Consider the following 51,138-nt stretch of genomic DNA (forward strand, 5'->3'; position numbering starts at 1 on the left):
CCAGCCAGGGAAAGCCGGTCGCGGCCCGCGAAACGTCGTCGTGGAACCAGAAGTAGCCGCCGAACAGCTCGTCCGCGGATTCCCCGGACAACGCAACGGTCGCGCGCCGGCGGATCGCACTGAAGAGCTGGTACAGCGACGCATCGAGCTCGCCGAGACCCGGCTTGTCGCGCGCAGCGACCACAGCCTGGCGGAGTTCCGGATCTTCCATCCGCGCGGGATCCAGCGTGACCAGCTCATGCTCCGAACGGACGAGCGCGGCAACATCAGCGGCGTACGGCGTATCGAGTCCGCGCACCATCTCGTCGGGCGTGAAGTTCTCGACCAGGTCGGAGAAGTCGACCGAGAACGTCCGCACCTGCTCGCCGCGCGCGGCCAGATGCGACGCCGCGAGTGCGGTGATCGCGCTCGAATCCAGCCCGCCGGAGAGCAGCACACCGAGCGGGACGTCGGCCACCAGTTGATGGCGCACCGTGTCGGTCAGCAACGCCCGTACGGTCTCGACCGTGGTGTCCCGGTCGTCGGTGTGGGGCCGGGTCGGGAGCCGCCAGTAGGTTCGCGACGTCAGCCCCGACGACCGGATCGTCAGCACGGTGCCGGGCTCGACCTCGGTGATGTTCTTCCACGGCGAGCCGCCGGTCACGCCCAGCGGCGCGAGCATCCACCGGAGGCCAACGGCGTCAACGACAGGCTGAGCGAGCCGGTTGGCCAGGATCGCTTTCGGCTCGGAGCCGAACAGGACGCCGTCGCTCGTCGGGTGGTAGTAGAGCGGCTTGATGCCCATCCGGTCGCGGATCAGGACCAGCTTGTCGTCGCGCTCGTCCCAGATGGCCAGGGCGTACATGCCGTTGAGACGCTCCGCGATCCCGTCGCCCCACTCCACGTACCCGCGCAGCACGACCTCGGTGTCGCTGTCGGTCCGGAACCGGTGTCCGCGCGCCTCCAACTGCCTCCGCAACTCGGAGAAGTTGTAGGCCTCACCGCTGTACACCATCGCGACCGCACCGTTCGGCTGCTCGATCACCATCGGCTGCGCGCCACCGACCAGGTCGATGACGGAGAGCCGGCGGTGGCCGAGTGCCACCTGCCGCCGTACCCAGGTGCCGGCTGCGTCCGGCCCGCGGTAGGCCATCGTGGCTGTCATCCTGTCGATGGTTTCCGTCTCCCGCGTCAGGTCGCGGTCGTAAGAAACCCACCCTGCGATGCCACACATCGTTCCAGCCTTTCGTCGACGTCCTCCCGGCCAATGATGTTCAAGCCGGCGCCGTCGAGACAGACGGCTCGTTCAGCCGAGCGCGCGGGCGCATGCTAAATTGAAATCGACGTTTCAGTTTGCTTTCGGCAACGAGCGGGAGGCCGGATGATGATCGAGAACGATGCGCCGTCGCCGCAGCAGTTGGCTCGCTACCAGGCCCGCCGTGGATTCCCGGCCCGACCCACGCGTGACACCGAGGGACTGCGCGCCGACCTCTCGGAGTTCCTCGGCGTCTTCGACCGGCTCGACAAGATCGCCGAGCCGATGGTCGAGCTGCGCTACCCAGAACGCGATCGCGGCCGGCCACCGACCGCCGCGGAGGATCCGTACCATGCGATCATCCGCTGGTGCGAGGTGCCGGGCGCCGCGACGGGACCGCTGTCCGGGCTGCGGATCGGGGTCAAGGACAACATCGCCGTTGCCGGAGTGCCGATGACCGAGGGCGTACGACGCTCTCCGCAGCGCGTCCCCACCGAGGACGCGGTCGTGGTCGAGCGACTGCTGGACGCCGGCGCACGGATCACCGCCAAGACCACCATGACCACGGCCGATCCCACGTTCGGCGTACCGCGCAATCCGCACGATCCGCGCTTCACCGCAGGCGCATCGTCCTCCGGCTCGGCCATCGCGGTGGCGACCGGACTTGTCGACGCGGCGATTGGTTCTGACCAAGGTGGCAGCGTCCGCAATCCTGCGGCGTACTGCGGCATTGTGGGGATGAAGCCGACGCACGGCCTCGTCCCGTCGTACGGACTGGCGTATTGGGACCACACGCTCGATCACCTCGGTCCGATGACCGGCGCTGTCGCCACGAACGCGGCGTTGCTCGAGGTGATGGCCGGCGACGACTGGCGTGATCCGCACAGTGGGTGGCCGCGGCCGGTCTCCGGGGACTATGCCGGCGCGGCCGCCGAAGGCATTGCGGGGCTCCGCATCGGCGTGATCGAGGAATCTCTGGAGCCGGCCGGCTGCACCGCCGGCACCCTGATGGCCTTCGAGCGAGCCTGCGAGCGGCTGCGCGACCTCGGTGCCACGGTTGAGCCCGTCTCGATTCCCTTGTGGACGGACGGCGCCGTCATCTGGCTCGCGGTCCTGACCTTCGGTCTGGTCGCGATGGCCGACTCGAACGGGCAAGGGTACGGCCACAGCGGACGGATCGATGTGGACCGGCTCAGCACGGTCGCCGCGGAGTACCGCCTCGGGCAGCGCGAACTGCCATGGCTGGCCTCAACCCTCCCGCTCGCCTACGAGTACCTTCAGGAGACGCAGTCCGGAGTGCCCTTCGGGAAAGCGGCGAACCTCAGACTCGAGCTGCGCCGCCAGATCGACCATTGCCTGGACAATGTCGACCTTCTGATCACACCAACCTCGACAGCCGGCCCGGAACGCCTTGATGAGCTGGGATCCCAGGAGTTCAGCCTGTCCCCGCTCACGAAGGCGATGGCCAACACCACACCCGCGAACCTGACGGGTCACCCCGCACTGTCCGTTCCCTCCGGGCCGGGCGACAACGGCCTGCCGACCGGCCTGCAGATCATGGGACGGAAGTTCGGTGAGTACGGCGTGTATCGGGCTGGGTTCGCGTTCGAGGGAAGCGGCGGCTGACCACTTCTTCGATGATCTCCACGGCTTGAGCGGTCGCGTCCTCGGCGCGGACCTGGGCCGCGAGCTCCTGGGCGGCCTTCGCCATCGCGGGCTCGGTGATCGCGTTCTCGATCGCCCGGGCAAGCGTGAAGGGATTCAGGTCACGCTGTGGGAGCGGAGGCGGTGCGGCACCGAGTTCGTGAATCCTGCGGGCGAAGAACGGCTGATCCAGCACGAACGGACACACCACCTGCGGTTTCCCGGCCGCGAGCGCCGCGCCGGACGTCCCGCTGCCGCCGTGATGCACCACAGCGTCGACCCGATCGAACAGCCACCCGTGTGGCACCTCCTTCACGAACTGGACATCCTCGTTGTCCTGACTCGTCCCGATGCCACCCCAACCGGTCGCCACGACCGCCCGTACGCCGGCCAGCCGCACAGCATCTCTGATCACGCGACCCGTCCGCTCGGGATCAAGGCCGGCCATACTGCCGAAGCCGACGTACACGACTGGCCTGTCGCTCTCGAGGAAGCTGACGAGATCGTCCGGCGGACTCCAGCCAGGCGGAGCCGGAAGCAGCCAGGAGCCGGTCGTGTGGATCCACGGCGGATAGTCGTCCGGCTGCGGGTCCAGCAGGTGTTTGCTGAACGCCTGGAGCACCGTGGTGTCGCCGCCTCCCGGCAGCCGCAGCACATCTCGATACCCGCCCAGCTTCGACAGTCCCAACTTGTTGCTCCGCCATCGATTCGTGTGACCGGCGAGGATTTGGTACCAGACGTTGGTGGTCAGATAGGTCAGCCGGTTGAACGCCGACGGCAACGGCAGCTTGTGCATCGGATTCGGGAAAGCACGCGTGGGGATCCAGAACGGTTGCAGACAAGCGCGCACGGTCGGAACGCCGAGCCACTCCCCCAGCTGCCGGCCCGGCAGCACGATGTCGTGAACCACCACATCCGCGCCGGATCGGGCAGCGTCCGCGATGTCGTCCAGTACGGCGTCCATCTTGTTGCGGTATCTGTGCGCCACGATCGAGGCCAGATACTTGCCCCGCAAACCCCGGTAGTTCGTCTCGAGGACCTCCCGGATCGCGGCATCGCCGTACAACTCGTTCGGGCCGTTGTTCAAGGCAACGAATTCCACGCCGTACGACTCGGCCAGTCCGGCGAAGGCGGCGGGACCACCGAACCGGGCTCGGTGTCCCGCGTTGCGCAGTGCTCGGGACAGGGCCACGAACGGCTGTACGTCGCCGCGAGTCCCGTGGGTCAGGATCAGCACGTCCATGGTCATGTCCAGTTCTCGCGGTACCAGTCGAACGTACGACGTACGCCGTCTTCCAAGGACACCGTCGGTTCGTAGCCGGTGAGCTCGCGCAAGGTGGTCAGATCCGGGCACCGTCGCTCCACGGAACCTTGCGGTGCCGGCAGGAACTCCACCGACGGGTCGTAGCCGGACACCCGCAACACCAACTTGGCGAGATCGCCGATGCTGATCTCCTCCGCATCGTTGCCGATGTGCACGATCCGACCCATCGCCTCGTCACAGCTGACCAGCCGGATCATCGCCTCGACCGCGTCGTCGACGTGACAGAACGCGCGGGACTGTGTGGCGCCGTACAGCGTGAACGGATCCTCCCGGCGCAACGCACGGAGCGACAGCTCCGGGATGACGTGATCGGCGCCCATCCGGGGGCCGTAGATGTTGTGGAACCGTCCGATCACGAAGGCAATCTCCTTCGCCCGGGCCGTGTGCACCACGGCCGCCTCGCCGAGCATCTTGCTGACGCCGTACGCGAACCGCGGCGCCGTGATGTCCTCGATCATCAGCGGCACGGTCTCCGGGGTCGGCACAGGTACGACGCCGGCGCTGACGCCACCGGCGTACACCTCGCTGGTGGAGGCGAAGAACAGACGCTGGCCCGGCTCCGCCCAGTCCAGCAGGTTGAGCAGGGTCGTGGTGTTGATCCGAATGACGCGCGCCGGATCGGATTCCACGTTCCGGACCCCGACGACCGCGGCCAGCATGAAGACCAGCTCCGCGGTCTGCGGAAGTTCGTCGTACGACGCGGGATCGGTGAGGTCCGCATGCACGACCGGCACACCGAGCGCGGCCAGTTCGGGATCCTTGCGGCCGCGGGAGAAATTGTCGACGATCGTCACTTCATAGCCGTCGGCAACGAGCCGTCGGGCCAGATGCAGGCCGATGAAACCCGCGCCACCCAGTACGAGCGCCCTCATAGCGCTACTCCGGGTTCGAAGCCCAGCCCGGCGTACCGGACGCCGAGTGTCGTGATCGCGTCGGCATCGAGGATCCGCCACGAATCGAACACCAGCCGAATCTTCGAGCCGCCGAACGCCCGCTTGACGTCGAGCTGCCGATACTTGGGGTGGTCGGTGATCACCAGTACGGCGTCCGCCGCCTGCAGCCCGGTCTCCAGGTCGACCGGCTCCCCGCCGTACGCGCGGATCACGTCGTCGCTGACCACCGGGTCGTTTCCGAGCACGCGGATCCCGGCTGCCTCGAAGATCGGTGTCATCTCCGCGATCGGCGTACCGCGCATGTCGTCGGTCGGCGGCGACCCCTTGTACGCCCAGCCGAGGACAGCCACCGTCGAACCACCGTCCTGTTGCATCAGGCCGACGACGCGCTCGGCGACGTGCGCGGGCAGCGTCTCGTTCAGAGTCCTCGCCGCTGCGACCAGCCGTGGCACGTGTCCACTGCGGTCGGCAGCGGAGAGCAGGATGTACGGGTCCTTCGAGAGGCAACCGCCACCGACGTATCCGGGCTTGGCGATGTCCGGTCGCGGGTAGTTCAGGTTCGTTGCCCTGACCACCTCGAGCGGATCGAGACCGAGCCGTTCAGTGAGCATCGCGATCTCGTTGCCGAAGGCATAGATCACGTCGGTGTGGCAGTTGTTCGTCAGCTTCACCAGCTCGGCAGTCTCGAGCGTCGACACCGGCACGAGCTGCTTGCACAGGCCGCCGAACAGTTCCAAGCCGCGATCGAGACTCTCGGCATCGAGCCCACCGATGACCTGCGGCAGCTCGACCAGCTCACGCAGCGCCTGCCCCTGGATTGTCCGCTCGGGCGCCATCACGAGGCGTGCGGATCCCCACGCGGCGAGCAGCGGTGGCAGCACCACCTCGCGGCTCGCGCCGACCGGAACAGTACTGCGGACCACGACCAACGTGTCCGGTGAGCAGTGCTTCGCGATCGTTTCCGCCGCGGCCGCGAGATTGCGGAGGTCCGGCGCGTGCGTGCTCGGGTCGACCGGAGTGGAGACCGAGATGATCGCGGCGTCGATCTCGGCGGGAAGCTCGGTCGACACGAAGATGTTCTTGCCGATGTGCGTTGTGAAGACATCCTCGACGCCGGGTTCGAACACCTGCGGCTTGCCGCGGCCCAGTGCGTCCACCACCGCGGGCTGGACGTCGACACCGTGCACTTCGTAGCCGTTGCGCGCCATCGCGGCAGCGAGCGTGATGCCCACGTACCCCAGACCGATGATGCCGACTCTGTGATTTCCCGCTGACTCCAACGTCATCTCATCACTTTCTCCGTGGGCCCCCTCGGAATCGATCCCTTCGAGTCTGGCCATCCAGGCCCGCCGGTGGCAGATGGGCTTGTTTCACCGCGGCCCGGTGTAAGGCGCCCGCTGGTACGCCGATAGCAGCTCTGCCAGCGTGGTTCGTCGACAGACGGCCGACGGCGTGGCAAGGGGAATACCAGCGGTGATCCGACTCAGCGATCCGACCTTCGACGGAAACGAAGCCCGCTATGTCAACGAGTGCCTGGAGAGTGGATTCGTCTCGTCCATCGGGCCTTTCGTCGACCGGTTCGAACGCGAGTTCGCCGCGAGAGTGGGCGCCACCTACGCGGTGGCCTGTGCGAGCGGCACGGCCGCACTGCACATCGCCCTGCAGCTCGCAGGCGCAGGACCGAGCCGGCTGGTTGCGGTCTCGGACTTCACGTTCATCGCGTCGGCGAATGCGATTCGGTACACGGGGGCCGACGTACTCCTGGTCGACAGCGAAGCGCAGACCTGGAACATGAACACCGAACTTCTCCATGACCACGTCGTCCGCGAGGCGGCGCGCGGCGCCCGGATCCCCGACGTGGTCGAGGTGGTCCACATTCTCGGACACCCGGCCGATGTCGAGCCCTTGCTCGAACTGCGGGATCGATTCGGGGTACGGATCGTCGAGGACGCCGCCGAATCGTTCGGCGCAGGGTGGCGGGGCGGCCGGTTCGACGGCCGGCAGGCGGGCACCGTCGGTGACCTCGGCTGTTACTCGTTCAACGGCAACAAGATCATCACCACCGGATCCGGTGGAATGATCACCACCGACGATCCAGAGTACGCGGCCAAGGCGAAACACCTGACCACACAGGCGAAAGTGCCTGGATCGGCGTACCTGCACGATGCCGTGGGGTACAACTATCGGCTGAGCAATCTGTCCGCGGCCGTTGGCGTCGCGCAGCTCGAGCGGCTGACGGACCTGATCGACCGCAAGCGCCAGATCGCCGATGGGTACGCCAAGCTGCTCGATGGGCTTCCGGTTGCCGTCGCGCCCTGCGCTCCCTGGGCGGATCCGACGTACTGGCTGTACTCCGTCCTTCTTGACGCGGACGGGCCCGCACCGGCGACCGTGGTGACCGAGCTGGCCTGCGACGAGGTCGAAGCGCGCCAGGTGTGGCGGCCGCTGCACCGGCAACCACCGTACGCCGATTGTGAGCGGCTTGATGGCTCTGTTGCGGACACCTTGCATGATCGAGGCCTTTCGCTGCCGAGCTCGGCCCAGCTCGAAGAGGCTGAGCAGCAGACCGTGTCGGTCGCGCTCGCCTCCGCGCTGGGAGTTTGATCGATGGCACGCCGGATCTGTGTGTTCACCGGAGGGCGCGCCGACTACGGACCACTGAGCGCCGTACTGCAGGCCCTGCATGACGATCCGGAGATCGAGCTGCGGCTGCTTGTCAGTGGCTCGCATCTGGTGTCGCAGCAGGGTTCGACGGTCGACGTCATCGCCGCGGACGGCTTCCCGGTCAGCGAGCAGGTGCCTGTCGTCCTGGGGAGCGACACCCCGGCCAGCGTCGCCAAGTCGTTCGGGCTCGGCGCCATCGGGTACGCCGAAGCCCTGGAGCGGATCGCTCCCGATCTCGTCGTACTCCTCGGCGACCGCTACGAGGTACTGGCGGCCGCCACCGCAGCCACCTTCCAGCGGATACCCATCGCTCACATCTGCGGCGGCGAGGTCACCGCAGGCTCCACGGACGAGGGGATGCGGCACGCGATCACCAAGCTGTCGCACCTGCACTTCACCGCGACCGACGAGTTCCGGCGGCGCGTCATCCAGCTGGGCGAAAACCCGGACCGGGTGCACGCAGTCGGCTCCCCCGGCCTCGACACGGCCCGAACCATCGAGCTCCTGGATCGGGCGGCGCTGTCCGCGGCCGTGGGCGTAAAGCTCCGCACACCGACGATTGCGGTGACCTATCACCCGGCGACCGCGGACCCGGTCGGCAGCCGGGCCGGCATCAGAGGACTGCTCGCGGCATTGGACCGCATCGGGCCGGCCACCGTCGTCTTCACCGGTACGAACGTCGACCTCGGCGGACCGACGGCCGACCACGAACTCCAACGCTTCATCGACTGTCATCCCGGCCGTATGGTGATGTGCCGGTCTCTCGGTCAGACCCTCTATCTCAGCCTGCTGAAACACGCCGACGTGATCGTCGGCAACTCGTCGAGCGCACTCATCGAGGCCCCGGCTCTGGGTACGCCGACCGTCAACATCGGCACGCGTCAGGAGGGCCGTCCCACCTCGGTGTCGACCATCAGCTGCACGGAGACACCCGACGCGATCGGTTCGGCCATCCAGCACGCGCTCACCGCGGAGCACCGAGAACGATCCAGGACGGGCACATCGCCGTACGGCGACGGCCATGCCGCACCGCGGATCCTCCGGATCCTCAAGACCACCCCGCTCGATGGGGCGTTCAAGAAGCGCTTCGTCGATCTGTGAGAGTGCGAAGCAGCAGGATGCTCACGACCGTCAGAGCCACTGCGGTGATCCCCGCGGCCAGGTGAAACCCGCTCGTGAACGCAGTCCGGGCCGCCCCCAGGACGGCCGGGTCCGCGCCGTTGTGGATGGCCTCGCTCAACGAGCTTCCGCCGCTGCCGTCCATCTGACCGCGATACGTCGCCGTCACCACGCTACCTAGTACGGCGATGCCCAACGGATAGCCGAGTTCGTTGGCCGTTTGCATCAGCGCACCGGCCGCGCCGACCTTCGCCGGCGGCGCAGACGCGAGCACGAGGTTGGTGCCGACCGTCAAGAGTGGCGCGGCGCCGATGCACTCGACCGCGAACGCGACCACGAGTACGCCGGTCGACGTCGCCTGCATCATCACAGCCACGCCGACGACCGTGACGGCGATGCCACCCGGGATCAGCAGACCCGGACGGATCCGGCGGGCCAGCCGAGGTGCGACCTGGAAGGCCACTGCCATCGCGATCATGCCCGGCACCAACGCGAGCCCGGCCGCCAGCGGCTCCATTCCCTGCACCAGCTGGAAGTACTGCGTGACGAACACCATCACGCCGCCGGTCAGCATCGAGTAGGCCATCATGCTGCCGAGGGTCACGCTGAACGTCCGCCGGGCGAACAGCCGTACGTCGACCAAAGGGTCCACGAGACCCTGTTGGCGCCGTACGAAGATCCATCCGCAGCTCGCACCGAGCGTCAAGGCAGCGAACGCGGACCAGTCGGCGCCATGGGACGCCAGCTGCTTCAAGCCGTGGATCGCCGGCAGGATCGCTGCCAGCGACAGTGCCACGCTCGCGAGGTCGATCCGACCGGCCTGCTCGTTGCGGTACTCCGGGAGCAGCAGCGGCCCGACGATCAGCAACACGATCATCACCGGCACGTCGATCAGGAAGGCCGAGCCCCACCAGAAGTGATCCAGCAGCAGGCCGCCGACGATCGGTCCGATGACAGCGCCGACCGGAAAACAGCCGGCCCAGACGCCTAACGCGATCGCGCGCTGGCGAGCATCCGGGAACAGGGTGGCGATGAGGGACAGCGTGCACGGCGCGATCGCCGCGCCCGCAAGGCCGAGCATCGCACGGGCGCCGATCAGCATGCCGGGGTTGACGGCGTACGCCGCGACCACGGAAGCGGCTCCGAAGACGGCAGCGGCGGCCAGCAGGAGCCGGCGCCGGCCGATTCGGTCCCCGAGGCTGCCCATCGCGATCATCGGGCCGGCCAGCAGGAATCCGTAGATGTCGAGGATCCACAACTGCTGGCTGGCGGTCGCGTCCAGCGCGTCAGTCACGGCCGGGAGGGCCAACAGCATCATGAAGACGTGCAACGCCACCAGCAGCGTGGCGAGGCACAGCACACCCAGCGCGATCCACTTCCGGCGACCGGTCAGTTCCAACGTGCCACTTCGGCCCTGCACAGCAACTGACACAGCTCTGACCTCCGCGTTCGGATCGATTCCTGTCGAGTCTCCGACGGCGGACACGACGGCAACAGGTGGCGACTTCTGCCGCACACCGGAGCTCGGGATGGTCAGACAGCCGGCTCGAACAGGGAGAGTTCAGCAACTCTGGCGCGCGCTTCGGTCAGCAGCGCACGGACTGTCGCCGTGCTGACCCGTGCCTCCTCCGCGCTCACACGGTTCAGCCGCAGGTGCAACGCGGTCGAGCGCTCCCGCAGCAGGACGACGTGCGAGAACTGGAAGCCGAATTGTTCGGTGACGGCGGCTCCCGCGGTGTGTGGATGGGCGGCCGGGTGGACCCGGAGTCCTTGCTGGGCAAGCAATCCGTTGGCGATGAGTTCACCTGCCTCTGCCAGCAGCACGTGGGCGGCCTGAGGGGCGTCTTCGGCGATCCGCTCGGCGGCCACGAGGTGCTCCTCGGCCAGCTCCAGCGCGGGTTCGGCCTGGGCATCCGGGCCGTTGGTCATGCTCAGCTGCCCTGATTCGAGCAGCAAGGAGATCGGGTCCTGCCCGACCGCACTGGCTCCTTCGCGGTAGGCCGGTTCGGCCCGCCGGACCAGCCTGACCTCGACGATGGGCAGCTTCTCCCACTGCCTCGGCACCGCGACCGTCTTGGTGTCTTCGACGTCGCGCAACTGCCAACGCACCGGGCGCTTCAGCCGCAGCTCGGACCGATGAGCGGCCAGCCGCAGTGCGTCCCTGTCCACGCACCGGCCCGATTGGGGAATGACGGCCAGCTCGAGACTCTCCGGAGCCGGGCCGGGGACTCCGGCGAAGCGCGCGGCCCAGGAGCCGCCCAGAACCAGGCGCCCCACCCCACGGACCCAGCCGAACTCCTCCCCGATGACCTGCGGCACGCCGTACGTCAGCCGGAGCAGTTCGACCAGTGGTGCGAGGCCCGGCCCCAGGTTGGAGGCGTGGTGGAGGCGCATCGTTCCTTCGGTCCGGCCGCTGACGATGCCGGCCGTCTCGAGCAACTGGACTTCCTTGTCCACCGACGCCAGCGCGGCGCCGACCGTCTCGCTGAGCTCGCTGAGGGAGAACCAGCGGTCCGGGTTGAGCAGCACCGCCGCGAGGATCCCGGCCTGCACCCGCGAACGCAGGACCGGAAGCAACTCGGGAGTGCCCTGTGCGCGCCGCACCGGGCCGGGCTTCGCCGGCGGATTGCGGGCGACCACGGCATTTCCGGTCTTCATCCGCCGCCGCGCCGACATCGCCGCCGCTTCGAAATGCTCGGGCGGGATGTCGAAGAACACCGAGAGCCATTGTCTGGTATCGAACCGCGGCACTTGTGCGCCGCGTTCCCAATGGGAGATCAGATCACGATTGATCGTGTGCCGGCCGGAAATGGTGGCGAGCTCTTTGGCAAGTTGCGACTGGCTCAGGCCTCTGTCTTCGCGTGCTTGCCTGATAAGCTGGGCGATTGTCAGGTTATTGTTCACCCGCATATCTTAGGGACGCGACTGACACCCTTCTTATCCGAATTGCGACGCGCGTGAGCCACCATGCGTCGTTCACCTGGACAGTGTCTCCGAGGGGAACTCACCGAAACGCTTGCGATACTCACTGGCGAAGCGGCCGGTATGGCCCAGGCGCCAACGGCCGGCGATCTGGCGCACTGTGACCGTGTCGCGTTGCATCGAGCGTAGATCGCTGTGTGCTCGTTGCATTCGCACGTTGGTCATGTACTCCTTCGGTCCGACGCCCAGATGGCGCACGAATCCCTTCTGCAGCGCGCGTGTGCTCACACCGGCCCCGCGGGCCAGACTCGTCAGCGTGTGTTCCCACTCCGGGTGGTTCTCGATCAGGTCACGTGCGACGGTCACTGCCCTGGAAGGGACTTCCGGCCTGGCCGTATCTGCGAGCCGATGCGAGTAGTTGTGTGGCTGCGCAAGCAGCAGACCCCTGATCAACACGTCCTCGACACCCGCGACACCGAGGCGATGGTTGACCAGGCTGTTGTCGCCGCGGTCGAGTTCGTCGACGAACATCCGGAACATGGCCAGCCAGCTGCGTCCGTACCCGGCGCTGACATCCATGCTCAGAGCGAAGCGGACCGGCTCCGGCAGCGGCGCATCGAGCATCTCGCTCAGGTGGTCCTCGACAGCGGATCGCTCCAGCCGCAGGATCAACTTCGCGCAGTCGGCCGACCAGCGCATCCGGAGCGGCTCGGTCGGCGACACCACCGACGCCAGCAGTGGTGTGGACAGGACATCCTCGCGACCGCAGCGAACGTGGCTGTAGCCGCTGACGGGCACTTGAACCACGAAGAACGAGCCGAGCTCGCCCGGCTCGATCAGGATGTCGGCGCCGTAGCTCACGTAGTTCGCCGTGACCCTGGCGATCCGCCTGGTGTTCATGCGGGCATCCAGATGCCGCGACCGACCCACCAGGTCCAACCGGTGTGGAACGAAGACCCGCCCGACGGTCTCTCGAGCATCGTCCAAATCATGCGTGTGAAAGAGCTCGTAACGCTCGAGCGGCACAGACACCAACCCCCTCGATCGGGAAGTAAGTTGAATGCAGACTATCTCTGTCACCCCTCGGTTCACACTGCCAGTTGTGTCCTGGTTGGGCTTTCGGGCTCAACTGGCCCCTGCCAGGGGTGAGGCAGGGTGCAGACACTGGGTCCACAGATGTCGCGCCATTTCGTCCGGGAGGGATCGCATCATGCCCGAATTCATGGAGCCGTTCAGGATCAAAGCTGTCGAACCCATCCCGTTTCCCACCACGGACGAACGACGCGAGGCCCTCGACCGAGCAGGCCACAACCTGTTCAGGGTGCCGGCGAGCGCGATCACGATCGATCTGCTCACCGATTCGGGCACGAGCGCGATGTCCGCGGCCCAGTGGGCGGCGCTGCTGTCCGGCGACGAGTCCTACGCCGGCGCACGGTCCTTCGAGAACTTCGAGACCGTCGTCCGCGACCTGACCGGGTACGACGAGGTCCTGCCGGTGCACCAAGGCCGTGCGGCCGAACGGATCCTGCTGGGCACCGTGCTCGCACCCGGAGAGGTGTCGATCAGCAACACCCACTTCGACACCACCCGGGCCGCCGTCGAGTCCACCGGCGCCACTGCCGTCGATCTCCCGGTCAGTCAGAGATCGCCGTCGGCCTTCGGCGGTGATCTCGACCTCGCCAGTCTGCGGGCCTGGCTCGGTGGAGCCGACGGATCCAGGGTTCGATGCGTCGTCCTGACGGTCACGAACAACGCGACCGGCGGCCAGCCGGTCTCCCTGTCCAACATCGCGAAGACTCGCGAGTTGTGCGATCGGTACGGCGTCATGCTGTTGCTCGACGCATCCAGATTCGCCGAGAACGCATACCTGATCAGCGAACGCGAGTCCGGCCACTCGCACCGCAGCCCGCGCGAGGTCGCACAGCTGGTGTTCGCGTTGGCCGATGGTTGCTGGGCCAGCCTGAAGAAGGACGGGATGGCAAACATCGGCGGAATGATCGCGGTCCGCGACGGCGAGCTCGCACGTCGATGCCGCGAGCAACTCATCGCGTTCGAGGGATTCCCGACGTACGGCGGCTTGGCCGGTCGTGACCTGGACGCACTGGCGCAAGGACTGTTAGAGGTCACGGACCCGGCCTACCTCGAGTATCGGGCCAAGACCGCGCGCTGGTTCGGCGAGAAGCTCGCAGAGGCGGGTCTTCCGGTGCTTCAGCCAACTGGTTGCCATGCCGTGTACGTCGACGCCGGCGAGCTGTTGCCGAACGTCCCTCCACACCAACTCCCGGCCACAGCACTCGCCAACGAGCTGTACCTGGCCGGCGCCGTTCGCGTATCCGATCTGGGCACGCTCGTGTTCGGCCGCGCCACCGCCCACGGCGAGGACATCGCCGCACCGCGCGAGCTCGTCCGTTTCGCGCTGCCGCGACGGGTCTACACCAAGAGCCACCTCGAGTACGTCGCCGAAACCGCGGCCGCCGTGGCCGCGAAGGCCGGGCAGATCGCCGGCTACGGAATCGTCGAGCAGGCGGAGTCGTTGCGTCATTTCACCGCCGTACTCAGGCCGCTCGATCGCCCGGTGGACCGAACGCCCGCCAGCGAGCGTCCCGCGCGAACCTGACCGCAATCTCCAGGTCCTCGACAGGCAAGTGCAGGACCGCGCAGATCCACCCGCGCCAGTACGGCCCGGGGATCCGCTTTCCGCGCTCCCAGCGGGCGACCTGCTCGCGCGTCAGCGAGTCGTTCCCCGATGCCCGGGCCAGCTCCTCCGCAACCTCGTACTGGCTGAAACCAAGGCTGTTGCGAGCCTGCCGGATCAATTGCCCTGCGGACAGGTCGGGCTCCATGAGTCTCCTACGATCGACCCCCACCTTCCTTGAAACAGGCTAGAAGCGCGGGCGGGTGCGGCTGATCCGAATCACGCCTAGTCCGGTCCACTTTGCGAACGAGGGTCTTCCGGCACCCGGCGGACCGGGTATTGGCCCCTGCCACCGGCGCGACGACAGATGCACGATCGCACGGTGTTCATGCAGGTCCATCCGGGTCGCACTGAGGAGACTGTCGTGACTGGAACGCTTGTGACGTTGGTGAATCCAAACCTCGTTCACCCGCCGATCACTCCCTACGCGCTTGACATTCTCACCACTTCGCTGGAGAGCGCGGGCTTCGTGGTCGAGGTGGTCGACCTGACCCTGGTCCGGGACCGCTGGCGAGACGTCCTCGCGACCTACTTCGAGCACCATCAACCGCTGCTCGTGGGCGTGACGATCCGCAACACCGACACGATCTACCCCCAGGAGCAACGCGTCTTCCTGGATTCGCACCGCGACATCATCGGCGAGATCCGACGCCACTGCGCGGCTCCCGTGGTGGCCGGCGGGGTCGGCTTCTCGTCGATGCCGTTCGCCCTGGTCGACTACTTCGGCATCGAGTACGGCGTGAAGGGGCCCGGGGACGTGACGATCGTCGACCTTGCACAAGCGCTTGCTGCGGGGGCACCGCCATCGGGGGTGTCCGGCCTGATCGTCAACGATGGTGGCGGTCACGTGCACCAGGTCCCGCATCGCGATCAGCTCGCGGCGCTGGGCCGGGCCGTGCTGGTGAACCGGGCGACGCCGTACACCCGCAGGTCGGGACGCTCGGACAAGGTCGACAATCTCGCGTACTACCGGATCGGTGGCCTCGGCAACATTCTCACCAAGAACGGCTGCACCTACTCGTGCGCCCACTGCGTCGAACCAGATGCCAAGGGCAACCAATTCGCCCGCCGCGCCGAGACGGCCGTGGTCGACGAGATGGAGATGCTGGTCGCGCAAGGGGTCAGCGACCTGCACACCACCGACAGCGAGTTCAACCTCAGCATCAGCCACAGCAAGGCCGTGCTGCGCGAGATCGTCCGGCGCAAGCAGGCCGACGCGTCGTCCCCGCTGCACGACCTCCGGTTGTGGATCTACGTCCAGCCCGCGCCGTTCGACGAGGAGTACGCCCAACTGCTGTCCGAGGCGGGGTGCGTGGGGATCAACGTGGCACCTGATCACGTTCGCGACGACGTACTGAACGGGTGGAAAGTGAGCCGGAAAGGCACCCGCTTCTACACGTTCGAGGACGTGGAGAGGTTGTGCAAGCTGGCGAACCAGTACGGAATGCTGACAATGATCGAGGCGCTGCTCGGAATGCCCGGCGAGACCGAGGAGACAATGCACGAATGCGTCGAGAGGTTCCTGGCACTGGAGGCGACCGTGGTCGGTTTCACGCTGGGTATTCGCGCGTTCCCGTATTCGCCGATGGGGAAGCAATTGGCAGCACAAAGTGGCGGAATTCACCCGGTTCCCGGCGTTCAGTCGAACACCGCGACCGAGCCCATTCTGCTGTCACCGCTCGATCAATGTGCCAGCGTCGTCGAGTACGAGCGGCAATTCATGTTCGATGCCGCCGGGAACTTCCGGCCGGTCTACTACTTCTCCCCCGACCTGCCCGAAGGCCGGACCGCGACCCGGCCGGGTGATCGCTGGCTGACCAGCGTCGAACTCCTGTGGAAGTGGGTGCCCCGGGACGAGCACCCGCGGGTCATGCTGCCGACCGTCAGCGGCATAACGCAGGAGGACAACAACTACGCCGACAACCCGTTCCTGCTCCGCCTCAACGAGCTGGGTTACAAGGGCGCCTTCTGGTCGCACTGGCCGCAGCGCGACGAGATCATGCAGGCCGTCGACGCCGCGTCCTGAGCCCGACATCGGCCTCTGGTCCGAGGGACCTGGGGCCGATGCGCGGGCCGGCTGGAACGCGTTGGCTTGAAGCATGCTTTCGATTCATGAGGTCAGTAAGCGGCGCGGGTCGCGGGAGATCCTGTCGGGTGTGAGTTTCGACGTGCGGCCGGGACGGGTGACGGCGTTCCTGGGCCCGAACGGGGCCGGGAAGACGTCGACGTTGCGGATCCTGCTCGGGCTGGACGCGGCGACGTCGGGTACGGCGTTGGTCGACGGCGTGCCGTTCGCCCGCTTGGCGGATCCGGTCCGGAAGGTCGGCGCGGTGCTCGAAGGGTCCGGTGCACATCGATCGCGGACCGGACGAGCGCATCTGCGCTGGGTCGCCGCGGCCGGCGGCATCCCGCGGTCGCGGGTGGATGAGGTGCTCGAGCTCGTCGGGCTCGCGGACGATTCACGTCGCCGGGTCCGCAGCTACTCGCTCGGCATGGGCCGGCGGCTCGGACTGGCGGCGGCATTGCTCGGCGATCCCGACGTACTGGTGCTGGACGAGCCGGTGAACGGGCTGGATCCCGAGGGGATCCGCTGGCTCCGGACGTTCCTGCGGGACCGGGCCGCGGCCGGAGGGACCGTGCTGTTGTCGAGCCACTTCCTCGGCGAGGTCGCGGCGACCGTCGACGACGTCGTGGTGATCGACCGCGGCCGGATCGCGGCTCAGGGCACATTGCCCGCGGTGGTCGGCGATCACGGCTCGATCGAGAACGCGTACTTCGCCCTGACCGGAGGCTCCCGATGAGGGCCTTCCGCGCGGAACTGGCCAAGCTCAGCTCGCTCCCCGCCGTCTGGATCGCGGTCGCGATCGGCGTCGTGCTACCCGCCGGGGTGACCGTGCTGAACTCCTCGAACAGCCAGGCCAGACCGAGTACGGACGGCGGGTTCCGGGAGCTCGGACTCGGGGTCATCGCCGCGATCGTGATCGGAGTGGTCGCCATCAGCAGCGAGTACCTCGCGGAAGGCGAGGAGTCCGGCGGCAGCCGTCAGATCACCACGAGCCTGACCGCCATCCCGTCCCGGTCGAGGTTCCTCGTCGCGAAGACGGCCGCGATCGTGGCGACGGTCGGCCTCCTCGCGCTGTTCAGCTCGGCGATCACCTTGACTGCCACGGACCTCGCGTCCGCAGATGCGTCGACCGGTACGCCGGACCTGCCACGAGCACTCGGGATTGCGGCGTACTGGGTCTTCAGCGCCCTGCTCGCCGGCGGGATCACCCTGATCACCCGCAGCGGGATCATCCCGCTGTCCGTCCTGATCGTGAACATCTCCGTCGTGTCCGTGAGCTTCCTACTGACCAAGGTCACGCGGCTGGCGTACTACTTCCCGGACCTCGCCGGGACGAACATGTTCCTGCGCTCCTCCGATGATCCGGTCGGACTCTCCCCGGTCACCGGCGGACTAGTGATGGGGTTGTGGGTCGCCGTGATCGCCGGCACCGGCGCCACCGTGTTCGCGAGGCGCGACGCATGAAACTGCTCCGCGCCGAACTGTTGAAGCTCACCACGTTGCCCGCGATCTGGTTCACGATCGTCGGGACCTGGGCCGTCACCGTTCTCCTGGCTGCTGCGGCACCGGATGTCCGCAGTGCGTTGTACGGCCCGGTGCTGGCCGGCTTCCTCATCCTTGGCCTGATCTCGGCGACATCGGAGTACCAGGGTGGTCAGATCCGGACCACCCTCATCGCAGCGCCCCGGCGGATCCCGACGTACGCCGCCAAGCTCGAGGCACTCGTGGTCATCACTCTCCCGGCCGCCGCGGCGACCGTCACCCTCGGCGCCGTCGTCTCCGGAGAGCTAGAGGCCAAGGCGGTCGGCTACTTCGTGTTCACGACAGTCATCGCCCACGCGATCGGCAGCCTGACCCGCCGAACGATTCCGGCCCTGGTCGCACTCCTCACCTACTACTTCATCGCCGGCCCGCTGCTCCAGGACCGCCTGTCGTTCCCGGACGGTCGCAACTGGTACGCCGTCCTCCCCTGCGCGATCGTCGCCACGAGCGTCGGCCTCATCGTGTTCCGCAACCGGGACGCGTGACTCACTTGACCATGATCGGTAGGGCTTTGAAGGTGTCGCAGTAGGCGGGGTCGGTCATGCCGAAGCCGCGCGCGGCCCAGTACTGGCGGCCGTCCGGGCTGCCGGTGTTCTCGTCACCGGGCTGGGCCAGGATGTAGCGGTTGTACATCGGGAGGTCGAGCCCGACGATGCCGTAGGTGAGCTTGTTGGCTCCGATGAACGCCGCACCGAGGCAGGTCGCCTGCAGCTGGGCCCGCCGGCTCAGCTCGGACCTGGCCGGCTCACCGGGAGCGTCGTACGCGAGCTTCTGGACGGTTGCGAGGATGCCGGTCACCTGCTGGATGTGATGGGCGTACTCGCGGGCGATCGTGTCGGTCACCCACAACTGGATCCCGGCGCGACGGGCGCTGTCGGTGGAGCTGTTCCAGGCCTTCATCACGTCGTCGGCCTGCAGGTACAAGGTTTGGTTCGTGGTGCAGTAGAAGGCGACCGCGGATCCGATCGAGCAGGGCGATCGCTCGCGTCCGCCCCAGAACACGATCTTCGGCGCGGACCGGAGCTTCGGCGCCCAGGTCTTGTTCAAACAACTGACTACATTGGTGTAGTAGGCACGCACCCCGTCTTCAGTGCCCAGCGTGACATCGGGCTCGCGGCAGGCGACTGAAGCTTGCGGCCCGGCGGAGTAGAGCGCATCGGCCGTAACGCTCGGGGCAACACCGGAGCCGCCGGCCGGCCGGATCTGCGGCGCCTGACTCGAGGCCTGCGGAGCACCCGAGGCGTCCGCACGAACCGCCGCGGTCACGATCAGCCCTGCCGCACCGGCAAGCATCAGCAGCGCGGCGACGAAACCGATCCGCCGCTTGGCGGCTCCGTGGTGAGTGACCTCTTCCTCACGCAGGTCGATGTCCTCGCGCAGATCGGGTCCCCAACCCAACGGTGGCAACGGCGGTCCGCCCTCGGGCATGCCGGGCAGCGGATGCGTCCCATACAACGGCATGGAGCCATCCGGTAACGCGGCGTACGTCGCCGTCAATTCCCCATTCACCAAGAGCCATTCACCACAGACTGCCCCCAGTCCGCCAGCACAGGCGGCCACGAAGAAGACTAATCGCGCAACCGGCGAATGTCTGCCCCGCTTACCGGATCAGCCCGCCTCGTTGCTCTCCGCAACCGCCCCGTGCACTAACGAGAACGCGGTGTTCCGGAACCGCGCCGTCCGTCATCGTTGCCCTGCGCAACGACCTGCCCACCACCGTCAGACGATCTCGTTCACGAACTCGGTCAGTTCCTGATCGAAGCGGGTCTGGTCCTCGACGAACGGCATGTGGCCGACGGCGTCGTACCAGGACGGGGTAGCTGTCTTGCAAACGTCGAGGACGTGTTCCGCCATCGAGGGTAGGACGATCGTGTCGGAGCGGCCGTGGGTGACCAGGACGGGGACGGACAGCGTCGTGAGTACGTCGTCGCTGTTGATCTCGCGGGAGATCAGCGCGCCTCGTACCTCCGGGGGCACGACCATGTTCCAGGCCAGGGCTGCGGTCCAGTCGTGCGGATCCAGTGGCTCGGCGGTGCAGACGTCGAGGAAGCGGTGGATGGCGGCGATGTTCGTGGCCAGGTCGGGCATGCTGGCGTCGGGCGCGTTCCCGAGGAAACCAGGCCCGATGTGGTCGAACGTGGGCGGCTTCATCGTGACGGCGGCGCCGACCAGGTTGACGGCACCGATCCGGTCCTCGCCGTACGCCCGGACATAGTCGGAGACGATGAACCCGCCGTACGACCAGGCGACCAGCACCGGTCGATCCAGATCCAGCTGATCGATGACCGCGGCGAGGTCGTCCGCCCACAACTGCGGATCGCGATAGTTCTCGGCACCCAACGGCTTCTCGGACATGCCGTGACCCCGATTGTCGAACGCCACCAGCCGAAACTCCTCGGCGAGCCGGCCCGACATCTGGTGCGACCAGCACACGTGACTGGCCGACCAGCCATGAATGAAGAGAATCGGACGCCCTTGCCGGTTGCCCCACTCCCGCGCGTGCAACCGCACGCCTCCCCCGCCGATCACGTCGTACGTCGTGGCCGGCTCTGACATCACCATGTGCTCCATCACGGTCCTCCTTCGAAAGGCTGATACCTGTGAAGGTAGGGAGCGACACGAGTCCCCCGCATCGGCGCCAGCACGCATTTCAAACGCAACCGCATGGCGGTCAACACGCAGCGGATCAGGTACGCCGTGCCTCGGAGAACCTGGCTGCGGCGGCCGCGCGTCCTGCCTTGCCGGAGACGCGCAGCTTGACGTAGGTGTTCGTCAGATGACGTTCCACCGTGCGGATGCTGAGGCTCAGCCGCTCGGCAATCGCCTCGTTGGTCAGCCCCGCCGCGACCAGCTCGAGGACCTCCAGCTCCCGGCGGCTGAGCTCCTCGACTCCAGGCTGAACGGGTGCGCGTTCGGTCCCCAGGAAACCACGAAGTTCCGACACGAAGGTCGCCCACGCGGGTTCGTCCGACAGCAGGATGTGGTTCGACGAATCCAGCTCGACCAGCCGCGCTTCCGGGAGGAGGGTGGCAAGCAGCCGGCCCTCATCGATCGGAACGACCCGATCGCCCGCCGCGTGCACGACCAACGTCTTCGTGCGTATCTGAGCTGCGAGATCGACCACGTTGAGACGACCTCGGGTGTTGTAGATCCGCACCGCGGTCGCGGCTGACGTGGAGTGCCGCTGCAGATCGTCGTACCAGCCCATCTGCTCGGGCGTACCGGCCGGCAGGAACAGCATGCTGAACAAGTGCCGGAACGTCGGGTCGGGATCGGTCCAGCCGGCCGCGATCGCAGCGACCAAAGCCTCCTGCAGCCGGCGTTCGCCCGCACCACGCAGACCGCGGCCGCGCGCGTATCCGCCGTACAGAACGAGGTGCGTGAGCCGCTCGGGATGACGGGCCGCGTACGCGACCGCAACCGCCACTCCGGTCGACACGCCGAGCAGCGCGAACCGATCGACACCCGCGGCGTCGACCACGGTCTCAAGGTCGGCCACCCACGCATCGAGCGAAATCTCGTCGACGTCGCGATCCGAGAGCCCGCAGCCGCGCTCGTCGTACCGGACCAGGGTGTGACCGTCGACGAGAGCATCCAGCCAGTGCCGCCAGACCGGGCTCTCCCAGTCGAACTCCAGGTGGGTGATCCAGGTCGCGACTCGAACGATCGGTGGGCCGTGGCCATGGACCGCATACGCGAGTTTCACCGCATCCGGCGCCGCACAGTAGCTGACCTTCTGCCCCACCTGTCGAGCTTACGACTCCCGCGCCGGTTCGGGCTCCACGAGCGCCAGTGCTTCGGGAAGTGGGCCGTCAGCGACCAGTTCCGTGCTGTGCCGCGCTGCCTGCCGCCGGACCATCCGGCGATGGCCGGCCACGATCGCACCGATACCCGCCACACTCCAAGCGACGAGTACTACGACATGCTGCGCCGACCCGTGTCCGTCGAAGTAGGCAGCGCTGCGAAGCAGATTCGCACCCGCACCCGGTGGCATCAGCTGGCCGAGTTCACCGACGGCCTTCGGCAGCAACTCGGGCGCCGAACTGACCGCCGAGAACGGATTGCCGACGAACACCATCACGATCGCTCCGACCGCGGCACCACCCGGCCCGAGCAAAGCCGCGAGGCCGGCGACGGTGGTGCTGATCGCGAACAACATCAGCGACAACGAGGCCCACGTCTCGATCCGATCGCCCGGTAGCGCACCCACGTAGTCCTGGGCGACCAGATGCACACCCACTCCGGTGACGGCCGACACCAGCGCGAGGGCGACGACCTCCCGCCACGCAGGCCGGAACCCGACGAGTACGGCGACCATCACCGCGAGGATCACGCCACCCAACACCAACGGCGTCATCGCCGCGGTGAAGATCGCGCCGCGTGGATCGTCACCCGAGGTCGCCACGACGTCATGCACCGCCGACCTCACGACCGGCCGCTGCGACGGATCCGACTGCGCCGAGAAGCGTTCGGCGGTCGTCGTCAGCAACTGGGCAACGGCCGGACCTGCCGCACTCGCGGTCAGCACGGTGAACCGGCGCGAGGAGATCTCGAAGACGCCGTACACCTCGCGATCCGCGATCGCAGCGCGGGCCTCCGCGTCGTCGGCGTACAGATGCAGTTCGAACGCACCCGGCGCGGAATTCGTCAGGTCCTGCACGGTCTCCTGGGTGGCCGGTCGCGAGTACATCCTGACCGCCGCGCGGCGCGCGTTCCTCCGCCACGGCTTCCATGCGACGTCGATGCAGGACCTGTTCGCCGAGGCGAAGCTGTCCTCCGGAGCCGTCTATCGCTACTTCCCCGGCAAGGAAGACATCGTGCTCGCGATCGCCGAGGACAACATGCGCGAGGTCGCTGAGCTGATCCGAAGCGTCACCGAAGAACGCCCGGACGAGTCGATCGGGACCGTACTCGCGGCCGCCGTGGAGCTCATCACCGCGAAGAACCAGGACAGCGGGCTGGCCGGCATCGGAGTGCAGGCCTGGTCGGAGGCGCTCAGCAACCCGCGGATCGGTGTGGCCTTCGGCCAGATGCTGTCGACCCTCAGGACCACGCTCGCCGAAGTCATCAGCCGGCATCAGCAGACGGCCGCGCTACCCGCGGAGCCGTCCGCGGATTCGCTGGCCGGTGTGATGATCGGCGTACTCGTCGGGCATCTCTTGCAGTTGGCTCTTCTCGGCAACGACGCCGTGACCGATACAGCAGACGCAACCAAGGCCCTTTGGCCACCGGTGAGCTCCTAGGATCTGAAGTGTGGAGCGACTGGAGCTTTCTGACGGGCGGTGTCTGGAGTACCTGATTCAGGGACCGGAAGGTGGCCGGCCCTTGGTGATGCATCACGGCACGCCTGGCGTGGCGATGGCCCTGGAGCCGGTGGCCGCGGCGGCTGCTCGGCACGGGATGCGGCTGGTCACGCACAGCCGACCGGGCTATCGGGACAGCACTCCGCAGCCGGGACGACGAGTGGCTGACGTGGCGAGCGACGTGAGTGCGTTGCTCGATGCGGTGAGGGCTGACGATTTCGTCACCCTCGGCTGGTCGGGCGGCGGTCCCCACGCGTTGGCGTGCGCGGCGCTGTTGCCGGAGCGGTGCCGCGGTGCGGCGATCGTCGCGGGGGTTGCGCCGTACGACGCCGACGGCCTCGACTGGTATGCCGGGATGGGTACTGACAACGTCGAGGAGTTCGGTGCCGCGGCGACCGGCAAGGAGGCGCTCGAGAAGTTCATGGCCGAGGCCGGCGCTGGACTGAAGGACGTCCAGGCTGCCGACATCATCGCCGCGTTCGGTGATCTGCTGTCTGACGTTGACCAGCAGACCCTGCGCGATGGGCTCGCCGACTACCTGGCCGCGTCGTGTCGTGCGGCGGTCTCGACCGGGTACGACGGCTGGCGCGACGACGATCTCGCCTTCCTGACCGACTGGGGCATCGAGCTGGCGAGCATCCGGATACCCGTCTCGATCTGGCAGGGTGACCAGGACCGCATGGTCCCCCGAGACCACGGCCGCTGGCTGGGCGAACACGTTCCCGGCGCATCCACCCACCTGGTCGCCGGCGAGGGCCACTTGTCGCTGATGGGGAACATCGACACGATCGTCGCGACCCTCGCCCGGACCTAGCCGGTCAGTACGGCCCGAACACCCACTGCGACGGCGACTTGGGGTCGTCGCCGCGCCAGAAGCCCGACCACAGGTCGCGGAACTCCGTCCGCGAGAGATGGCCGTCGCCGTTCAGATCGAGCTGCGGGAAGACGTCCTCGATGCCGTCGTCGGAACCCTTCCACGCGTACACGACCTGCTTGTGCTCCGCGAGCGCGATCCGGTCGTCGCCGTTCTCATCGATCGCGTCGAACATCGCGTCCGCGGTCGCGTTCACCGCGTCATCCATCGCCGGCAGCTGGTCGACGACATTCATCAGCTCATCGAGCGACACCTTGCCGTCCTCCTCGGCGCCGGACATGGTCGCGAGCGCCGACCACCAGCCCATCATGATCGCCCGCATCCGCTCGTAGTCCGCGGTCCCTGGCTCCCAACCACGCAGCCCGACCCACCGCCCGGTCAGCGTCTCGAAGTCGGCCTCCTCGAGATACCCGTTGCCGTCGGCGTCCATGGCATGGAACACCCCCGCCACCTTGCGCCGCTGAAACTCACTGGCCATTTTGCTTCCCCCTCCACACTCACACCCGCACACTCACAGTGACCGACTCCAGTATGTAACCGCCGCCACTCGATGTCACCGCTTGACTCCACAGCGTCCACGCAGTACGACGGCGCTCACGGCCGCGAAATGCGGGATGCTGACGGGATGAGTAGCGCGAAAAAGCGGTTGCCGAAGAAGGTCTACGAGCGGGAGCTTCTTCGGCTGCAGGCCGAGCTGGTGAAGGTGCAGGAGTGGGTGCGGGTCGAGGGCGCCCGGGTCGTGGTGATCTTCGAGGGTCGCGACGCGGCCGGGAAGGGCAGCACGATCAAGCGGGTGACCGAGTTCCTCAACCCGCGCGTCGCCCGGATCGTCGCGCTGCCGGCGCCGACCGAGCGGGAACGCACCGAGTGGTACTTCCAGCGGTACGTCGAACATCTGCCGGCGGCCGGTGAGATCGGCCTGTTCGACCGGAGCTGGTACAACCGCGCCGGGGTCGAGCGGGTGATGGGGTTCTGCACCAATCAGGAGTACGCCCGCTTCATGCATCAGTGCCCGATCTTCGAGCGGTTGCTGGTCGAGGACGGCGTACTCCTGCGCAAGTACTGGTTCTCCGTCAGCGACAGCGAACAGGAGGCCCGCTTCCGCAGCCGGCTCGAGGACCCGATGCGACGCTGGAAACTCTCCCCGATGGATCTGGAGTCCATCACCCGCTGGGAGGACTACTCCCGCGCCAAGGACGAGATGTTCGTCCACACCGACATCCCCGAGGCGCCCTGGTACGTCGTCGAGAGCGAGGACAAGCGCTCGGCCCGGATCAACATGATCGCCCACCTGCTCTCGACCATCCCGTACGACGACGTCCAACGGGCACCGCTGGCCCTGCCGCACCGACCAGCCTCGAAGGGCTACGAACGCCCGCCCCGCGAGATGCAGACCCAGGTCCCGGACCACGCCGCCAAGCTCGCCCGCTGACGGACACCGCTCACCGCGCCGCCGGCTGCCGCCAGATGGCGACGCTGAGGGAGAGGGACCAGAGCAGGGCGAGGATGATCGTGTACTGCCCGATCATCGCCGCGCTCGCGATGAAGATGATCGCCGAGCAGCCCAGGCCGACGTACCCGACCCAACGGCCGAGGACCAGCGTTCGTACGACGACGACCGAGACGGAGAGGATCGTCAGTCCGAGAGTCGTCATCGTGATGCTGCCGATGAGGTTGTAGTTGAGGGCGGTCGAGTAGCGGAGGATCTCGATACCGGGCAGCGGCTGCCCGTCGACCTTCACCATGTGGCCGATCACTCCGCGCAGGGCAGCGGAGATGAGCAGCGTCGTACTGAAGATCAGGCCCATCGAGCGGGCGAACGCCGTCCACTGCACGGCGGCAGTCTTCGTCGTGAGGGCTCGGAAGTAGTTGATGATCACAACGAACAACAAGGCTGCCGCGATAGCGCAGAACTGCGACACAATGCCCGACACCTGACTGCCGCTCTGCTGCCACCACTCGAGCAGCTTCGCGTCGTCGGCCGTGTGCGGCACGTTGATACTGGCAACGGTCCAGAACAACGCGACGGCGAAGAGCACCGACGCGGCCGACGCGGCCGTCGCCGCCGAGGACCTGGTGCGGGCTCGGGGAGTTGCTGTGGTTGTTGTCATGACGGGCTCCTAGCTTCGAGCTGACTGAGTCCGTCCAGCGTCGAACTTTCGCGAGCCGCGAACGACGGAGTGGGCACCGGTCTTCTGATCAGGGCTGTCCCTGAGTACTCCGGGCGGTTTTGCTGCCACTATGACGAGATGGGGAGGACGGCGCGGGTCCTGGCACGGGTGGCCACCTGGCCGCTCGCACCTGCGCTCATCGCCGGCCAGCTCGTGGTCAATCAGCGACTCGGGGGCGACCACAGCATCAGCCCGGACGTTCTCTATCTGGTCGCGATGCTGGTCTGCTGGGCGGTCGGAGTACTGCTCACCTGGCGCGTCATCGACCAGCCCGCCGGCTGGGCGTTCCTGGGACTCGGCACGGCCCTGACGTGGAGCGGCTTCACCGAGCTGTACACCGACCTCGAGGTCAGACCGTTGATCGCCACCTTCAGCGACACGAGCTTCGTCTGGTGGTTCGTCTTCCTGGCCCTTGCCCTCCAGTTCACCCCGGCGGTCCGACCGTCGTCGCGGATCCTCCCCGTCCTGACCGTCGTGTCCGGCGTCGTCTTCGCAGTCGCGGCGCTGTTGCGTTCCACCCACCTCGACCAACCTCACGACGACCTCGTCAGCCCCTGGGCGATCGCGGCAATCGCCGGACCGATCGCAGTTCTCGCCACCATCGCGGTGTTCGTCCTCGGCGGCTGCCTGCTTGCCTCGGTCTACGTCCTCGTAGCGGCGTTCCGTCGGGCCAGGGGCGAGGCCCGCCAGCAACTGCTGTGGCTGGTAGCCGGAGCAACGCCGCTTGCGCCGTGCGTGGTCGCGTCGTTCGCTGCGTCGTACGCCGGATTCGAGTCAGCCGCCGGCTGGTTGCTGAGTTTCTGCGTCATCACCCTCGCGCTAGGTGCTGCGCTGTCGGTGGCCAAGTACCGCTTGTACGACGTAGAGCGGATCGTCACCGACTCCGCGGCGTACGCGATCTCGAGTGGTTCGGTCATCGCCGTCTTCGGCGCTGTGGTCGTGGTCATCACCAAGAGCGTGCCCGTCCGGGCCGACGCGCAACTGCTGACGATCCTCGCCACGCTGGCCGCGGCCGCCGTCGCCCGGCCCGCGTATGCCTGGGCCCGCCGAGTAATCGACCGCCACTTCAACCGCCGCCGGTTCGACGCTGTGCAGCTGGTGCGGGCCGGGCTCGCTCAGTCCCCCGCGGCGGACCTCGACACTCTCCTGGTCACGGCGACCGGTGACCCGCGAGTACGGGCGCTGTTCCCGTCCGACGGTGGCTGGGTCACCTCGGACGGCCACGTCGCAGTCCCCGGCGCAGACGTCGTTGACGTCGTACGGCGAGGGCAGGTCAGCGCGCGGATCGAGTTCGATCCGGCGCGCTGTGAGCGGTCCGTCGTCGCAGCCGTAGTCCGGGAGGCCGCCGCCGAGATCGACAACCTCGGTCTGCGGGCCGAACTCGCCAAGCAGGTGGAGCAGATCACCGAATCGCGGGCACGTCTGGCCGGTGCGCACCTGGAGGAACGCCGGAGGATGGAGCGCGATCTCCACGACGGTGCGCAGCAGCGCATCCTCGCGATCGCCCTGCAGCTCCGTTCCGCTCGGGTCAACGGCGGCGAGAGCGTTCTGCGGGCCGAGGTCGATCAGGCCATCACGGACCTTGCACTGACCGTGCAGGAGCTCCGCGACCTGGCCGGCGGTTTGCAACCGGCCGCTTTGGCCGGAGGTGGTCTGCGGGCTGCGACCGACGAGTTGGCCAGCCGGATCCCGGTGCGAATGAAGCTTGACGTGGTCGACCAGCGGTTCCCGGGGTCCGTGGAGAGCGCGGCGTGGTTCGTGATCGCCGAGGCGGTCTCGAACGCCGTGAAGCACGCCCGGGTCGACGAGGTGACGATCCGGGTCTCGGCAAGCCTGTCCCAGTTGCACGTCGCCGTACTCGACGCCGGGGTGGGCGGAGTCGATCCGCGGGGACGTGGCCTCCAGGGTCTTGCCGACCGGGTCGCCGCGCTCGGTGGCGCTCTCTCCGCCGGTGATCAGCCGGGTGGCGGGACCCGGGTGGAGGCGGTGCTCCCATGCGGGTAGTGATCGCGGACGACTCCGCCCTGATCCGGGAAGGCCTTGCCCGGCTGCTGGTGGAGTCCGGGGTCGACGTCTGCGAGACGGTTGCCGACGCCACTCACCTGGTCGAGGCGGTTGATCGGCACCGGCCGGACGTCGCGATCGTGGATATCCGGATGCCTCCGACGTACACGCACGAAGGCGCTGCGGCCGCGATGGAACTCCGGGACCGGCTGCCAGAACTCGGCATACTCCTGCTGTCCCAGGCGGTCGAGACCCATTTCGCCTCCCAGTTGCTGCGGCGGCACGCCGAGCGGTTCGGCTACCTGCTCAAGGACCGGGTCGTCGACGTCGAGACGCTGATGGGGGCACTGCGCACGGTGTCGGCCGGTGGGATGGCGCTCGACCCGGAGATCGTGCGGCACCTGATGCGTGCGGACTCGGCCACCGATCCCCTGGCGGCACTGACGGACCGCGAGCGTGACGTACTGGCGTTGATGGCCGAAGGGCGGTCCAATTCGGCGATCGCGAGCCGGCTGACGGTCAGCCTCAAGACGGTCGAGAGTCACATCGCGAACATCTTCAGCAAGCTCGGGTTGCATGGTGCGCAGGACGATCACCGGCGGGTGCTCGCCGTACTCGCCGCCCTCCAAGGTGCTTCGTAGCTCGTCACTCCGCGTTTACAGTGAGGCATGACGGTAGAGACGCCGCAGCAGGACTGGGTGGCGGTCGAGCATCGGTGGTTCGGGCTCGATCGACGGACCTTCAAGGCCGGACTGACCGCGCTCGTCATCGCGCTGGTGTTGATCTACGGGCTGTCCGCGTTGAATGCGGCCATTCCGTGGCACAACGAGATCAAGGCCGGTCAGGTGCTCGACCTGGGCGACGGCGCGACGGCTGTGCCGCCGGTCGGTTGGCAACTCGAGAGCGGAACGCTCACGGGCGGTAGCGCGACCAGCCTCCACGTCGTGCTCGCCACCGGGGGCGCCACGATCGAGCTCAACGGCACGTCGTACGACGGCAGCGCCGACGCGTTCCTCGACCAGGTCGAACGGGCGGATAAGGACACTCCGGGCGTGAGCGGCCAACGCGGGACCGTGACCTCCGCAGCCGGCCTGGTCGGTGTCGTCGAGAGCAGGACCTCACCCAGCGGGGACGGTCTCGATGTCGCCTTCAAGATGGCCATCGGTACGCCGGAAGTCGTCGCGTCGGCGCCCGCACTGCTGATCCGGGTCCGAGCCGAATCCGGCCAGTTCGAGCACTACCAGGACGAGATCACCGCGCTACTGCGCAGCGTCACACCGGGGGCGGTCCGATGACCGAAACGACTGTCTCCGACCAGAAGGCCGCCCAGCTCAGCGCGATCGAGGAATCGGGCTGGGGGCAACCATTCAAGTTCCTGCAGCCTCGCAACGTCGCGTTCTGGGTCTTCCTCGTGGGCGTCGGCGGCGGAGCGCTGACGATGTTCCAGTTCTTCGGTCCCAAGGCCACGTTCTACGCGCCCGCACTCACCTGGGGCGTGCTGCTGTTCGGCTTGTACCTCATCCCGTGGCTGCTGCTCCTGCGCCATCACAACCGCTTCACCGCGCAACCGGCCGGGCTGCTGGCGACGGGTTTCGTCTGGGGCGGAGTCGCCGCGACCTTCTGGATCGCATTGCCGGCGAACGCGGCGCTGCTGGAGATCTGGTCCAAGGTCGGCGGGACGTCGTTCGCCGCCGACTGGGCAGCCGGTCTCACCGCGCCGATCAACGAGGAGTGGGGCAAGGCGCTCGGGCTCGTGCTCCTGATCGGACTCGCACCACGGCTCGTCCGCAGCGCGTACGACGGATTCATCATCGGTGCGTTCATCGGCCTGGGATTCCAGGTGTTCGAGGACCTCCTCTACGTCTACAACGGCGCGACCCAGTTGTACGGCGCGGACCAGATCGGCTCCTCGCTGCGAATCTTCCTGATCCGGGGTGCCGCCGGGATCGTGTCGCACGCCCTGTTCAGCGCGATCTTCTGCGCCGGGCTGATGTGGGTCCTCGGCCGGACCCGCGGTGAGCGCAGAGTGCTCAGAGGCGTCCTGACCATGCTGATGGCGATGGTGTTCCACTTCGCCTGGGACGACATGGCCGCCCTGAGCGGTGGCGGGGCCGCGGCGGCCGTACTGCCGTTCGTCATCGCCGCCGTCGAGCTCACCGCCCTGTTCTACGTCCTGCGGCACGCTGCCCGGCAGGAACGCGCCTGGACCGTCGCCCTGCTGACGCCCGAACTCGCGACCGGCGCCATCGACCCGCCTCTCCTCGACGCGGTCAGTGGACTCCGCAAGGACCGGAAGGCCTACCGCAAACACCTCCACAGCCGCCGCAAGGCCGGCCACCGGCTGGAAGCTGCATCCGACCTGGCCCGCGAACTGGCCCGCAGCAACGGCACCGACTCCCCCGCCGTCACCCACGCCCGCGCAGAGCTCGTGCGTCTGCAGTCTTAGCGAGTTGCGGCGGGCTCGAGATAGGAAGTCACATTGCGCAGTGCGCGGTCGACGTACTCGTCCTTCTCGCCTACCGGCGCGACGTAGTGCATGGCGTCCTTGGCGGCCTCAAAGCTGTGGAGACGGGCGATGATCCAGGTGGCGAGGTACGTCGAAGCCAGGCAACCGCCCGCGGTGGCGAGATTGCCGCGGGCGAAGAACGGTTGGTTGAGGACCTCGACGCCGGCCGCGACCACCCATGGCTTGGTGACGAGATCGGTGCAGGCGGGTACGTCGTCCAGGTGGCCGAGTCTGGCCAGGACCAACGCGCCGGAACACTGTGCGGCCAGCAACTGCCGGGTCGGATCGAGCGAACGCAGCGAGCTCATGATGGCGGCGTCCTCGACCACTTCGCGAGTCTTGCTGCCACTGCCGATGATGACGGCGTCGGCGCGGCAGGCCTCGTCGAGATCAACCGTGGCGTCGATCGTGACGCCGTTCATCGACTGCACCCGTGGCGTCGGGCTCGCGATCGAGACCCGCCAGCCGGGCTCCTTGACGCGGTTCAGGATGCCGAGCGCGATCAAGCTGTCGAGCTCGTTGTAGCCGTCGAAGGTCAGGATCGCGATGTGCATGCCGCGCACGCTAGCGATCGCGACCCATGACGATCAAAAAATTGTCATGCATACAATGCGTCCGTGCGAGTGCCGAAGTACAAGAGCGTGGTCGACGCGCTGGCCGCGCGAATCCGCGACGGGCAGCTGCCGGCCGGTCATCGCCTACCCACCCATCGCAAGCTCGCCGCCGACGAGGGCATCGCCGTCGTGACAGCGTCCCGCGTGTACGCCGAACTCGACGCCATGGGCCTGGTCAGCTCCGAGCAGGGCCGCGGCACGTTCGTCCGCGACCTCGCCTCCGCGTCCGGCGACGAGACGGACCAACGGGCGGTGGCCGCCGACGCCATCGATCTGAGCTTCAACTCCCCCTCGGTCCCCGGTCAGGCCGAGCTACTACGCCAGGCCTTGCGGGACCTCGCCGGCGCCGGTGATCTCGACGCGCTCCTGCGCTATCAACCCCATCGCGGTCGTGTTCAGGATCGGGCCGCGGTCGCGCAGCACTTACACCGCCGAGGACTGGATGTCGGCCGCGACAGAGTCCTGATCGTCAACGGCGCGCAGGACGGTCTCGCGGTCACGGCGATGGTCCTGTTCCAGCCGGGCGACGTGGTCGCGGTCGATGCGGTCACGTATCCCGGCTTCATCGTGCTCGCACGCACGCTCGGACTCGAGTTGGCGCCGGTGCCGATCACCGCGACCGGACCCGACCTCGATGCCCTCGAGCAGTTGTGCCGGCAACGCCGGGTCCGCGCCGTCTACGCGATGCCGACCCTGCACAACCCACTCGGCTGGGTGTACGACCAGTCCCAGCGAGCACAGCTGGTCTCGATCGCCAACCGCTACGGGCTTTCGATCATCGAGGACGCGTCGTACGCCTATCTGGCCGAGGACGCGCCAGCACCGCTGGCGATGCTTGCGCCGGACCTCACGATCTACGTCTCGAGCCTGTCCAAGAGCGTCGCGACCGGGTTGCGGTTCGGCTTTGTCGCCGCACCAACTGCGCTCGTACCGGCGCTTGAACGCGCGATCCGGGCAACGACGTGGCACACCCCCGGCATCACGGCAGCGATCGCCTCGCGGTGGTTGGCGGACGGCACCGTCGACCGTCTCGAATCGCAGAAGCGCTCCGACGCCCGCGCACGGCAATCCATCGCCGCGGAGGTCCTGGCCGGGTTGCCGTACGCCGCGCACCCGTCGTCGTACTTCGTCTGGCTGCCGCTCCCCCAGGACGCCCGCCCGGATCGCATCGCGGCAAGTCTCGCCGCCCGACACGTCGCGGTCTCCACCGCCGAACCATTCGCCACCACCCCGACCGTGCCGCACGCCCTCCGCCTCGCACTCGGCTCAGTAGCCATCCCCGACCTCCGCCAAGCCCTGCAAGCAGTCCGCGAGGAAGCCGAGCTCGATCCGCTCAGATAGCTCGCAGAGCGGCGATGGTTTGGTTGGTGGTCGGCCGATCGGTTGGGGCTTTGGCCAGGAGAGCCTCGATGATGGGGCGCAGTGGGCCCGCGTTCTTGAACGGGGCCGGGCGGGCCTGGACCACCGCCATCAGCGTGCTGAACGGGTCGCCGGCACCAAAGGGAGACTTGCCCTCGACGGCCGCGAACATAGTGGCGCCCAGGGAGAACAAGTCGGACGCCGGGCCGATCCTGTCGGCGCGGGCTCGTTCCGGTGACATGTACGCCGGGCTGCCGGCCAGCATGTCGCTCGCCAAGGTCTGCTGATCGTCCATGGCGACGGCGATACCGAAATCCATCAGGACAACGCGCCCGTCGGCACACAACTGGACGTTCGCAGGCTTGACGTCGGAATGCACCAGACCGGCCCGATGAACGGCCCGGAGTGCGTCGACCAGCTGCAAGGCGATCCGCCGTACCTCTGCAGCCGGGAGCGGTCCGTCCGCCGCGACCGCGTCAGCCATGGTTCGCCCCGACAGCGGCTCCATCACGATCCACTGGTCGCCGCCGTCCTCGATGACGTTGTACACCTTGACCACGTTGGGGTGATGAAGTCGGGCCGCCGCCCGGGCCTCGGCCAGCGCACTGGCGCGAATCTGCTCGGCCGTATGGCCAGGCAGAATCAGCTGCTTGAGTGCGACCCGCCGCAGGAGCACCTCGTCCTCGGCGAGCCAGACCCGGCCCATACCGCCGCGGCCGAGCAAGGCCTTCAAGCGGTACCGACCGCTCACCAGGCGACCTGATGCGACGACTGTCGGTGCTGGTTCCACCGCGACTGGTCCCATGATCGCCTCCTCTGCGGGCCCGGTTCGAGGTCTATACGCACCCCGTGCCGATCCGGTTCACCGCCCTCAGGCAGACACAAGTGACCGTTAGATGCATAAGGCAACTATTGGTGTCAGACGTCAGAAATACTTGGGATCTGGGTGAACCGGCCGGTGGCGGGGTGCGTGTAGCCGCCATCACTTCAACGGGAGGAACCCATCATGAGCAATGCGACAAGGCGGATCCGGCGAGGGGTCGCCGCGGCAGCCATCAGTGCCGGTATCGCGGTGAGCCTGGCAGGTACGGCGTACGCGGCGCCGGCGAGCCGGGTCGTCGTCGACAACGGCCGGCTGATCGTCACCGGCACGAACCGCGCGGACAACATCAGCCTGACCGTGCCGGGCACCGATCCGTCGGTCCTCGAGGTCAGCTTCGGTCCCGGTACGACCAAGCGCGTGGTCAACCGCAGCGACTTCGGCCAGATCCTGGTCACCAGCAAGGGCGGCAGGGACGACGTACGGGTGGACTACGGCGCCGAGGTGCAGCCGTTCACGATCATCGACACCGGCAGCGGGAACGACACGGTATCCGGCGGCAGCGGCAGCGAACTGTTCCGCACCGGCTCCGGCAACGATGTCGTCGACGGGAACCGCGGCAACGACACGGCGCAACTCGGCTCCGGCCGGGACGCGTTCGTCTGGGATCCGGGCGACGGCAGTGACGTGGTCAAGGGGGGTCGCGGTCAGGACAGCCTGGTGTTCAACGGTGCCGCCGCCGCGGAGAAGTTCGTTGCCGCTGCCAACGGTCCGCGGCTGCGGTTCACCCGGGACGTGGGCAACATCGTGATGGACACCGACGACGTCGAGCGGCTCGCGGTCAACGCCCTCGGTGGCGCCGACACCGTCACGGTCAGCAATCTGCGCGGCACGGATGTCAAGAAGGTCGACGTCGACCTCGGCGCGCAACTCAATACGCGTGGCGGCGACGGGGCGACCGACGCGGTGACCGTCACGGGCACCGCCCGCAAGGACAAGATCCGGGTGTCCGGGTCCGACGGGAATGTCCGCGTCTCCGGGCTCAAGGCCGACGTACGGATCAAGGACGCGGAGCCGGCCGACCAGCTGACGATCGACACGCTGAACGGTCGGGACAAGGTCAACACCGGCCGGCTCGCGCCGGGCACCATTGGACTCACGATCATTTGATCAAACGCGCATAAATCGATTTCTTGCGCAAATCATCGGCCGGATCACGGTCGCATTACAACCGCCTTGCAAAGCTGGTACGGCGAGGCAAGCAACTGGCCCGATCTCCCTGTAAAACAAGGAGATCGGGCCTCAAACGTGAACCTGGATAATTGAAACAAAGCACCTTGTCTATTGCTGCATGAGAACGCTCTCGCTAGGGTCTGGAATTGATATCGAGCGATTCGAACGTCATTCCGGGAGATGAGGGAAATGACAGTGAGGACAATTCCTGCGACCATTGGGGTCGCGGCGCTGGCGGTTGCCGGCGGGGTTGTAACGAGTCCCCCCGCCCAGGCCGCGCCACCGTCGGCCGACCATTGCGTACAGAACCTGAAGACCGGCAGGACCCAGTGCTTCGGCACCTTCACGGCGGCGATCAGCGATGCCACCGGCGGCAAGGTCACCACCGCACCGGCCGCCGTGCCGGACGCGACCGGCCGGGCCGCGCTGAACCGATCGATCCAGGCCGCTGACGTGCAGGCCGGCGGTGAGGTCATCCAAGGCACGTTCTTCGACAACCGCGACTTCGGCGGTGCGAGCTGGACCGTTGTCGGCGCCGGCCTGTGTGACGGCTCCGACGGCGTCATCAACTACCAGACCAACACCATCGACGGCTGGGCCGACCGGATCAGCTCCGTCCAGCCGTGGGCCAACTGCAAGATCTGGCTCTACCCCGAGCCCGACCTCAACGGCGACCGGGACGGGCCGTTCACCCAGAACACCGGCTGGGTCGGTTCGATGATGGACGACCGGACCAAGTCGGTCGGCTTCAGCTGACTCCCCTGTAGTTCCCAACGCCCATTCAGTGAACCAGTGAGGAGTACAGCCATGCCGAAACGTCTTACCGCCATTGCCGGCGCAGCAGTTCTCGCGGCCACCAGCTTCACCGCGGCCCCCGCGTTCGCGGACGGACCGACCGGACGCGAACTGCTTGACAAGTGCAACAACGGCACCGACTCGTGTGTCTTCCACCCGGCCGGTGCACCGGAGAAGTTCCGTGGCGACGTCCACCAGGTCGGCGACACCTACTTCAACTGCACGGGTACGCCGCAACGCAGCACGATCAAGTGGTCCGAGACGACCGGTGAGTCGAACAGCTTCGGCGTCTCGTTGTCCGCGGAGTACGGGTTCTCCGAGGTGTTCAAGGTGTCGATCGAGACGTCGTACTCGCACACCTGGGAGACGTCGAGCACGTTCGGGCAGGACAGCAACGTCGACGTACCGGCCGGCGAGAAGGGCTGGATCGAGCGCAGCACCGAGATGGAGAAGGTGCACGGCCAGTACGAGATGCACTTCCCGGACCGGTACTACGACCACTACATCTGGTACCAGGACTTCGACGCCACCGCGCCGGTCAAGGACGCGGCCGGCCAGATCACCGCGAAGACCGCGGCGATGTCCGCCGACGAGAAGTCACAGCACTGCGGCTGACTGAGGACAACCCGCGAACCCCCTCGCCACCTATCCCAAGGTGTCGAGGGGGTTCGCGGCGATCCGGGTGGCGAGCCCGGACTTGATGGCCCGTGCGGCCGAGCTCTCGGTCTTCCGGTCGGCCTGCGCCTGGAAGCACGCGAGGAACTCCTCAGTCAGCCCGAGCCGCGGGAAGTGCTTGAGCACGTCGGCCCGGAAGGCAGGGCTGAAGTCGTCGATCCCCTTCCCCACAATGTCGACGGCCGCCGCCCGCGAGATCAAATGACCCTCGGGATCGTCAGCCACCTCCACGTCGGGCCACATGTGCCGGACGATGACCTGCCCCAGGCGTTCGCGCCGCTCCAGCGACCAGCCGGCACCGGCCGCGAACACCCGCGCCACATGACCCCCGGCCTCCTCGAAGGACACCGTGTGGCTGTCGAACTCCGGCGCCAGGCTGATGTCGTGGAACATGGCCGCCACGAACAACAGCTCCGCGTCGTACCGGATGCCGTGGTCCTCGCCGTACGCCGCCGCCCACACGTAGACCCGGCGCGAGTGACTCAGCAAGGCCGCGGACTCGTAACCGGCGGCCACCTCCAGTGCCGCCGCGGCGGCAGCCGTCTCAGGAATCTCGATCATGCTTCGACGGTACGGCGCAAACGGCCCGCACCGCTGGTCCAATCGAGCGCCACCCGACTGGGCCACTCCCCCAGAATCGGCCCACGACCTCAGGCCTCAAATGGCCCTCCGACGGCGGGCCACCAGCGCGTACGGTCGAAATCGAACCAGTCCACCGACTACCCCAAGGACCTTTCATGCGTGCCATCACTGTCCGGGACCGCGAGGCCGACGACCACGGGCTGTCCCTGACCGAACTGCCCTCTCCCCGCGCCGCCGAGAACGACGTCATCGTGCAGGTCCACGCCGCCGGCTTCCTGCAAGGCGAGCCGGAATGGCCCGGGACCTGGACCGACCGCGCCGGCCGCGACCGCACGCCGAGTGTCATCGGCCACGAGCTGTCCGGTGTGGTCGTCGAGCTCGGCTACGGCACCACGGGCCTCACGGTCGGCCAGCGGGTGTTCGGGCTGACCGACTGGGCTCGCGACGGTTCGCTCGCCGAGTACACCGCCGTCGAGGCCCGCAACCTGGCTCCGCTGCCTGCCGACGTCGACCACGTCACCGCGGCCGCTCTGCCGATGCCGGGGCTCACCGCCTGGCAAGCGCTGTTCGACCACGCTCATTTGCAAGCAGGTCAATCCGTCCTCATCCACGGCGCCGCCGGCTCTGTTGGCTCGGTCGGCGTGCAATTGGCCCGCGAGGCCGGAGCCCACATCATCGGCACCGGCCGGGCCTCCGCCGAGGACAAGGCCCGCGAGCTCGGCGTGCACGAGTTCCTCGACCTGGACACCGAGCGCCTGGAGGACGCCGGGGAGGTCGACGTCGTCTTCGACGTGATCGGTGGCGACATCCTCGACCGCTCCGCCGCACTGGTCCGCTCCGGCGGGACCCTGGTCACCGTCGCCACTCCGCCCACCGTCCACCCGAAGGAGGGCCGGGCAATCTTCTTCGTCGTCGAGCCCAACCGCGAACAACTGACCCAGTTGGTCACCCGGCTGCGGACCGGCCGGCTCGTCCCCCTGGTCACGTCCGTCCGTCCCCTCGCTGACGCCGCAGCCGCCTTCACCGAACGCGGCCGGACGATCATCCAGGTGACCACGGATTGACGGTGGCGGCCGGTAGGGTCTGGCCGTGGACGTTGGGGAGCGGATTCAGGAACTGGCCGATCAGATCGTCGTACTGCGCGATGCCTACTACCGGGGTTCGCCATCGGTGGCCGACGCCGAGTACGACGCGATCGAGGACGAACTGCGGACACTGATCGACGCGAACCCCGAGCTGGCGCCCGATCCGAACCCGTTGGAGCAGGTGGGTGCGCCCGCGGTGCTGCATGCGCCGATCCGGCACTCGCGGCCGATGCTCTCCCTGGAGAAGGCGACCCGTCCCGAACAGGTCGAGGCCTTCTTCAACCGCTTCCCCGGCCAGTCGGTCGTGGTCATGCCGAAGCTGGACGGGCTCTCGCTCGCCCTGGTCTACGAGAACGGGCGACTGGCCCGAGCGATCACCCGCGGCGACGGGACGACCGGCGATGACGTGACTCCGTTGGTCCGAGCACTCGCCGATGGAGTCCCGGCGAAGCTCGACGTACCGGGCCGGATCGAGGTCCGCGGTGAAGCGGTCATGCTGCGGTCCACCTTCACCGCCTACAACGTCGCCCACCCGGACAAGCCGCTGATCAACCCTCGTGGCGCAGCCGCGGGCACGTTGCGCGCCAAGGACCCGGCGACCGTTGCCGAGCGCCGCCTGCAGTTCCTCGCGTTCGACCTGCTCACCGACGAGGACAGCGGAGACGCCGACCTCGAGCGCGCGCTGCAGACGATGGGCTTCACGGTCGCCGACATGCGCCACTGCGACGACGCCGCCGCGGCCCAGGCGGTGATCACCACGATCGAGCAGCAACGCAACGATCTCGACTACGACCTCGACGGCGCCGTACTGCGATTGGCCGATCGCGACGCGTTCGCTGCGGCGGGCACCCGTTCGAGCTCGCCGCGTGGCGCCTTGGCGTTCAAGTTCGCCGCCGAGGAGAAGACGACCGTGCTCGCCGACGTGGTCTGGGATGTCGGCAAAACCGGCAAGATCGCGCCTGTCGCCTGGCTGGAGCCCGTCTTCGTCGGCGGTACGACGGTCACCCGCGCGACGCTCGCGAACCAGGAGGTGATCCGTGCCCGCGGCATCAAGATCGGCGACACGGTCCTGGTGCGCCGGGCCGGTGACGTGATCCCGTTCGTGGCCGGCGTACTCGATGCATCCAAGCGCACTGGGGCGGAGCGAGACATCGTGCCGCCGTCCGTGTGCCCGTCGTGCGAGCAGCCCCTGACCGAGCAGGGCAACAGCCGCGAACTGTTCTGCACCAACGTCTCCTGCCCGGCCCAGACCGTACGGCGTCTGGTCCACTGGGCATCACGAGCCGCGGCGGATATCGACGCGATCGGTGGGGTCTGGATCGAGCGACTGGCCGAGGCCGGGATCCTCGAACAGCCGTCGGACTTCTACCACCTGACCAAGGAAGGGCTGCTGGAGTTCGATCGCATCGGCGAGATCTCGGCCACCCGGATGATCGAGTCGATCGACGCGAGTAGGCAGGTCGGCCTCCGGCGGGCACTGATCGGGCTCGCGATCCCGATGGCCTCCGAGGGCACGGCAGCCCGGCTGTGCCGCGCGGGCTTCGGCTCGTTGGAAGCAGTCGCCGATGCCGGGGAGGAAGGGCTGGTCGCCGTCGACGACATCGGATCGAAGGTCGCCGCCTCGCTCATCGAGCACCTGGCCCGGCTACGACCCGAACTGGAACGCCTCCGCGAAGCCGGGGTATCGCTCGACGTACTCGAGGAAGACCTGCCGCCGGTCGTCGCAGCGGGCGCACCGCTGGCCGGCAAGACGGTGGTCGTCACTGGTTCCATCACGAACCCGCGCTCCGGAGAGAAGGTCACCCGCCCGGCGTTCCAGCGACTGTGTGAGCGGGCCGGCGCCACGATCGCCTCGTCGGTCTCGGCCAGCACCGACTTCCTCATCACCGGCGCGGACGTCGGTGCCGCCAAGCTCACCAAGGCCGAGAAGCTCGGTGTCGAGGTCGTCGACCAGGCCGAGATCTGGCAGCAGCTACAGGCCGCCCAACTGACCTAGAACGCGCAGCTGACCTAGAAGATGTAGAAGCCTGTGATGACGGTGGGGAGGATGCCCAGCAGCAGCCAGGCCGACAGCGGCCGGCGCTTGAAGATCGCGAGGATCCCGACAACGGTCAGCACGCCGATCACGCCGGACATGAACCACAGGCCGACGCCCTTGCCGAAGTCGGTGCTCGCGACCCCGATGCTGTAGACGGCCAAGGTGATCGTCGGGACGCTGCCCACGTGGAAGAGGATGACCGAGACCACCCAGCGCTGAACCGTCTCGATGTTCATCGGTTTAGGAGTCCGCCGACGCCGTACCAGCTCCATCATTCCTCCACTTACTTAGTGTCCTAAGTATTAGCGTACACATAGTTGCTACACTAATCGCATGGCTGGGACGAAGATCACGCAGGTCGAGAATCCGCTGTCGCTCGAGCAGCAGGTCTGCTTCGCGCTGGCGGTCGCGTCGCGGACCGTCATCGCGCTCTACCGGCCTGTCCTCGAACCGATGGGGCTGACCCACCCGCAGTACTTGGTGATGCTCGCGCTCTGGGAGTTCGAGCCGGTGTCGGTCAAGGATCTGTCCGGGATGCTGCAACTCGAGCCGGCGACGCTCTCTCCCCTGCTGAAGCGACTCGAAGCCGCGGGGCTGCTCCGCCGGGACCGCTCCGCCACGGACGAACGTTCGCTCGCGGTCGCCCTGACCGACAAGGGCCGGGATCTCCGCAAGCAGGCTCTGAACGTCCCGCCGGCGATCATCGATCGGCTCGGCATGGACGTCGACGAGCTCGTCGAGCTGCACGCCCGCCTGACCAGAGTCATCGCCGCCGCGAAGCCCGCCGACAGATAGGTCCCGTCGGCCCCCATCCGGTCGGCGCCGGCCGCGCTGCACGTCGGCGGCGACAACCTGGACTCGTCGGTGGTGTGCCGCTTTAGCGCTTGGCCGACCACGCGCCGATCACGGCCGGCAGGACCTCGACAGCGTTGGCGGCGACGACCTCGGCCCGGAGGCGATCCTCAAGGGTGTCGACGTCGATCTCGGCGGCCGAGGTGGTGCCGAACTGTTCCACGAACGGGAGGAGGCTCCGGAGCGATTCGGCGAGAAGGGTGTACCCGGGCCAGTCCGGCCCGCCGCCGATCGGGGTGTCCTTGCGGAGCCGCGGCGGGTCCAGGCCGGCGTCGATGAACGCCTGATAGAGACGATGTCCCATGTTGACGGTCGGCCCGACCAGGTCCTCAGGCGGGCTCATCCAGCGCTGCACCTCTCCGTGCACCGGCGTCGCCGGATAGGTGTACGCCGGCGTCGTGAGGTCAGCGCTCTCCTGGAAGACGAGCACTCCCCCGGGACGCAAACGACTGCTCAGTCGCCGCAGTACGTCGGCCGGATCCTCGACGTACATCAAGATCCAGCGGCCGACGATGGCGTCGTACTCGTCGTCGAGCTCGAGCGTCTCCAGGTTGCCCTGCCGGAACTCGACGTTCTGCCAACCCACCGCCGCCACCCGCTGACGCGCGAAGTCGAGAATCTCCTCGTTCATGTCGATCCCGGTCACCCGGCCTTGCGGACCGACGAGATCGGCGCACAGCAGCGCCACCTCACCGGAACCACTCCCGATCTCGAGAACCTTCATACCCCGGCCAATTCCCGCATCGGTGAACAGCTGCCGCGTCAGCGGGCCATAGACCTGATGCTGCAGAATCAACCGCCGGGCCTCGGCGTCGCTCCGGCCCAATACATACGTGTCGTCGATCGTCGTCATACGAAACCTACGCACCCGCCGACGACCTCGGTTCCCGTGTTGCGTGTGAGGGGGTGATCGGCCATAGTCACAGACAGTGGTCGGGTGATTCGGAATCGGGGGCAGGGTTGGTAGTTCGGGCGTGGTTGAGGGTTGGGTTGGTCGGAGTGATGGTTGCTCTCGCGGGCGGTTGTGGGGGTACTGGGACGCCCGCCGGGAAGGTCACGGTCACGACGACGACCGTGACGACTGTGCCGGCAACCCCATCTGCCTCGGCGACTCCGTCAGCAACGGCTCCCCCGCCGTCGACACCATCGGCTTTGCCGTCGACGAAGGTGCCTTCGCCGACGCAGACGGGTGTGGTGCCGAATGTGGTGGGGATGAATCATCAGCTCGCGCAGGACACCATGCAGGCAGCCGGCTTCTACTTCCTGACCGAGGAGGACGCCACCGGGCAAGGACGGCTGCTGATCAACGACCGCAACTGGGTCGTCGTCACCCAGGACCCAAAGGCCGGCACCCGCGCCCCCGCAGACACAAAGATCCTCCTTCGCTCCAAAAAGATCGGCGAGTAACTAGCCTCCCAGCGTGCGCGCCACCGAGCCCGCGCCTGTGCCTCGTGGATGCCGGGGGCAACCTGCGGTAGCCAGTCGGAGGCCGGGTGTCACGGAGGTCCCGTCATGACGCAGGTTTGATGTGGAATGTGCTCGTCTTCGAGACGCGGTCGCGCGTAGGCTCGGGGAGCCACGAGACCATGTGCCCAGGGGGACGCAGTGAGCCAGCCAGCGACGCAACCCGACTACCCCGACCAGATCGATGCCGCGGTCCTGAAGATCGCCGGTGTCGTCGTACTGGGCGCGATCATGTCGATCCTCGACATCACGGTCGTCAATGTTGCCCTGCCGACGTTCCAGGACGAGTTCGGCACACCTGAGAGCCCGATCGCCTACTCACACGTCGCCTGGACGGTCACGGCGTACACGCTCGCACTGGCGACCGTGATCCCGCTGACCGGCTGGGCGGCGAACCGGTTCGGCACCAAGCGGCTCTACATGGCCGCGATCTTCCTCTTCACCGCCGGGTCCGCGCTCTGTGCGACCGCGTCGAGTATCGACATGCTGATCGGCTTCCGCGTCCTGCAGGGGCTGGGTGGCGGCATGCTGATGCCGCTCGGTATGACGATCATGACCCAGGCCGCCGGTCCGCGCCGGATGGGCCGGCTGATGGCGATTCTCGGCGTACCGATGCTGCTCGGCCCGATCCTCGGCCCGATTCTGGGCGGCTGGCTGATCCAGGTGGCGAGCTGGCACTGGATCTTCCTGATCAACGTGCCGCTCGGCGCGATCGCCCTGGTCTACGCCTGGTTCGCCCTGGAGAAGGACCACACGGAGCCTTCGGAGTCGTTCGACCTCCTCGGTGTGGTGCTGATGTCCCCCGGACTCGCACTGTTCCTCTTCGGCATCTCCTCGCTGCCGGCCGAAGGCGGAGACTTCGGCGCACCCCGCGTCTGGGTCTCGATCCTGATCGGTGTGTTGCTGATGGCAAGCTTCGTCTGGCACTCCTTCCGGCCGGAGCATCCACTGCTCGACCTGCGGCTGTTCAGCAACCGCAACCTGACCGTCTCGATCATCACGATGTTCCTGTTCGCCGCGGCCTTCTTCGGCGGCCTGCTGCTGGTGCCGACCTACTTCCAGCAGATCCGTGGCGAGTCCACACTGCATGCCGGTCTGCTGGTCGCGCCGCAGGGTCTCGGCGCGATGGTGACGATGCCGATCGCCGGGCGGCTGGTGGACAAGATCCCGGTCGGCCGGATCGTGCCCTTCGGGCTGGGGCTGATCGTGATCGGCATGTTCGGCCTGACCCAGATCACCGCGACCACGCCGTACGGCTGGCTGATCGCGATGCTGGTCGTGATGGGCTTCGGGATGGGCGGCACGATGATGCCGCTGTTCACCACCGCGCTGCGGACGCTGTCCGGTGCCCAGGTCGCCCGCGGTTCGACCCTGCTCAACATCACCCAGCAGATCGCCTCGTCCGTCGGCGTCGCGACGATGTCGGTCATCCTCACCAACCAGCTCAACAACTCGCCGATCATCCCCGGCACCGAGAAGATCCCGGGGTTCGGCGGAGGACTGCGGGAGACCCAGGCCGCGATCGTCTCGAACACCCGCCCGGAGAACCTGGCCCAGCTCCACCTCGACCCCGCCGCGATCGCTCGCGGCCTGGTCGACGCGGCCACGTCGTTCTCGCACACCTACTGGGTCGCCTGGGCGCTGGTCTGCCTCACCCTGGTCCCGGCCCTGATGCTCCCCCGCAAACGCGAGGTGATCGACCTCGTCGACGACGACCTTCCGCCCGCCGTGGTCGACTGACCGCACCGCTGCTGACAAGACCGCCCGCGCCGACTCCCGGCGCGGGCGGTTCGCTGTGTGCCACCTCACTGTTGCCGAGTCGGACACGTAACGAATAGACTCTTGTAACAGATGATTCAAATTAACTGAGGTTACGCAAACCTCAGTTATGCGAACCTCACATGGGAGGACGTTGTGACCGCGCACGTAGACGAGCAGCCCGCCGAGCTGCACCACTCGCACCGCGATGTCACCGGGGGCTGGTTGCGGCCGGCGACCTTCGGCGTGATGGACGGCCTGGTGTCGAACTTCGCGCTCGTCGCCGGAGTCGTCGGCGGTGGTGCGACCGGGAAGGTCGTGATCATGACCGGCCTGGCCGGACTCGTCGCCGGGGCCTGCTCGATGGCCTCGGGTGAGTTCACCTCGGTCTCGTCGCAGACCGAGCTGATGCAGTCCGAGATCGCCGTCGAGCGGCGCGAACTCGAGATCCACCCGGAGGAAGAAGAGCGCGAGCTCGCGATGATGTACGAGGCGAAGGGCCTGCGTCCCGAGCTCGCCGCCGAGGTGGCCCGGGAGCTCACCGCCAACCCCGAGGTCGCCCTCGACGCGCACGTCCGCGAGGAACTCGGCGTCGACCCCAACGACCTGCCGTCCCCGTGGCTCGCGGCCGGATCGTCGTTCGTCGCGTTCGCGATCGGCGCACTGGTCCCGCTCATCCCGTTCCTCTTCGGCGCCGCGAGCGTGCTGCCGGCCTTGCTGCTGTGCGCGGTCGGCCTGGTCGTCACCGGTGGGATCGTCGGCAAGATCACCGCCCGGCCGTTCTGGTACGGCGGTGGCCGTCAACTGCTCCTCGGTGGCCTGTCGGCCGCGGTCACCTTCGCGATCGGCCTCGCGGTCGGGACTGGACTGTCATGAACCTCCTCGTCACCGCCCTGGTGAAGCAGGTCCCGAAGGGTGACCACAGCGGCCGCCTGGACGCAGACGGCCGGCTCGAGCGGTCCGGTGCGATCACCGAGATGAACCCGTGGTGCCGCCGAGCGGTCGCCCAGGCCGTCCGGCTGGCGACCGAAACCGGCGGACGCAGTACGGCGCTGACCATGGGCCCGCCGGCGGCTGTCGACGTACTGCGCGAAGCTCTCGCGTGGGGGGTCGACGACGCCGTCCACCTGTCGGATCCCGCGTTGGCCGGCTCCGACTGCCTGGTCACCGCCCGGGCGCTCGCGTCCACGATCGCGTTGCTCGACGAGCCGCCGGACCTGATCCTCGTCGGCGCCAGCTCGGTCGACGGCAGTACGGGCGCGGTCGGCGCGATGCTCGCCGAACTGCTCGGCCTCCCCTTCACCGGACCGGTCCTCTCCATCGAACCCGAGGCCGACGAGACCCGCGTCCGTACGACGGTCCAGCACGACTCCGGCACCGAGTCGGTAGTAATAGGTCTCCCCGCCGTCGTAGCGATCGCCGAACGCTCCTGCCCGCCGGCCAAGGCCCCGATCGAGTCCTGGCCGGAAGCAACCGACGTACGCCGGGTCGGGACGGCGGACCTGCCACCCCGCGAATGGGGACTACCCGGCAGCCCGACGAAGGTCGCGCAGGTCCATCCGGCCCCGATGACCCGCGACCCGATCATCTTCCGCGGCAGGCCCGAGGCCCAGGCCACCCGGGCCATCGCTGAACTCCTAGCCCGGGGTTGCTTCGAGCCGCCGGCGGTCCAGCTCGCCGAGGTCGTACCAACACCACCAGCCACCGGCCCCGAGGTAGTTGCCCTCGTCGGTCCCGGACCCGTCGCCGGAATCCACGCACTGCTCGGAACGGCCGCCACCCTCGCCACCGAGATCGGCGGCACCGTCACCGTCGTCAGAACGATCGACAGCGACACCGACCTGGCTCGCTGGGGTGCCGACCGCGTCGTCACGCTCAGCGCCGACGAACCGCGGCCGGCCGCCGCAGCGCTTGCCACCTGGGTGGCTGAACGATCGCCCTGGGCGGTCCTGGGCGCGGCCCAGCCCTGGGATCGCGAAGTCCTTGCCCGGCTTGCGGTTACCTCCGGCGCCGGCCTGATGTCCGACCTGGTCAGCCTGGCTGTCCACCCCGGTACGACCCCACGCCTGGCCGGCCTGAAACCCTCCGGTGGCGGCACCCTCGCGGAGATCGTCAGCCACGGTTCCCCGCAGATCGCCACTCTCAGGACCGGCCTCCTCCCCCTCCGCACCCCACGCGCCGACCGGCCGCTCGACGAGCACGTCCTGGTCGTGGAACCGGATCCAGCCATCAGCCGGGCCGAACGCCGTACCGGCAACGAGGGCGACGCCCTCGACCGGGCCGAGGTCGTGATCGGCGTCGGCCGTGGCGTGCCGCCGGACCAGTACGCCGAACTCGAACCGATCCGCGTACTCCTGGGTGCCGAGCTGGCCGCCACCCGCAAGGCGACCGACGAGGGCTGGCAGCCGCACGGCCGGCAGATCGGTATCACCGGCCGGAGCGTCTCGCCCCGGATCTACTTCGCTGTCGGTCTGTCCGGCAACCTGAACCACATGGCCGGCGCCAGCCGGGCCGGGACCGTGCTTGCCATCAACACCGATCCGGCCGCCGAGGTCTTCGCACACTGCGATGTCGGCCTCGTCGCGGACTGGCAGGAGGTGGTGCCGTTGCTCGTCGATGGGCTACGCAGCCGTGTCAGCGGATAGCCTGTCCCGCATGGCAACCCGACGTACCAAGACCAAGGCTCCGGACAGCTGGCTCCTGCTCATCTACAAGGTGCCCAGCGAGTCGTCCCGGGCCCGGGTCGCGGTGTGGCGGGAGCTCAAGCGCCTCGGCGGGTTCTACGTGCAGCAGGCCGTGTGTGTGCTGCCGGACCGCGACGAACTGCGCGCCGGCATGGAGAAGGTCCGCGAGCGCGTCACCGAGCTCGGCGGCTCGAGCGTCTTCCTCACCCTGACCGATGTCGACGACGACGCCCGCGACCAGTTCGTCGAGGGCTTCCGCGGCCAGTCGGCGAAGGAGTACGCCGAGATCGTCGAGGAGTGCGAGACCAAGTTCGTCAAGGAGATCGAGTTCGAGCGGTTCCGGGAGAACTACACCTTCGAGGAGGCCGAGGAGATCCGCCAGGACCTGGAGAAGCTCCGCCGCTGGCTGACCAAGGTGGAGGACCGGGACTGGATGGATGCCGACGGCAAGGACCTGGCCCGGTCCAAGGTCGGCGACTGTGAGCGGCTGCTGGAGGAGTTCGAGGCGGACGTGTACGAACGCACCGAGGGCTCCGTCTGACCTTCAGCCGCGGCGCTTGGGCTTCGGATCCCGCTTGAGGCCCAGCACGGTCTCCTCGGCCAGTGGGTAGCCGTTCAGCTCCTCGCGGAGCTGGTTCATCCGCTCGGTGTTGTCGAGCGCGCGACCGCGGTCCTGCGCGGCCACGGCGATCGTCAACGCCTCCAGCAGCACGAGCACGACGACCTGGCTGGTGAATGTCCCCGGCCGGCTCATGCGTGCCGACAGCACGACCTCGACCTTGTCCCGCAACGCCTCGCCGAGCGTGTCGGTCAGCAGGATCACCGGTACGCCGGCACTGTCGCAGTGATCGATGATCGTCCGGGACTCCCGGTTCAGCCGGTTGTGCGCCATCACGACGACGACGTCCTCCGGGCCGAGCAGCAGCAGCCGGTCGGCCAGCCGGTAGCCCGTGTCGGTGGCGGTCCTGGCCCTGTGCCCGATCCGGGTCAGGTGGGTGGCGATGTACTCCGACACGCCGTCCAGGCCGGCAAAGCCGCACACGACGGTCTCCCGGGCCTCGTCGATCAACTCGACGGCGCGCCGGAACTCCGCCGTGTCCACGGTCTGCTCGGCCATCGTCAGGTGCTCGACGTGATCGCGGAGCATCGCGCGCAGGATCGTCTCGGGCCCGTCGCCGAACGTCTCCAGGCTCGCGCTCAGCCGGTTGGCCGGTGTGAGCAGGGTCTGTAGATGGCCCTGTAGTGATCGTTTCAGGCCCGGCAGGCCGTCGTACCCGAGTGCTTTGGCGGTGCGGACGATGCTGGCGTCGCTGGTGCCGGTGGCCCGGCCGAGCTCCTCGGCGGACGAGAACGCGGCCTCCTGCGGGTGCGCGGACAGGTACTCCGCGACCTTCCGCTCGGTCGCGGTCAGCTCACTCAGGCGCGTAGCGACACGCTCCTGCAGGGTCGGCGGCTTGGCTTCCGCTGTGGTCACGACGGCTCCTCCTTTCGGGTCGCGGACATCATTTCATTCGCGAACCCGTTGACAGTGATTGTAGCGATCACTACCGTCATCTGAATATTCGTAGTAATCACAACGAACGCCAGGGTCTCCGTCCAGTCCAGGGAGTATCCGTGATCGACACCATCGACATCTCCGCGGCCGATCCGCGCGACCGCGGTCGCCAGTACGGCGAAGCCGCGCGCGAGCAGATCGCTGCCTCGGTGGCCTTCTACACCGAATCCGTCGCCCACAAGACCGGGCTGCGCTGGCCCGACGTCCTCGATCGGGCCCGCGCCTGGGTTCCGATCATCGAAGGCTACCTGCCCGGTATCGTGCCCGAACTGCGCGGCATCGCCGACGGCTCGGGCCGGTCCTTCGAGGAGATCGTCGCGCTGAACAGCCGCGGCGAACTCACCCGCGGCAACCCGTTCGAGACCGCGGACGACGACGAGGGCTGTACGTCGTTCGCGATCCTGCCGGAGGCGAATCCGTACGGGCATGTCTGGGCCGGGCAGAACTGGGACCTATGGGCCGGGGTCGCCGACACCGTCGTCGCGCTCCGGATCGCCCAGCCGGGCAAACCGACCATCGTGTGTCACGTCGAGGCCGGCCAGGTCGGCCGGCACGGCGCCAACTCGGCCGGGATCGCCCTGAACGCCAACGGGCTCGGCGCCGGTTTCGGCACCGGCCTGGGGGTTCCCGGTACGTTCGTCCGCCGCAAGGTGCTGGAGAGCTGGGACTTCTACGAAGCCCTGAACGCGATCTTCGACGCCCGCCAGACCTTGTCCAGCAATCTTCTGCTCACCCACCGGGACGGCTTCGCCATCGACGTCGAGACCACCCCCGGCCGCAACGGCTGGATGTATCCGACCGAGGGGTTGCTTGTGCACGGCAACCACTTCCAGGCGTTCGTCCCGCCGCAGATCGAGGACAGCTACCGCCCGTTCTCGATCGACTCGCTCTACCGCGTACCCCGCGTCGAGGCAGGCCTGCAGAAGGTCCGCCGCGACGGCACCTCGGACGAGGCGGTCGCCACCATCGTGCAGACCACGATGAGCGATCACTTCGGCCACCCCGACGCCGTCTGCCAGCACGTCGATCCGCGCCGGCACGAGCTCGACCGCTACGCCACCATCGTGTCGAGCCTGGTCGACCTGACGGCCGGCACCTACCGGCTCACCCCGGGCCTGCCCTGTAGCAACAGCTACCAGCAGGCGCCGTGGAACCTGTACGACGGTCCTGGTCCCGAGGACCGTCCCGATGTCCCCGGCCCGGCGCACTCGCTCGCCGGCCTGCGATGAACCCCTGCACTTCACAGCTTCATCCTGAGGAGCACGTGCCATGTTCTACTCCGCCACCCGGGTCCGGCGCGCTGTCGCCGTACTCTCCCTGACCGTTGCCGCGGCTGCCCTGACGGCCTGCGGCAACTCCACCTCGTCGACGTCACCAGCCGCGGGGGCGGCTCCGAACGCGGACCGCGCCGCCGCGGCCCAAGGTGTCAGCTCCGACGTCAACCTCGACCAGTGCGGCAAGTCCACCCGCACCGTGAAGCACGACCTGGGCACCACCACGATCACCGGCGAACCGAAGCGGGTGGTGGCGCTGGAGTACTCCTTCGTCGACGCGCTCGTGTCGGTCGGCATGTCGCCGGTCGGGGTCGCCGACGACGACAAGCCGGACCGGATCATCCCCGGCCTGCGCGAGAAGATGGGCGACTACAAGTCGGTCGGCCTGCGCGCGACGCCGAACATCCAGGTGATCACGGCCCTCAAGCCGGACCTGATCCTGGCCGAGTCCGGCCGGCACAAGGCCATCTACGCCCAGCTGTCGAAGATCGCGCCGACGATCGCCTACGCCAGCCTGAACGGCAACTACCAGCAGGTCGTCGACGGTGAGATGTCGACCGCGATCGCGCTGAACAAGTGCGACCTGATGAAGACCCGGCTGGCCGAGCACGAGAAGGTCATGAACGACCTGAAGGCCAAGGTGCCGGCCGACGACAAGCGCAACGCGTTGTTCGTGGTCACGTCGGAGAAGGGCTTCACCGGCTTCCCGGGCAAGGCGTACGCACCCGGCGTACTCGCGCTGCTCGGGATCAAGTCCCCGCTGCCCGACGACACCGGCGACGCGTCGGTCTCGATGACGCTGGAGACCTTGGTCGCGACCAAGCCGGACACCATGTTCATCGCCGGCTGGACCGACAAGACGCTGGCGGAAACGTGGTCGAAGAGTCCACTGTGGAAGGAAGTCCCTGCGGTCAAGAGCGATGCGGCGTACAAGGTCGACCAGAACATCTGGTCACGGTCGCGCGGTCTGCTGGCCTCGGAGCTGATCGCCGAAGAAGCCGTCAAGAACCTCTACGGGAAGTGACATGTCCGCTACCGCGGCCACGGCGCCGCCACCGACCGAGGTACGCCGGATCACCACCAACCGGCAGCGCGCCACGCTGACCACGGTCGCGTTCCTCGTCCTCCTCCTGATCGGCGTGCTGTGGAGCCTGTCGATGGGCAGCCAGCACATTGCCCTGAGCAAGGTTCCCGGGGCGATCTTCCACAACGCGACCACCGACGACATGATCATCCGCTCGATCCGGCTGCCCAGGGTGGTGCTGGCGCTCTGCGTCGGCGCCGCCCTGGCGGTAGCGGGCGCGCTGATGCAGGCCGTCGCCGCCAACCCGCTCGCGGCGCCGGAGATCATGGGCGTCAACGCCGGCGCGGTTCTCGTCGTCGTCCTGGC

General features: G+C 67.7%; 50 protein-coding genes (1 of these 50 only partly in view). 30 read left to right on the plus strand and 20 right to left on the minus strand.

Annotation, left to right across the window (positions count from 1 at the left end):
• Window positions 1–1,213 carry the 5' portion of an asparagine synthase (glutamine-hydrolyzing) gene (asnB, locus tag AB0L70_RS30095; RefSeq protein ID WP_363690082.1) on the minus strand. It extends 623 nt beyond the left edge of the window, so only the first 1,213 of its 1,836 coding nucleotides appear in the window; its start codon is at window positions 1,211–1,213; its stop codon lies off the left edge, out of view.
• Between the two features lie 147 nt (window positions 1,214–1,360).
• Here asnB and AB0L70_RS30100 point away from each other — a divergent pair, with 147 nt between their 5' ends.
• A complete protein-coding gene (locus AB0L70_RS30100) occupies window positions 1,361–2,860 on the plus strand; it encodes an amidase family protein (protein WP_363690084.1) in 1,500 nt (499 codons plus the stop codon).
• Here the strand turns inward: AB0L70_RS30100 and AB0L70_RS30105 are convergent.
• The 3 genes from AB0L70_RS30105 to AB0L70_RS30115 are packed head-to-tail and all read right to left on the minus strand — an operon-like array spanning window position 2,790 to window position 6,381.
• Window positions 2,790–4,127, minus strand: a complete 1,338-nt coding sequence (locus AB0L70_RS30105; RefSeq protein ID WP_363690086.1) for a glycosyltransferase — start codon at window positions 4,125–4,127, stop codon at window positions 2,790–2,792. The two genes, AB0L70_RS30100 and AB0L70_RS30105, sit on opposite strands and share 71 nt — an antisense overlap.
• On the minus strand, window positions 4,124–5,074 hold the full coding sequence (locus AB0L70_RS30110; RefSeq protein ID WP_363690088.1) for an NAD-dependent epimerase/dehydratase family protein: 951 nt from the start codon (window positions 5,072–5,074) through the stop codon (window positions 4,124–4,126). The genes AB0L70_RS30105 and AB0L70_RS30110 overlap by 4 nt, the downstream gene beginning before the upstream one ends.
• Entirely contained in the window at window positions 5,071–6,381 is a 1,311-nt protein-coding gene (locus AB0L70_RS30115) for a nucleotide sugar dehydrogenase (protein ID WP_363690090.1), read from the minus strand. Before AB0L70_RS30115 ends, AB0L70_RS30110 begins: the two co-directional genes overlap by 4 nt.
• 187 nt (window positions 6,382–6,568) lie before the next feature.
• Between AB0L70_RS30115 and AB0L70_RS30120 the strand changes: the two genes are divergently transcribed.
• Together AB0L70_RS30120 and neuC are read left to right on the plus strand one after the other, a co-directional pair.
• Complete coding sequence (locus AB0L70_RS30120) at window positions 6,569–7,699, plus strand: DegT/DnrJ/EryC1/StrS family aminotransferase (RefSeq protein ID WP_363690092.1); 1,131 nt, start codon at window positions 6,569–6,571, stop codon at window positions 7,697–7,699.
• Window positions 7,700–7,702: 3 nt separating this feature from the next.
• A complete protein-coding gene (gene neuC / locus AB0L70_RS30125) occupies window positions 7,703–8,860 on the plus strand; it encodes a UDP-N-acetylglucosamine 2-epimerase (protein WP_363690093.1) in 1,158 nt (385 codons plus the stop codon).
• On the opposite strand, the gene AB0L70_RS30130 is transcribed toward neuC, so the two are convergent.
• The 3 genes from AB0L70_RS30130 to AB0L70_RS30140 form a co-directional block, all read right to left on the minus strand.
• Window positions 8,835–10,310: an MFS transporter gene (locus AB0L70_RS30130; protein ID WP_363690095.1), complete on the minus strand. Its 1,476-nt coding sequence runs from the start codon at window positions 10,308–10,310 to the stop codon at window positions 8,835–8,837. The genes neuC and AB0L70_RS30130 overlap by 26 nt on opposite strands.
• Before the next feature lie 101 nt (window positions 10,311–10,411).
• On the minus strand, window positions 10,412–11,788 hold the full coding sequence (locus AB0L70_RS30135; RefSeq protein WP_363690097.1) for a helix-turn-helix transcriptional regulator: 1,377 nt from the start codon (window positions 11,786–11,788) through the stop codon (window positions 10,412–10,414).
• 66 nt (window positions 11,789–11,854) lie between these two features.
• Window positions 11,855–12,892, minus strand: coding sequence for an AraC family transcriptional regulator (locus AB0L70_RS30140; protein WP_363690099.1), 1,038 nt, complete (start codon window positions 12,890–12,892; stop codon window positions 11,855–11,857).
• Window positions 12,893–13,010: 118 nt separating this feature from the next.
• Here AB0L70_RS30140 and AB0L70_RS30145 point away from each other — a divergent pair, with 118 nt between their 5' ends.
• Window positions 13,011–14,417 (plus strand): tryptophanase, encoded by a 1,407-nt coding sequence (locus AB0L70_RS30145; protein WP_363690101.1) that lies wholly within the window; start codon window positions 13,011–13,013, stop codon window positions 14,415–14,417.
• Here the strand turns inward: AB0L70_RS30145 and AB0L70_RS30150 are convergent.
• Window positions 14,356–14,643 (minus strand): helix-turn-helix transcriptional regulator, encoded by a 288-nt coding sequence (locus AB0L70_RS30150; protein WP_363690103.1) that lies wholly within the window; start codon window positions 14,641–14,643, stop codon window positions 14,356–14,358. The genes AB0L70_RS30145 and AB0L70_RS30150 overlap by 62 nt on opposite strands.
• A 216-nt stretch (window positions 14,644–14,859) precedes the next feature.
• Here AB0L70_RS30150 and tsrT point away from each other — a divergent pair, with 216 nt between their 5' ends.
• The 4 genes from tsrT to AB0L70_RS30170 all read left to right on the plus strand — a co-directional run bounded on the left by tsrT (window position 14,860) and on the right by AB0L70_RS30170 (window position 18,587).
• Window positions 14,860–16,521, plus strand: a complete 1,662-nt coding sequence (gene tsrT / locus AB0L70_RS30155) for a tryptophan 2-C-methyltransferase (protein ID WP_363690105.1) — start codon at window positions 14,860–14,862, stop codon at window positions 16,519–16,521.
• Window positions 16,522–16,594: 73 nt separating this feature from the next.
• Window positions 16,595–17,296, plus strand: a complete 702-nt coding sequence (locus AB0L70_RS30160; RefSeq protein ID WP_363690107.1) for an ATP-binding cassette domain-containing protein — start codon at window positions 16,595–16,597, stop codon at window positions 17,294–17,296.
• Window positions 17,293–18,024, plus strand: a complete 732-nt coding sequence (locus AB0L70_RS30165) for an ABC transporter permease (RefSeq protein ID WP_363690109.1) — start codon at window positions 17,293–17,295, stop codon at window positions 18,022–18,024. The genes AB0L70_RS30160 and AB0L70_RS30165 overlap by 4 nt, the downstream gene beginning before the upstream one ends.
• Complete coding sequence (locus AB0L70_RS30170; protein WP_363690111.1) at window positions 18,021–18,587, plus strand: hypothetical protein; 567 nt, start codon at window positions 18,021–18,023, stop codon at window positions 18,585–18,587. Before AB0L70_RS30165 ends, AB0L70_RS30170 begins: the two co-directional genes overlap by 4 nt.
• Window position 18,588: 1 nt before the next feature.
• Here the strand turns inward: AB0L70_RS30170 and AB0L70_RS30175 are convergent, their stop codons facing one another.
• From AB0L70_RS30175 to AB0L70_RS30190, 4 genes are all read right to left on the minus strand, one after another.
• Window positions 18,589–19,563 (minus strand): neutral zinc metallopeptidase, encoded by a 975-nt coding sequence (locus AB0L70_RS30175; protein WP_363690113.1) that lies wholly within the window; start codon window positions 19,561–19,563, stop codon window positions 18,589–18,591.
• A 258-nt stretch (window positions 19,564–19,821) separates the two neighbouring features.
• Window positions 19,822–20,673, minus strand: coding sequence for an alpha/beta hydrolase (locus tag AB0L70_RS30180; protein ID WP_363690115.1), 852 nt, complete (start codon window positions 20,671–20,673; stop codon window positions 19,822–19,824).
• A 115-nt stretch (window positions 20,674–20,788) separates the two neighbouring features.
• The gene (locus tag AB0L70_RS30185) at window positions 20,789–21,847 is read right to left on the minus strand and encodes an alpha/beta fold hydrolase (protein ID WP_363690117.1); all 1,059 of its coding nucleotides are present in this window, start codon (window positions 21,845–21,847) and stop codon (window positions 20,789–20,791) included.
• Window positions 21,848–21,856: 9 nt separating this feature from the next.
• The gene (locus tag AB0L70_RS30190; protein ID WP_363690119.1) at window positions 21,857–22,792 is read right to left on the minus strand and encodes an ABC transporter permease; all 936 of its coding nucleotides are present in this window, start codon (window positions 22,790–22,792) and stop codon (window positions 21,857–21,859) included.
• Here AB0L70_RS30190 and AB0L70_RS30195 point away from each other — a divergent pair.
• Both AB0L70_RS30195 and AB0L70_RS30200 read left to right on the plus strand, forming a co-directional pair.
• Complete coding sequence (locus tag AB0L70_RS30195; protein ID WP_363690121.1) at window positions 22,773–23,345, plus strand: TetR/AcrR family transcriptional regulator; 573 nt, start codon at window positions 22,773–22,775, stop codon at window positions 23,343–23,345. The two genes, AB0L70_RS30190 and AB0L70_RS30195, sit on opposite strands and share 20 nt — an antisense overlap.
• A gap of 10 nt (window positions 23,346–23,355) precedes the next feature.
• Window positions 23,356–24,219: an alpha/beta hydrolase gene (locus AB0L70_RS30200; RefSeq protein ID WP_363690123.1), complete on the plus strand. Its 864-nt coding sequence runs from the start codon at window positions 23,356–23,358 to the stop codon at window positions 24,217–24,219.
• A 4-nt stretch (window positions 24,220–24,223) separates the two neighbouring features.
• On the opposite strand, the gene AB0L70_RS30205 is transcribed toward AB0L70_RS30200, so the two are convergent.
• Window positions 24,224–24,757: an EF-hand domain-containing protein gene (locus AB0L70_RS30205; RefSeq protein ID WP_363690125.1), complete on the minus strand. Its 534-nt coding sequence runs from the start codon at window positions 24,755–24,757 to the stop codon at window positions 24,224–24,226.
• A gap of 147 nt (window positions 24,758–24,904) precedes the next feature.
• On the opposite strand from AB0L70_RS30205, the gene ppk2 reads away from it, so the two are divergent.
• Complete coding sequence (gene ppk2, locus AB0L70_RS30210; RefSeq protein ID WP_363690127.1) at window positions 24,905–25,711, plus strand: polyphosphate kinase 2; 807 nt, start codon at window positions 24,905–24,907, stop codon at window positions 25,709–25,711.
• Window positions 25,712–25,721: 10 nt separating this feature from the next.
• On the opposite strand, the gene AB0L70_RS30215 is transcribed toward ppk2, so the two are convergent.
• Window positions 25,722–26,390 (minus strand): hypothetical protein, encoded by a 669-nt coding sequence (locus tag AB0L70_RS30215; RefSeq protein WP_363690129.1) that lies wholly within the window; start codon window positions 26,388–26,390, stop codon window positions 25,722–25,724.
• A gap of 138 nt (window positions 26,391–26,528) precedes the next feature.
• Here AB0L70_RS30215 and AB0L70_RS30220 point away from each other — a divergent pair, with 138 nt between their 5' ends.
• Genes AB0L70_RS30220 through AB0L70_RS30235 form a run of 4 tightly spaced genes read left to right on the plus strand, consistent with a single transcriptional unit; the run spans window position 26,529 to window position 30,900 of the window.
• Window positions 26,529–28,454: a histidine kinase gene (locus tag AB0L70_RS30220; RefSeq protein ID WP_363690131.1), complete on the plus strand. Its 1,926-nt coding sequence runs from the start codon at window positions 26,529–26,531 to the stop codon at window positions 28,452–28,454.
• On the plus strand, window positions 28,445–29,095 hold the full coding sequence (locus AB0L70_RS30225; protein WP_363690133.1) for a response regulator transcription factor: 651 nt from the start codon (window positions 28,445–28,447) through the stop codon (window positions 29,093–29,095). The genes AB0L70_RS30220 and AB0L70_RS30225 overlap by 10 nt, the downstream gene beginning before the upstream one ends.
• A gap of 27 nt (window positions 29,096–29,122) precedes the next feature.
• Window positions 29,123–29,749 (plus strand): hypothetical protein, encoded by a 627-nt coding sequence (locus AB0L70_RS30230; protein ID WP_363690135.1) that lies wholly within the window; start codon window positions 29,123–29,125, stop codon window positions 29,747–29,749.
• Window positions 29,746–30,900, plus strand: a complete 1,155-nt coding sequence (locus AB0L70_RS30235; protein ID WP_363690137.1) for a PrsW family intramembrane metalloprotease — start codon at window positions 29,746–29,748, stop codon at window positions 30,898–30,900. Before AB0L70_RS30230 ends, AB0L70_RS30235 begins: the two co-directional genes overlap by 4 nt.
• Here the strand turns inward: AB0L70_RS30235 and AB0L70_RS30240 are convergent.
• The gene (locus tag AB0L70_RS30240; protein ID WP_363690139.1) at window positions 30,897–31,514 is read right to left on the minus strand and encodes a DJ-1/PfpI family protein; all 618 of its coding nucleotides are present in this window, start codon (window positions 31,512–31,514) and stop codon (window positions 30,897–30,899) included. The genes AB0L70_RS30235 and AB0L70_RS30240 overlap by 4 nt on opposite strands.
• A gap of 63 nt (window positions 31,515–31,577) precedes the next feature.
• Between AB0L70_RS30240 and AB0L70_RS30245 the strand changes: the two genes are divergently transcribed.
• Window positions 31,578–32,915 carry a PLP-dependent aminotransferase family protein gene (locus AB0L70_RS30245; RefSeq protein ID WP_363690141.1) on the plus strand — a complete coding sequence of 446 codons (1,338 nt, stop codon included), beginning with the start codon at window positions 31,578–31,580 and terminating at the stop codon, window positions 32,913–32,915.
• Here AB0L70_RS30245 and AB0L70_RS30250 read toward each other — a convergent pair.
• The gene (locus AB0L70_RS30250) at window positions 32,908–33,738 is read right to left on the minus strand and encodes a serine/threonine-protein kinase (RefSeq protein ID WP_363690143.1); all 831 of its coding nucleotides are present in this window, start codon (window positions 33,736–33,738) and stop codon (window positions 32,908–32,910) included. The two genes, AB0L70_RS30245 and AB0L70_RS30250, sit on opposite strands and share 8 nt — an antisense overlap.
• Before the next feature lie 201 nt (window positions 33,739–33,939).
• On the opposite strand from AB0L70_RS30250, the gene AB0L70_RS30255 reads away from it, so the two are divergent.
• From AB0L70_RS30255 to AB0L70_RS30265, 3 genes are all read left to right on the plus strand, one after another.
• Window positions 33,940–34,923, plus strand: coding sequence for a hypothetical protein (locus AB0L70_RS30255; protein WP_363690145.1), 984 nt, complete (start codon window positions 33,940–33,942; stop codon window positions 34,921–34,923).
• Between the two features lie 258 nt (window positions 34,924–35,181).
• A complete protein-coding gene (locus AB0L70_RS30260) occupies window positions 35,182–35,742 on the plus strand; it encodes a hypothetical protein (protein ID WP_363690147.1) in 561 nt (186 codons plus the stop codon).
• A gap of 51 nt (window positions 35,743–35,793) precedes the next feature.
• Window positions 35,794–36,396 (plus strand): hypothetical protein, encoded by a 603-nt coding sequence (locus AB0L70_RS30265; protein WP_363690149.1) that lies wholly within the window; start codon window positions 35,794–35,796, stop codon window positions 36,394–36,396.
• 30 nt (window positions 36,397–36,426) lie between these two features.
• Here the strand turns inward: AB0L70_RS30265 and AB0L70_RS30270 are convergent, their stop codons facing one another.
• Entirely contained in the window at window positions 36,427–37,017 is a 591-nt protein-coding gene (locus tag AB0L70_RS30270) for an HD domain-containing protein (RefSeq protein WP_363690151.1), read from the minus strand.
• Window positions 37,018–37,193: 176 nt separating this feature from the next.
• On the opposite strand from AB0L70_RS30270, the gene AB0L70_RS30275 reads away from it, so the two are divergent.
• Both AB0L70_RS30275 and ligA read left to right on the plus strand, forming a co-directional pair.
• Window positions 37,194–38,102 carry an NADP-dependent oxidoreductase gene (locus tag AB0L70_RS30275; RefSeq protein WP_363690153.1) on the plus strand — a complete coding sequence of 303 codons (909 nt, stop codon included), beginning with the start codon at window positions 37,194–37,196 and terminating at the stop codon, window positions 38,100–38,102.
• Between the two features lie 25 nt (window positions 38,103–38,127).
• A complete protein-coding gene (gene ligA, locus AB0L70_RS30280) occupies window positions 38,128–40,119 on the plus strand; it encodes an NAD-dependent DNA ligase LigA (protein WP_363690155.1) in 1,992 nt (663 codons plus the stop codon).
• Window positions 40,120–40,133: 14 nt separating this feature from the next.
• Here ligA and AB0L70_RS30285 read toward each other — a convergent pair whose 3' ends face one another.
• Window positions 40,134–40,433 (minus strand): hypothetical protein, encoded by a 300-nt coding sequence (locus AB0L70_RS30285; protein ID WP_363690158.1) that lies wholly within the window; start codon window positions 40,431–40,433, stop codon window positions 40,134–40,136.
• A gap of 61 nt (window positions 40,434–40,494) precedes the next feature.
• On the opposite strand from AB0L70_RS30285, the gene AB0L70_RS30290 reads away from it, so the two are divergent.
• Entirely contained in the window at window positions 40,495–40,956 is a 462-nt protein-coding gene (locus tag AB0L70_RS30290; RefSeq protein ID WP_363690160.1) for a MarR family transcriptional regulator, read from the plus strand.
• 82 nt (window positions 40,957–41,038) lie between these two features.
• Here AB0L70_RS30290 and AB0L70_RS30295 read toward each other — a convergent pair whose 3' ends face one another.
• Complete coding sequence (locus AB0L70_RS30295; protein ID WP_363690162.1) at window positions 41,039–41,866, minus strand: class I SAM-dependent methyltransferase; 828 nt, start codon at window positions 41,864–41,866, stop codon at window positions 41,039–41,041.
• A gap of 341 nt (window positions 41,867–42,207) precedes the next feature.
• Here AB0L70_RS30295 and AB0L70_RS30300 point away from each other — a divergent pair, with 341 nt between their 5' ends.
• The 5 genes from AB0L70_RS30300 (at window position 42,208) to AB0L70_RS30320 (ending at window position 47,460) form a co-directional block, all read left to right on the plus strand.
• Window positions 42,208–42,420: a PASTA domain-containing protein gene (locus tag AB0L70_RS30300; protein ID WP_363690179.1), complete on the plus strand. Its 213-nt coding sequence runs from the start codon at window positions 42,208–42,210 to the stop codon at window positions 42,418–42,420.
• 198 nt (window positions 42,421–42,618) lie between these two features.
• Window positions 42,619–44,217 (plus strand): DHA2 family efflux MFS transporter permease subunit, encoded by a 1,599-nt coding sequence (locus tag AB0L70_RS30305; protein ID WP_363690164.1) that lies wholly within the window; start codon window positions 42,619–42,621, stop codon window positions 44,215–44,217.
• Between the two features lie 174 nt (window positions 44,218–44,391).
• Window positions 44,392–45,111, plus strand: coding sequence for a VIT1/CCC1 transporter family protein (locus AB0L70_RS30310; protein ID WP_363690166.1), 720 nt, complete (start codon window positions 44,392–44,394; stop codon window positions 45,109–45,111).
• Window positions 45,108–46,880: an FAD-binding protein gene (locus tag AB0L70_RS30315; RefSeq protein ID WP_363690168.1), complete on the plus strand. Its 1,773-nt coding sequence runs from the start codon at window positions 45,108–45,110 to the stop codon at window positions 46,878–46,880. The genes AB0L70_RS30310 and AB0L70_RS30315 overlap by 4 nt, the downstream gene beginning before the upstream one ends.
• 10 nt (window positions 46,881–46,890) lie before the next feature.
• On the plus strand, window positions 46,891–47,460 hold the full coding sequence (locus AB0L70_RS30320) for a Chromate resistance protein ChrB (protein WP_363690170.1): 570 nt from the start codon (window positions 46,891–46,893) through the stop codon (window positions 47,458–47,460).
• A gap of 3 nt (window positions 47,461–47,463) precedes the next feature.
• Here the strand turns inward: AB0L70_RS30320 and AB0L70_RS30325 are convergent, their stop codons facing one another.
• Window positions 47,464–48,393 carry a MurR/RpiR family transcriptional regulator gene (locus AB0L70_RS30325; RefSeq protein WP_363690172.1) on the minus strand — a complete coding sequence of 310 codons (930 nt, stop codon included), beginning with the start codon at window positions 48,391–48,393 and terminating at the stop codon, window positions 47,464–47,466.
• Between the two features lie 140 nt (window positions 48,394–48,533).
• On the opposite strand from AB0L70_RS30325, the gene AB0L70_RS30330 reads away from it, so the two are divergent.
• The 3 genes from AB0L70_RS30330 to AB0L70_RS30340 form a co-directional block, all read left to right on the plus strand.
• Window positions 48,534–49,703, plus strand: a complete 1,170-nt coding sequence (locus AB0L70_RS30330) for a C45 family peptidase (protein ID WP_363690174.1) — start codon at window positions 48,534–48,536, stop codon at window positions 49,701–49,703.
• A gap of 40 nt (window positions 49,704–49,743) precedes the next feature.
• Window positions 49,744–50,772 (plus strand): Fe(3+) dicitrate ABC transporter substrate-binding protein, encoded by a 1,029-nt coding sequence (locus AB0L70_RS30335; protein ID WP_363690176.1) that lies wholly within the window; start codon window positions 49,744–49,746, stop codon window positions 50,770–50,772.
• Window position 50,773: 1 nt separating this feature from the next.
• Window positions 50,774–51,138, plus strand: a 365-nt coding sequence (locus AB0L70_RS30340) for an iron chelate uptake ABC transporter family permease subunit (protein ID WP_363690178.1), incomplete at its 3' end; no start/stop codon positions are given.

This window comes from Kribbella sp. NPDC051952, assembly GCF_040680855.1.
Taxonomy (GTDB): Bacteria; Actinomycetota; Actinomycetes; order Propionibacteriales; family Kribbellaceae; genus Kribbella.

Excerpts from the sequence above, each read along its gene's own strand:
- AB0L70_RS30100 (WP_363690084.1), top strand. The coding sequence starts at position 1,361 with ATGATGATCGAGAACGATGCGCCGTCGCCGCAGCAGTTGGCTCGCTAC.
- AB0L70_RS30105 (WP_363690086.1), bottom strand. The coding sequence starts at position 4,127 with ATGACCATGGACGTGCTGATCCTGACCCACGGGACTCGCGGCGACGTA.
- AB0L70_RS30110 (WP_363690088.1), bottom strand. The coding sequence starts at position 5,074 with ATGAGGGCGCTCGTACTGGGTGGCGCGGGTTTCATCGGCCTGCATCTG.
- AB0L70_RS30115 (WP_363690090.1), bottom strand. The coding sequence starts at position 6,381 with ATGACGTTGGAGTCAGCGGGAAATCACAGAGTCGGCATCATCGGTCTG.
- neuC (WP_363690093.1), top strand. The coding sequence starts at position 7,703 with ATGGCACGCCGGATCTGTGTGTTCACCGGAGGGCGCGCCGACTACGGA.
- AB0L70_RS30135 (WP_363690097.1), bottom strand. The coding sequence starts at position 11,788 with ATGCGGGTGAACAATAACCTGACAATCGCCCAGCTTATCAGGCAAGCA.
- AB0L70_RS30145 (WP_363690101.1), top strand. The coding sequence starts at position 13,011 with ATGCCCGAATTCATGGAGCCGTTCAGGATCAAAGCTGTCGAACCCATC.
- AB0L70_RS30150 (WP_363690103.1), bottom strand. The coding sequence starts at position 14,643 with ATGGAGCCCGACCTGTCCGCAGGGCAATTGATCCGGCAGGCTCGCAAC.
- AB0L70_RS30160 (WP_363690107.1), top strand. The coding sequence starts at position 16,595 with ATGCTTTCGATTCATGAGGTCAGTAAGCGGCGCGGGTCGCGGGAGATC.
- AB0L70_RS30165 (WP_363690109.1), top strand. The coding sequence starts at position 17,293 with ATGAGGGCCTTCCGCGCGGAACTGGCCAAGCTCAGCTCGCTCCCCGCC.
- AB0L70_RS30170 (WP_363690111.1), top strand. The coding sequence starts at position 18,021 with ATGAAACTGCTCCGCGCCGAACTGTTGAAGCTCACCACGTTGCCCGCG.
- AB0L70_RS30175 (WP_363690113.1), bottom strand. The coding sequence starts at position 19,563 with ATGCCGTTGTATGGGACGCATCCGCTGCCCGGCATGCCCGAGGGCGGA.
- AB0L70_RS30180 (WP_363690115.1), bottom strand. The coding sequence starts at position 20,673 with ATGGAGCACATGGTGATGTCAGAGCCGGCCACGACGTACGACGTGATC.
- AB0L70_RS30190 (WP_363690119.1), bottom strand. The coding sequence starts at position 22,792 with ATGTACTCGCGACCGGCCACCCAGGAGACCGTGCAGGACCTGACGAAT.
- AB0L70_RS30205 (WP_363690125.1), bottom strand. The coding sequence starts at position 24,757 with ATGGCCAGTGAGTTTCAGCGGCGCAAGGTGGCGGGGGTGTTCCATGCC.
- ppk2 (WP_363690127.1), top strand. The coding sequence starts at position 24,905 with ATGAGTAGCGCGAAAAAGCGGTTGCCGAAGAAGGTCTACGAGCGGGAG.
- AB0L70_RS30215 (WP_363690129.1), bottom strand. The coding sequence starts at position 26,390 with ATGACAACAACCACAGCAACTCCCCGAGCCCGCACCAGGTCCTCGGCG.
- AB0L70_RS30220 (WP_363690131.1), top strand. The coding sequence starts at position 26,529 with ATGGGGAGGACGGCGCGGGTCCTGGCACGGGTGGCCACCTGGCCGCTC.
- AB0L70_RS30225 (WP_363690133.1), top strand. The coding sequence starts at position 28,445 with ATGCGGGTAGTGATCGCGGACGACTCCGCCCTGATCCGGGAAGGCCTT.
- AB0L70_RS30230 (WP_363690135.1), top strand. The coding sequence starts at position 29,123 with ATGACGGTAGAGACGCCGCAGCAGGACTGGGTGGCGGTCGAGCATCGG.
- AB0L70_RS30235 (WP_363690137.1), top strand. The coding sequence starts at position 29,746 with ATGACCGAAACGACTGTCTCCGACCAGAAGGCCGCCCAGCTCAGCGCG.
- AB0L70_RS30240 (WP_363690139.1), bottom strand. The coding sequence starts at position 31,514 with ATGCACATCGCGATCCTGACCTTCGACGGCTACAACGAGCTCGACAGC.
- AB0L70_RS30250 (WP_363690143.1), bottom strand. The coding sequence starts at position 33,738 with ATGGGACCAGTCGCGGTGGAACCAGCACCGACAGTCGTCGCATCAGGT.
- AB0L70_RS30255 (WP_363690145.1), top strand. The coding sequence starts at position 33,940 with ATGAGCAATGCGACAAGGCGGATCCGGCGAGGGGTCGCCGCGGCAGCC.
- AB0L70_RS30265 (WP_363690149.1), top strand. The coding sequence starts at position 35,794 with ATGCCGAAACGTCTTACCGCCATTGCCGGCGCAGCAGTTCTCGCGGCC.
- AB0L70_RS30270 (WP_363690151.1), bottom strand. The coding sequence starts at position 37,017 with ATGATCGAGATTCCTGAGACGGCTGCCGCCGCGGCGGCACTGGAGGTG.
- AB0L70_RS30275 (WP_363690153.1), top strand. The coding sequence starts at position 37,194 with ATGCGTGCCATCACTGTCCGGGACCGCGAGGCCGACGACCACGGGCTG.
- AB0L70_RS30285 (WP_363690158.1), bottom strand. The coding sequence starts at position 40,433 with ATGGAGCTGGTACGGCGTCGGCGGACTCCTAAACCGATGAACATCGAG.
- AB0L70_RS30290 (WP_363690160.1), top strand. The coding sequence starts at position 40,495 with ATGGCTGGGACGAAGATCACGCAGGTCGAGAATCCGCTGTCGCTCGAG.
- AB0L70_RS30295 (WP_363690162.1), bottom strand. The coding sequence starts at position 41,866 with ATGACGACGATCGACGACACGTATGTATTGGGCCGGAGCGACGCCGAG.
- AB0L70_RS30315 (WP_363690168.1), top strand. The coding sequence starts at position 45,108 with ATGAACCTCCTCGTCACCGCCCTGGTGAAGCAGGTCCCGAAGGGTGAC.
- AB0L70_RS30320 (WP_363690170.1), top strand. The coding sequence starts at position 46,891 with ATGGCAACCCGACGTACCAAGACCAAGGCTCCGGACAGCTGGCTCCTG.
- AB0L70_RS30335 (WP_363690176.1), top strand. The coding sequence starts at position 49,744 with ATGTTCTACTCCGCCACCCGGGTCCGGCGCGCTGTCGCCGTACTCTCC.